The sequence below is a fragment of the Hydrogenophaga sp. genome, from assembly GCF_051860785.1.
Lineage (GTDB): Bacteria > Pseudomonadota > Gammaproteobacteria > Burkholderiales > Burkholderiaceae_C > Hydrogenophaga.
On sequence record NZ_JBIMLB010000022.1, the window covers coordinates 1 to 56,095 of the forward strand.

Sequence of the window (56,095 nt, forward strand, 5' to 3'; positions counted from 1 at the left end):
GTAGCCAGAAAACCCATCAACCCAGTGGCTCAATATTCGACGTGATCACTGGCTCAGTTGTGCTGATGAATCAACAGGGCGCCGCCTTCGCCGCACTGGGGATTGGGCTCAATGGCCTGTTGACCGCGCTGATCGTTCCGCTGCTCGCGAAGTTCTGGAGCTGAGAGCGATGACCGTGCAACCCACCGGCCATCGCGGCCGGCCTATTTTGGCCGGTACATCTTGAACAGCGCTTGCTGAGTGATCTCGAAGTAGTCCGCCGGGCCGCCTCCACGCAAGATGGGGGCGGCCTTTGTCGTGTCGTAGCTGCCCTCGGGCAGCAGCTCGGTGTCGATGTGCACGGCGACGACTTCGCCCGTCACCATCCAGGTCTCCACCGGCTTGCCGTCCAGCCCTGCCAGCTGCTGAATCTGGAGCACTTTGCACTCGAGGTTCACGGGGCTCTCGCCGACGCGGGGCGCGGCCACGATCTGCGATTTCACCGGGCTCAGGCCCGTCAGATCGAACTCGTTCACATCGCTGGACACGGCTGCGCTGCTGAGATTGACCTGCTCGGCCAGCGCCCGCGTGGCGAGATTGACGACGAATTCGCGCGTCGCCTGGACATTGCGGATCGTGTCCTTGAACCCCACGCTGGAGAACGCCACGATGGGAGGTTTGTAGTTGAACAGGTTGAAGAAGCTGTAGGGCGCGAGGTTCAGTTGCCCGTCCTCGCTTCGCGACGAGATCCATCCGATGGGCCTGGGCCCGACGATGGAGGCGATCGGATCGTGGGCCAGGCCGTGGCCTTTGCGCGGCTCGTAGCTGTGTATGGTCTTCGATGGTGTTGTCATGATTCCCTGAAGGTTCGTTGGTTGATGGGGGGCAACGCCGCCAATCGCAGAGGGCCTGCGCCGCTCTTCCGTGCGCCGAGACTGGCAAGGAACAGGGCCTCTCGTCTGCATGTGCGTTCGACTTCGCGGCACAGCCTATCGCAGGTTGCTGAAGTAGCGCGCTGGCGGCTGACCCAGCGCCTTTCGGAACATCGTGATGAAGGCGGTCACCGAGTCGTAGCCGAGATTGCCGGCCACCTCTTGGACGGAGCGCCCCTCGGCGAGCTGGCGCAGCGCCACGATCAGGTGGAGTTGCTGACGCCAGCGGCCGAACGTCAGCCCCGTCTCCTTCTGCACCAGACGCGCCAGCGAACGGCTGCTCATGGCGAGACGGCTGGCCCACTCGTCAATCGTGGTTCGGTCCGAAGGATCGAGGACCCAAGCGTCCACCATGCGTCGCATCTTCGGGTGGTCCGAGATCGGCAGGTGCAGCCGCTCCACCGGCATGGTCGCGAGCACTTCGAGCAGCACGCCCACCAGGCGAGCCATCGGGCTGTCCAGGGCGTACTGCTGATCGTCATGGTCCGCCAGATGCTCGATCAGCTCCCGCACGAGCGGGCTGATGGACAGCGTACAGGTCTCGGCGGGCAACGCGGTCGCGCCCGGTTCCACGAAAAGGAAGCAGATCCTTGCGTTGGCCGTGACGTGGTTGCTGTGCGGCGTGCCACCGGGGATCCACACCGCGCACTGCGGCGGAACCATCCACATCGCGTTCGGCACCTCGCAGGTCACCCCGCCACGAAGGGCCAACACGAGCTGTCCTTTTCGGTGGGTGTGGACGGGTTGCTCCGAGTCGTTCTCGGCGACCTCGACGCGCAGCGCCAGCGCGGGCAGCGCGCTGCGATCCGGGTCGAACGCCGCCAGCGAGGTCGTCAGGGATTTGCTGGTTGTCACTTTTTAGTGATTCATTGTCAATTTATCTATAGGCAACATTAAACACGAAGAGTACCTTACGGGTAAACCCTAGTGAAAGTCCCTATGAATGCTTTAGCGCTGTCACATCGAGCCCCCAGCCGGGCCTTGCTCATCATCGGCATCCTGCTGATCGCCACGACGCTGCGCGCGCCCATCACCGGCGTGGCGCCCCTGCTCGGCATGATCCGCCCGTACTTCGACCTGGGCACCACCGCAGCGGGCGCGCTGACCGCCCTGCCCCTGCTTGCCTTCGCGGTGGTGTCGCCCTTCGGAGCCCTGCTCGCTCGCGAGTACGGCCTGGAGCGGTCCCTCTTCTTCGCGCTGATGCTGGTCACCGCCGGGATCGTGCTGCGCTCACGCGATGCGGCCTGGTGCCTCTACACCGGCACCTGGATCATCGGGATGGGCATTGCCATCGGCAACGTGCTGCTGCCCAGCCTGATCAAGCGCGATTTTCCGGAGAAGGTGACCTCCATCACCGGGCTGTATGCGCTGGCGATGGGCATGGCCGCGGCGCTCGCCTCTGCGGTCGCCATCCCGCTCGAGCACTTCTGGGGCTGGAGGCACTCGCTCGGAACCATCGTGGCGCTGCCCCTTGCCGCCCTCGCCGTCTGGGTGATGCAGGTCGGTGCGCACACCAAGCCGGCCCGTGACACCGCCGCCCCGCCCCATGGCGGAAAAGTCTGGAGCTCCGCGCTCGCCTGGCAGGTCACGCTGTTCCTCGGCCTGAACTCCGCCATCTACTACGTGGCCATCGCCTGGCTGCCCACCATCCTTCAGGATGCCGGCCTCTCGGCGGCCCATGCAGGCAGCCTGCACGGTCTGCTCCAGTTGGCGACGGCCATTCCTGGCCTCTTGCTTGGCCCGATCCTGGCCCGCATGAAGGATCAACGTGCGGCCGCCATCACCGTCTCGTCGATCTCGGCTGCGGCGCTGGCCGGCTTGCTCGTGGCTCCGGAATGGGCTCCGTTGTGGACCGTGGCATTCGGGATCGGGTCGGGTGCTGCGATCATCCTGGGGCTCGCTTTCATCAGCCTGCGCACCCGCAATGCCCACCAGGCTGCTGCGTTGTCCGGTATGTCACAGTGCATCGGCTACTTGCTGGCTGCAATCGGCCCGCTTGCCATGGGTGCGATCCACGACCAGTTGCATGGCTGGGCCGTGCCCCTTGGCGTCACGGTAGCGCTTGCGCTCGCCGCGGCAGCGATCGGTGCGCTGGCAGGCCGCCGGCGGCAGATTTGAGCGAAAGCTCCGATGGAGTTGCATGGCACCGCCTCCGCGTCGAGGCCTGCCTTGCAGCCCCGTAGGCCCATACCGAACCAGAACACCAGGAGGAGGCAGTCGCCATGCAACCGCATAACCCACAGCCCCAGGAAGGCACAGATCCGCCCCATCGAGTGGCGCCGACCGAGTCCGGGCACCACCCGACCCATCACGCGTGTCACGACGCTGGCCAGTCCGCGAGCGGCCAGGCGGATCACGAGCCCCATCAGGGGCATCAAGGCCATCAGCACCACATGCACCCCGAGGGCCGGGAGCACCAGGCGCACGGGCACGGACATGATGAGCACCATGCACATCATGCACACCATGGCCACACGTCAGCAGCCGTTGTAGTGCCCCAGGGGCAGGACAAGGTCGAGTACACCTGCCCGATGCATCCCCAGGTCCGGCAGATGGGCCCCGGCAACTGCCCGATCTGCGGCATGGCGCTCGAACCCGTCATCGCACAGGACGGTCAGGCGCGCAGTCCCGAGCTGCAGGACTTCGAGCGTCGACTGTGGATTGCAGCCGTGCTGACCCTGCCTGTCTTCGTCATGGAGATGGGAGGGCATCTCTTCAACATCCACAGCTTCCTCGCGCCGCAGCTGTCGAACTGGCTACAGATGGCTCTCGCCACACCCGTGGTGCTGTGGGCCGGCCTGCCGTTCTTCGAGCGGGCCTGGGTGTCGCTGAAGAACCGCAGCCCCAACATGTTCACGCTGGTCGCCCTGGGCACCGGCGCCGCGTGGCTCTACAGCATGGTCGCGACGCTTCGTCCCAGCTGGTTTCCCGAGGCACTGCGCGGCCACGACGGATCGGTTCCGGTGTACTTTGAAGCTTCCGCCGTCATCACGGTGCTGGTGCTGCTGGGCCAGGTGCTGGAGCTGCGCGCGCGGGAAAAGACGTCGGGTGCCATCAAGGCATTGCTGGGCCTGGCGCCCAAGACAGCAGTTCGGGTTCGGGCTGACGGATCCGACGAAACGGCATCGGTCGATGACATCCAGGTCGGCGATCTGCTTCGCGTGCGCCCAGGGGAGAAGATCCCCGTGGACGGCGAGCTGGTGGAGGGCCGCTGCAACGTCGACGAATCCATGGTGACAGGCGAATCGATGCCGGTCACCAAGACGCCGGGCTCGAAGGTTTCCGCAGGCACGCTCAACCAGTCCGGTAGCTTCGTCATGCGGGCGCAGAAGGTCGGTGCCGAGACCTTGCTCTCGCAGATCGTCCACATGGTCGCAGCCGCGCAGCGCAGCCGGGCACCAATCCAGCGCATGGCCGACCAGGTCTCCGCGTGGTTTGTGCCTGCCGTCGTGCTCGTCGCCGCTCTGACGTTCGTGGTCTGGCTTGTGTGGGGGCCTGAGCCCAGCTTCAGCTACGCGCTGGTGACCTCGGTCGCCGTGCTGATCATCGCCTGCCCTTGCGCACTGGGCCTGGCCACGCCCATGTCCATCATGGTCGGCGTGGGTCGTGGCGCACAGCAAGGCGTGCTGATTCGCGATGCCCAGGCACTTGAGCGCGTGGAGAAAGTCGACACGCTCATCGTCGACAAGACGGGCACGCTCACCGAAGGCCGCCCCCGCGTGGTGCATGTCGAGGCGGCCAGCGGCTTCACCGCGGACCAGATCGTCCAGAAGCTCGCCAGCGTCGAGCGCGCCAGCGAACACCCGCTCGCCGTCGCCGTGCTGGCCGAAGCACAGCATCGCGCCCTCGCGCTGTCCAACGTCCAGGATTTCGACTCACCGGTCGGCCGTGGCGTCGTCGGCACGGTCGACCAGCAGCGCATCGTCTCCGGCAACGCCCGCTTCATGGACGAGAACGGCATCCCGACCCAGGCCGTGGAGGGCGCGGCGCAGGCACAACGCCAGCGCGCTGCGACGGTCATCTTCGTCGGCATCGCGGGCCAGCTCGCCGGTTTCGTGGCGATCGCCGATCCGGTCAAGAGCACGACGCCGGAAGCACTCGCTGCGCTCAAGGCGCTCGGCATCCGCATCGTCATGCTCACGGGCGACGGCAAGGGCACGGCCGAGGTCGTCGCCCGCCAACTCGGGATCGATGACGTCGTGGCCGAGGTCCTGCCCGAGGACAAGGCCAAGGTGGTGCGCGATCTGAGCGCGCAAGGCCGCGTGGTCGCCATGGCCGGTGACGGCGTGAACGACGCGCCGGCGCTCGCCGCCGCCGATGTCGGCATCGCCATGGGCACGGGTGCCGACGTCGCGATGGAAAGCGCTGGCGTGACGCTGCTCAAGGGCGACCTGCTCGGCATCGTCCGCGCCCGGGAACTGTCCCGCGCCACCATGCGCAACATCCGGCAGAACCTGTTCCTGAGCTTCGCCTACAACGTCGCCGGCGTCCCGCTGGCGGCCGGCGTGCTCTACCCCCTCTACGGCTGGCTGCTCTCGCCCGTGGTGGCCGCCGCCGCCATGGCCCTGTCATCCGTCAGCGTCATCGCCAATGCCTTGCGCCTGCGCGCGGCCCGCACAGGAGGCGGCGCCCCCTGAGCAAGCGTCCGAAGCTGATTCCCTCTCTTCCACTTCAACAACAACCGGAGACCATCCGATGCCACACGATCAGGCCCAAGATCCCAACGACAAACGCGCCCAGCTGCGCGCCGCCGCGCTGGAGTATCACGAGTTCCCGACCCCGGGGAAGATCTCGGTGACGCCCACCAAGCAACTGGTCAATCAACACGACCTGGCGCTGGCGTACTCGCCCGGCGTGGCTGCGCCCTGTGAAGAAATCCAGAGAGACCCGAATGCGGCGGCGCGCTACACCAGCCGAGCCAACCTCGTCGGTGTGATCAGCAATGGCACCGCTGTATTGGGCCTGGGGGACATCGGTGCGCTGGCATCCAAGCCCGTGATGGAGGGCAAAGGCGTCCTGTTCAAGAAGTTTTCCGGCATCGACGTGTTCGACATCGAGATCGATGAAAAGGATCCCGAGCAGCTGGTCAAGGTGATCGCCGCGCTGGAGCCGACCTTCGGCGGCATCAACCTCGAGGACATCAAGGCCCCCGAGTGCTTCTACGTCGAGCGCGAGCTGCGCAAGCGCATGAAGATCCCCGTGTTCCACGATGACCAGCACGGCACTGCCATCGTTGTCGGGGCGGCGGTGATCGGCGGGCTCAAAGTGGTCGGCAAGCGCATCGAGGACGTCAAGCTCGTCACCTCGGGCGCCGGAGCCGCGGCGCTGGCCTGCCTGGGGCTGTTGCTCAAGCTCGGACTCAAGCGCGAGAACGTCTGGGTCACCGACATCAAGGGGCTGGTTTACGAAGGCCGTACCGAACTGATGGACGAGATCAAGGCGACCTACGCGCAGCCGACGGACAAGCGCACGCTGGCCGAGGTCATCGACGGCGCCGACGTCTTCATGGGCCTCTCGGCCGGCGGCGTGCTCAAGCCCGACATGGTGGCCCGCATGGCCGACAAGCCCTTGATTTTGGCGCTGGCCAACCCGACTCCGGAGATCACGCCAGACGAGGTCAAGGCGGTGCGCAGCGACGCCGTGATCGCCACCGGCCGAAGCGACTATCCGAACCAGGTCAACAACGTCCTGTGCTTCCCCTACCTCTTCCGGGGTGCCCTGGACTGCGGCGCCACCACGATCAACGACGAGATGGAGGTCGCGGCGGTCCACGCGATCGCCGAACTCGCGCAGGCCGAACAAAGCGAGGAAGTCGCCCGTGCCTATGTGGGCGAGAAGCTGCAGTTCGGTCCCGAGTACCTGATTCCAAAGCCCTTCGATCCCCGGCTGATGATCAAGGTCGCCCCAGCGGTGGCCAAGGCCGCCGAGGCCAGCGGCGTCGCCTCGCGCCCGATCCGCGACATGGGCTCCTACGTCCAGCGACTGCAGAACTTCGTCTACACGTCCGGGACGATCATGACGCCGATCATCCGAGCGGCCAAGGCCGCGCAGAGCAAGCGCGTCGCCTACAGCGAGGGCGAGGAAGAGCGTGTGTTGCGTGCCGCGCAGATCGTCGTCGACGAAGGGATCGCACGCCCGACCTTGATCGGACGGCCCGCCATCATCGAGCAGCGCATCCAGAAATTCGGCCTGCGCCTGCAGCAGGGAACCGACTACGACGTGGTCAACACCGAGCATGACGATCGCTATAAAGACTTCTGGCGGACCTACCACCAGCTGACGGAGCGCAAGGGTGTCACGGTCCAAATCGCCAAGATCGAAATGCGTCGGCGCCTCTCGCTGATCGGCGCGATGCTGCTGCACAAGGACCAGGTCGACGGACTGATCGTCGGGACATGGGGAGGCTACGGCCTGCACCTGAACTACATCGACCAGGTCATCGGCAAGAAGGCGGGCGCGCAGACCTACGCGGCCATGAACGGGCTGATCCTGCCGGGGCGGCAGATCTTCCTCGTGGACACCCACGTCAATGTCGACCCGTCGGCCGCACAGCTCGCCGAGATCACGATTGCCGCAGCGCACGAGGTGCAGCGCTTCGGCATCGTGCCCAAGGCCGCGCTGCTGTCGCACTCGAACTTCGGCAGCAGCAGCGAGCCAAGTGCGCAGAAGATGCGCGACACCCTCGCGCTGCTCCGCGAACAGGCGCCCTGGCTGGAGGTCGATGGGGAGATGCACGGCGACGTCGCGCTCGACGCCAAGGCGCGCAAGGCGGTCATGCCCAACACAGTGCTGGAGGGCGACGCCAACCTGCTGGTCATGCCCACCCTAGATGCCGCCAACATCGCCTACAACCTGCTGAAGGCGGCCGCCGGCCAGAACATCGCGATTGGACCCATCCTGCTGGGTGCGGACAAGGCGGTGCATGTCCTGACGCCGAGCACGACGGTGCGGCGCATCGTCAACATGACGGCACTGGCCGTGGTCGACGCGGACGCTCGCGCAGCGCATCATCCTTCGGTCTAGGCCACGACGGGGGCTGCGCGGCCCCCTGTCCCAGGCGTGCACAGACGCACGAACGCAGCGCGGGTAACCCGGAGCGTTGCCGGGGTCGATTCCGGCAGCGCGTCGGAGTCCTGTTCATAGGCCTCGCTCACCCTGCGCGGATAGTCCGCGCAGGGTGAGACGCGCCCGCGCGCCGGCGCGATGGACCACCATGGGCGCCCTCGCCCCAGGCGGCAACTGTGGGCCGTTGCCCCAGCGGACCTGACCACCCCGAAGTCCGATCGCGCGCATTCGCCACCGGCAAGCGGCTGCGTCAGCGCCCGCTTTCCGAGGCGTTACATCCTCGCGCAGCTCAACCGGGGCCTGACACCCGATAGTGGTCCCTGCATTCTGGCTCCGGCCAACGCACGCCCTTGTGGCGTACCCGAGTCCGCTCGGGCGTCGCGGTCGTTACCCGCCCCACCGCCACGGCAGCCCTGAGCTGCCCGTCCACCGCACACCCTGAGCCCTGTGCCCGCATCTGCGGGCACAGGGCCGTGTGCTTTCGTTCATCCCATACGGGGAGCTCGCCTCCCCCATGGGTCGGTGCGTTCCCCGTTTTCCTTCGGAGAACCACCGATGGCACGCACCACCGCGCCTTCCCTGTGGCTGCCGGGCTTCGACCCGGACGAGCCAGAGCTTCTCGATCCGTCCCCCGAGACGGATCTGTTTGCTGATTCCCCCGCGCCTGAAGCGGCCCCCGCCGCCACCATGCAGGCTGCGGACGTGCCGATCGGGATCATCATTCCCAGCACAGAGGCAACCGACGAAAGTCCAGCGCCCTCCTCCCCGTCGCGCTCCAGCTGGCGTGTTATCGCCGGCGCCAAGCGCGATGAAGCCCGAGTCCTGTGGCCAGCACTGCACCGTGAGCAGTTGGCCGGCCTGAGCGGCGCCGTCACGAAGTTCGACGCCAACGTCGCGGCCATCCGCGTCCTGCAGGTGCTCGAAGCCGGTCAACGTGCCCCGGACGCCGAAGAGCGCGGTCAACTGCTGCGCTTCACCGGCTGGGGCGGCCTGCCCGCCGCCTTCAACCTCGAAGGCGACGATGCGGCGTGGCGCCGTCGCGCCGAGGAGCTGCAGGCCCTGCTGCCGGCCGAGGACTACGACTCGGCCCGCGCCTCGGTCAACAACAGCCACTACACCGAGGTCCACGTGATCGAGGCGATATGGCAGGCCGTGGCGCGCTTCGGCTTCACCGGCGGCCGTGTGCTGGAACCCGCAGCGGGCGTCGGCCATTTCCTCGGTGCCATGCCTAGGGCACTCGCCGAACGCAGCGCGCTCACCGCGGTGGAGATCGACCGGCTGTCGGGGCGTCTGCTGCAGACGCTGTACGCACCGCACGGTGCCGACGTGCGCGTCGTGCCCTTCGAGAAGCTCGCGCTGCCCGAAAACTGGTTCGACCTGGTGATCGGCAACGTACCCTTCGGCAACTACCCGGTCGCCGACACCAGCACCAAGGCGTACGCGCGCTTTCGGATCCACAACTACTTCTTCGGCCGCGCGCTGGACCTGGTCCGCCCCGGCGGCCTGGTGTGTTTCATCACGAGCACCGGCACGATGGAGGCGCGCGCGGATGCCGTGCGCGAGCACATCGCGTCGCAAGCCGAACTGCTGGGCGCGATCCGCCTGCCGATGGGTGCCTTCGCCGGCATCGCGTCGACGGATGTGCAGACGGACATCCTGTTCCTGCGCAAGCGCCACCCCGGCGAAGCCGTGAGCGGTGCCTGGCTGGAGCGCGTGATGGTGCCCGACGAACTGCGGCATCCGCGCTGCGCGCAGAAGTACCTGCAGATCAACGCCTGGTACGCGCGCAACCCGGGCTTCTGCATCGGCCGGGTCACGCAGGAGAGCAACGGCTACGAGGAAGTGCCGACGGTCGTGTTCGAGGGTGACCTCGAGCCAGCGCTGGCCGAGCGTATCGCGCTGCTGCCCAGCGGCGTGTACCAAGCGGCCAAGCCCGTGGCGCTAGCGGCCGTGCGTGCCACCGTGCCGGCCGAGCCCGGCGCGCGGCCCGGCAGCTACCGTGTCCACCACGGGCGCGTGCACCGGGTCGAAGGCGCCGAGCTGGTCGACCTGCACGACAGCCTGAACGCCACGCAGCGTGCCCGCGTCGCGGGCCTGTGCGCGATCCGGGACCATGCCCGAACGCTGCTCGACGCGCAGCTGGCACAGGACGGTGACGAAGGGCTGGACCGTCTACGGACCATGCTCAACGGGACCTACGACCGCTACGTGGCGCGCTACGGATGCCTGAGTACCCGGGCCAACGCGCTGGCGTTTCGGCGCGACCCGGACTACCCGCTGCTGCTGTCGCTGGAGCACTACGACGAAGAGTCGGACAGCGCCCGCAAGGCAGCGCTGTTCACGCAGCGCACGCTGCGCCGGGTCACGGCGCCGACGGCGGTCACAGAACCGGCCGAGGCGCTGGCCACGTCGGTGCAATGGCGGGGCCGCGTCGATCCGGCCTACATGGCGCGGCTGCTGTCGGCGCCCGAGGAGGAGGTGCTGGCCGCGCTGACCGAGGCCGGGCAGATCTTTCTGGACCCGGCCGACAACGCCTGGAAAGCGTCCGACGAGTACCTGTCGGGCAACGTCAAGGAGAAGCTCAAGCAGGCCGCGCTGTCGGGCCCAGCCTTCCGCCGCAACGTGGAGGCGCTGGAGCGCGTGCAGCCCGAGGACCTGCAGCCGGCGGCCATCGAGCCGCGCCTGGGCGCGGTGTGGATCCCCGCCGGCGACGTGGAGGGGTTCGTGCACGAAGTGCTGGAACTCAAGGACTGCCAGGTGGCGTATTCGGCAGAGGCCGGCGCCTGGTCGGTGACCTACCCCGAGTGGAGCGCGCGGCAGAACGTGAAGGTGACCCAGGAATGGGGCACGCCACGCATGAACGCGATCGAGCTGGTACAGGCCGCGCTCAACGTGCAGGTGCCCACGGTGCGGGACGCACATCCCACCGAGGACCGCTACGTCGTCAATCCGGCGGAAACGCTGGCGGCGCGCGAGAAGCTGGGGGCGCTGAAGGACCGTTTCGCGGCCTGGGCCTTCGAGGACAACGAACGCCGCGAGCGGCTGTGCCGGGTCTACAACGACCTGTTCAACGCGACGCGGCCGCGGCACTTCGATGGTTCGCACCTGAAGCTGCCGGGGTTCTCGCAGTGCTTCACGCTGCACCCGCACCAGCGGGATTCGGTGTGGCGCGTCGTGCAGACCGGCAACGTGGGCCTGTTCCACGTGGTCGGCGCCGGCAAGACGGCAGTGTGCGTGATCGCGAGCATGGAGATGCGGCGCCTGGGCTTCCTCGCGAAGCCCTGCCATGTGGTCCCGAATCACATGCTCAGCCAATACACGGCCGAGTTCGTGCGCCTGTATCCGCAGGCCTCGGTGCTCATGGCCGGAAAGGAGGATCTGGAAGGCGATCGCCGGCGCGAGCTGGTGTCGCGCATCGCCACGGGCGATTGGGACGCGGTGGTCATCACGCACTCGAGCTTCGAGCGCATCCGGATGTCGCCGCAGTTCACAGAGGACTACATCACGGAGGTGATCCATGAGATAGAGATGGCTGTGCGCGCCGAGAAGAGCGGTGACCGGAGCAATCGGATCATCAAGCAGCTCGAGGCGCAGAAGAAGAGCTGGAAAGTTCGCCTGGAACGGCTGCTCGCCGACAAGAAGAAGGATGACCTGCTGACCTGGGAGTTGCTGGGCATCGACGGCTTGTTCGTTGACGAGGCCCACCTGCACAAGAACCTCTACCGGTTCACCAAGATGACGCGGGTCGCAGGCCTGCCGCAGAGCAATTCGGAGCGCGCGTTCGACCTCTACCTGAAGACGCGCTACACGATGAAGCTGCACGGCAACGCGCAGCGCGGCGTGGTCTTCGCGACCGCGACACCGGTGGCCAACACCATGGCCGAGATCCACACGATGCAGCGCTACCTGCAGCCCAGGAGGCTGGAGGCCCTGGGACTGCAGCAGTTCGACGCCTGGGCGGCGACCTTCGGGGAGTCGGTCACGGCACTGGAGATCGCGCCGGACGGCAGCGGCTACCGCATGCACACGCGCTTCGCGCGCTTCATCAACGTGCCGGAGCTGATGGCCATCTTCGGCGAGATCGCGGACATCCGCACCGCCGAGATGCTGGACCTGCCGGTGCCCAAGCTGCGTGGCGGCAAGCCGCGCACGGTGGCCTGTCCGGCCAGCACGGCGCTCAAGGCCTACGTGCAGACGCTGGTCAAGCGGGCGGAGGCGATCCGCAACGGGCATGTCGATCCGACCGAGGACAACATGCTCGCGGTCACAAACGACGGCCGCGCCGCCGCGCTGGACTTCCGGCTGGTTGCACCGACGGCGCGGTTCGATCCGGACGGCAAGGTCGCAGCCTGCACCCGCGAGGTGCTGGCGATCTGGCAGCGGACTGCGGACTTCCGCGGCACGCAGTTGGTGTTCTGCGACCAGTCGAGCCCGAAGGGGGGCAAGGCCTTCAGCGTCTACGAGGACCTGAAGGAGCGGCTGTTGGAGGCGGGCATCCCCGAGCGGGAGATCGCCTTCATCCACGACGCCGAGACCGACGTCCAGAAGGCCAAACTGTTCAAGGCGGTCCGCGAGGGCCGCGTGCGGGTGCTGCTGGGATCGACCGGCAAGATGGGCGTCGGCACGAACGTGCAGACGCGCCTGGTGGCGCTGCATCACCTCGATGCGCCGTGGCGCCCGTGTGACGTCGAGCAGCGCGAGGGCCGCATCCTGCGGCAAGGCAACGAATGCGAGGAAGTCGAGATCTTCCGCTACGTGACCGAGCAAAGCTTCGATGCCTATTCCTGGCAGACGCTGGAGACCAAGGCGAGGTTCATCGCGCAGGTCATGCGCGGCGACAAGGGGCTGCGGGCGATCGAGGACGTGGAACTGGCCACGCTGAGCTACGCCGAAGTGAAGGCCCTAGCATCGGGCAACCCGATGGTGATCGAGAAGGCCGGCGTGGACGCGGAGGTGGCCAAGCTCTCCACCCTGTTCTCGGTCTGGCGCAACCAGCGCTGGGCCAACGAGAGCGAGGTGGGACGGCTGCCGATGCTGATCGCGTCGCTGGAGCAGAAGGTGGCACTGCACGCGGTGGATGCCGAAGCAGCGCAACCGCAGACGATGGCGCAGCTCGCCGTGGAGCTGGGTGGCCGCCAGGTCGCCGGGCCCGACGCCGTGGGCGAGGCCCTGCGCGAACTGGTGAAGGCAGCGAAGGCGGAGAACCGCCATGGCGCGCCGCTGATCGACCGGGCCGTGGGCCGCTTTGGCGGTTTCGAGCTGGGCCTGACGGCGGTGCGTGGCGAGGAGACGCCAGCGCTGTACCTGGCCGGTCGCTGCCGCTACGACGCCCAACCCTACCAGACGGGTCCGGGCCTGGTGTCGGCCTTGCTGGCGGCGCTGACCTCGGTTGCCGAGCAGCATGCCCGCACGGGCGAGCAGCTCAGCGTGCGCCGCAAGCGCTTGGAAGACCTGCAGCTCGAACTGGACCGTCCGTTTGAGCACGAAGCAAGGCTGACCACACTGCTGGTGCGCCAGCGCGAACTGGTCAAGCAGCTCGACCTCGGCAAGGACGAGGCGGGCAGCGCCGGCCTCGATGGCGAGGCGGCCCGCCAGGCCGCCTGAACATTGGCCCCACTACCGCAAGGTGGTGGGGCTTTTTTTCGTCTCACGATGACGCCGTCGCCGCGGTTCGCTTGAGCAAGGCAAGGCTCGAGGCAAGCGGCGCGGCATCGCCATGTGGCGAACATCGCGGGCGAATCGGGGCGATTTCGGGTGGCAAATCGAGCTTGCACATGCCCACGGCCGCCGGACGCGCATACTGGAGAGGCTTCCCGTGGGCATCGCGTCCACAAAGCCTTCATCGGCAGCTCCGGCTGTCCTGAAGTCCAGCTTCGCTGGCGTCGCAGTCGATACCTGCCCTCGAGTTCCCTGGCTTCGTCCGGGGTGGCTGCTTTGGCAGCCATGAGTTCTTGTCGGCCTTCGGGCTGACGCCTGCACATGGACGGTGGCCTCACGGCTACCTGCCATCGAGCGAAGGCCCTCACCGCAAGGCGTGGGTCTTCATCCCATGCCGACCCATGCCGGGTCGGTACCGAGCCGCCTCGCTAGCGCGAGGCACACCCGAACGGGGACCCCAGTCCCCGCCAGGGTTGGGCGTTCCCCTTTTTCATCGAAGGAGAACCCCATGCTCGCTGTCATTGCAGCTGTAGAACCGCGCCGCATCCCGGTGCTGCTGGGTGGATCCGGCCTTGCCGGTCATCCACCCGTCCCGCACCGCAAATTGCCGGTGCTGCTGCGGCCCCTGCCCTGCCTCGGCAAGTGCATGGGCCGTCCGTGCGCTGACTGCCGCGCCGCGGGTTGACCATGACGGTCGATCTGTACCGGCGCCGAGTCGCCGCCACTGTGGTCGAACTGGCCCGGGAAGACCCCTTCCTGGTTCAGGAAGTCATCGCTCGCCTGCGCGCAACGGGCGAGATTGAAGCCGACGATCTGGTCTATCTGGACCGGATCGCCGATCGTTGGATCGGGATCGCCGAAACCAATGCCAGGCAAGGGACCTCAACGCACGCGCGTCAAACGCGCGGGTAGCGAGGCCCCCTTTGCCTTGGCAAGGGCGGTTGCGACCTTTTCCAGCAGTTCCGGACGCTCCTCGCCCAGCGTATTGGCCCATCGGGCCAGTGCCTGGTCGAGATCGTCCTGCGTTCGCGCCCCGCCGACGTCGACTCCGAGCTTTCGGAACTCTTCGACCTCGGTGGGCGTGAACCGGAGTGAGTGGCCTGCACGAAGCATGTGTGGGTGATCCAAGGCGTGTGGGTAGCCAGCTTAGCAAAGCAGCGCACCGCCACAACCCCTGGGAGACTGACGCCTCCCGCCTCGGGGCTTGGCGCGCACATCCCGCAAGCAAGGAGAATGACCATGAGTCAGAGTGCTTCGCGCCCCAAACCGCGACCCAGTGCCATCGGCACGGAAGAAGAGAAAGCCTGGGTGTCGTTCTATCGACGCGCGAGCAAGGACCCGGCGATCGCCGCCGAGGTTCTGGCCCAGCTCGATGCGGACCCCGAGATGAAGCGCGAACACCTCGCGCTGTACCTGTGCTGCCGCGAGTCACTGCGTGTCCAGCAGGCACGCGATGCTCGCAACCAGCGCATCGGCCAGTTCGTGCGATGGCTGATGGGTGCGCTGCTCGTCAGGCTGCCATCGGCTGCTGCGCGCTCCCTGGGCCGTGGACGCGACGTTGCCGTGGCTTGTCTGCCCGAGAATGCCAGTGAACCCGCGCAAGCGCAGGTTCGCCGGCTGTCGAAGGACCCCAAGGTTCGTTCCGCAAGGACGGCCTTCAAGGCACCAACGACCGAAGTACCAACGCCCGCCGAGTCGTCCACCGACCCGGCCCAGGCGCTGCCACAGCGAGGCCAGGCGACTGGCTGAGCGAAAGCAACCGCGTTCTCCCGGCCCCGTGCCGGGAGAACGGCCCGGTTTTTCCACTTCACGCGCGGCCCCGCGTCACCGGGCCAATCCACTCGCCTTCAACCTGCGGTTGCGTCTCTCACCGGGACAGCGCCGCTGCACGCACGTGCTCCTCCAGATCGATGACCACATCCGCCATGCCCGCCAGTTCCGGGGTCTGCGAGATGAAGAACTCGCGCGTGTATCCGCCGATACGCAGCACCTCACGCTTCATCGCACCGAACATGCGCTTGCGTGCTGGATCCAGCGCACCGTCGGCTTCGTCCGAGAACAGCGTCGCATAGCGGCGCTCACTGGTCTGGGAGAGGTACAGCGCCACGGCCCGGACCAGGCACTCGTTGATCCAGACTCTCTCGCCACCGCTCATCATCCGGACGCTCTTGCTCTCACCGGATTCGGCATCGTGCACCACGATGTCGAAGCCTTCCCGAAGCTCCCCCTTCGCGGTCTCCGCCTGCGTCACGATGGACACCGTGAAACGTGCCCCATAGCAGGCCATCAGCAGCTCGTTGGCCAGACCTGAAAGCGCGGGCCCGGCATCGTCGATCGCCAGCGCGATCAAGCCGTCGTTGCTCATGCAGCGCGCGAGCAGGGTCCAATCTGCGACCGCGTCCTCGACCCGCTTGGCACGCCGCTGCACAGATACCCGCCGTTGGCCGAGTTGCTGTTGGGCGCGGCGCAGTTCCACCAATGCCTGCGACTGCCGCACGGCCTCGAGGTGTGCGGCTTGCAACGCCTCGCACTGCGCGGCCGCGCGATCTCGATCCGCCTCGGCCGCACGCAGGGCGCGCCCATCGAATGGCATCGGGAGCGCCTGTAGCAGCGCATCGATCCTCGCCAGCGACTTCTGCAACTGCTCGGACTGTGTGCGGCGCTGGCCCTCGATGCCGCGCAAGGACGCCAGGATGCACTCCCGTTCCTCCTGCTCTTGCCGAGCAGGTTCCGGGTCACCGTCAACCTCCGCCGTGCCCTTCAGTTCCTCGTTCGCCTCCGCAAGGCGCAGGCGCGTGCCGGCGATCTCCTCCGCCTTGCCCGCCAACAGCGCATAGCGTGAGGCCCTTGCACGGCTGCGTTCCAGCCGATCTTCTTCTCGCTGCAATTGCGCCTCGGCCGAAGACGTCGCTTCGACACGCCCTCGCGCCAACTGGACATCAGCGAGCGCCTGCGTCCGCTCTGCAGCGAGACGCTGCAACACGCCTTCGGCGCTCGGAATCAATGCCTTCGCTTCCCGGGCGTCCGCCAGCAGCTGGCAGTCCCCCTGCAACGCCATTCCGCTGCAGGGCACCTCCCGCGTGAGCGCGAACCTGCGGCTCAGCGACTGCGCCCGAAGAGCCGCCTGTCCCGCCTCGCGCTCGATGGCCTCGACCCGCTGCTCGCCCAGGCGCATCGCGCTGCGCGCCGACTCCCACGCCGTGACCGCTTCTCGTGCCTGAAGGAGACGACCGGCCCGCATGGGCAACACACGCTCGGCCAGCGGCAGCCGCTTGACCGCACGCTCAACCAGCGGGGCACGCGACAGCAGGGCAACGCATTGCACCTGTGCCGCCTGCGCCCGCTCCCGCCGTCGCCGGGTCTGCTCGGCGCGCTGCGCGCATCGCTGGTCGAGGCGTTCGAGCCTTTGCCGGTCCAGGCGTTCGCGCTCTCCAAGGTCACGGATGGCCGCAAGGTCGGCCGCCTGCGCAGCGGATCGCTCTTCCTGCAACTGGCTGCGCCTCGCATCCGTCTCTCGGCTCTGGTCGCGCTGGGCCATCAGGCGGGCGCAGGATTGGCTCAGCTCCTCCCGCCTTTCGGCCGCTTTGCTCGCTGCAAACTGAGCCTGCTGGGCCCGTGCCGGGGCGTCCGCTGCTTTCGCCAAGCCGCAGGCTGCCGCTTCCTCGTCCTCGACGATGACGGCGAGTTCCTGCCGGATCCCCACCAACCCCGCTTTCAGCAGCTTGGCCGTCTGCGACGCCTTGGCACCCAGTTCCCGGATCTGATCCTGCGCCAACAGATCGGCCAGCAGGGTCTTGATCTCGCCATTGCGGTAGTCCGACAGTTGCCGCTTGCCCTGGGCGCCAAACACGGATGTGAAGAACGTGTCCGCGCTTCCGCACAGATGCTCGACGCAACGGGTGTAGGTTTCGACTTTCCCGTCTGACACAGTGCCATCGTCCAGTACCACCGGGCGCCACACGCCATCGTCCGCCAGAGTGCTCAGATAGGCCTCCGTTCTGCGCCGGCCGTTGAGACGGATCACCACCTGGGTGCGGTAGCAGCGCCCCTCCAGGGCCCAGGTCAGGTCCTTCTCGCTTTCGGGAAGGTACACGTGGTCGTAGTAGCTGAACCCGCCCGCGCCCGCCGTCGCGACCCTTGAGGGCATGGTCATGAACGGATGCATGTTGTCGAGCACGGTGCTCTTGCCGCGCCCGTTCGCGCCGGTGATCGCCACCAGTTGCGCGCCATCACACAGGGCTTCGAAGTCCAATGTCAGGGTTTCAAGACCAAGGCCGTCTCGAATGCCGCGAAAGCCTTTGAGAGTGAGAGACAGAAGTTGCATGTTGCGAGTCCTTGATGTGGGTGGAATGCCATCGGTCGATGAACCCCAGTCTCTCGCTCAGTTGGACGCAATCAAGGGCATGCTTGGAGAGTCAGATATGCTTTACACAGTGAATAACGATGAAAGAACAATGATTTGAGCCGGACATTCTTCGCCTACCACCTCACCCACCACTTCGGGCCATTCAGCCTGCACAGTTACCACACCAACAACACGACGGTCAGGGAGGGTGATCAGGTGTATGTTGTCTCCGGCGATGACGCATCGGACGGAGGCAAGGACTACTCGCTCGAGGGCCTCTTCCGAATTCATCGGCGCCTCGACGGCCCGTTCGAACTGATGAATCTCAAGGGACAGCCTGCGACGTTCCAGTTTCGGCTCTCGATGACCGCGATCCGCGTACCCGACGCTCCGGTTCCGCTTCAGGGCGCGCCTTGGTACGACCGCCAGGAAGTCCACCGCTTCTTCTCGAGTGGACAGAACTTCAACCCGCTGCCCACCGAGCCGGACTACAAGGAACGATTCGACGCACTGCTGGCTGGCTATGGCCAGTCGAGCGCCAGCGAGCTCGTCGATGACCTGGCGGAGATCGAGCGGACCGTCCCCGACGCCACCGAACGCGCGGCGCTCACCCAGGCGCGCATTGGCCAGGGACGTTTCCGGGCCGACGTGACACGGCTCTGGGGGCGTGGCGAGGTCTGCGCGCTCACCGCCATCGCGCTACCCGAGCTGTTGATCGCGTCCCACATCCGGCCCTGGCGGGACTCGTCGAACGAAGAACGGCTCGACCCCGCCAATGGCCTGCTGCTCGCCACACATGCCGACAAGCTGTTCGACCGGCACTTGCTCAGTTTCGATCTGCAGCGCGGCGAGCTGCGCAGCGTGATCGCGCCAAGCGCCCAAGGCGATGCGGCCCGACTCGGCCTGACGCCCGGCATGCCCCTGCGGGCAGCACATCTTCCCCCCAGCGCGGCGCGGCGGCTTGAAGCCTACCTCGCAGAGCACTTTTCGCGCTTCCAGGCGCGCAAGGCGAAGCTGTCTGCTACCGGGTAACCGGCGCGGGTTGTCGCCGGGCACCGCCATTGCAAAGCGATGGGGATGTCGACGTCTCGTGCGACGGTAGTGCCGCACCATCGCTCATGGGCTCCAGGTCGGAGCTCGGTCCGGCGTGGTGGAGCAACCGCTCGGCAATGTCTTCCGGCGAGTGTTCGCCAAGTTCCGCAAGGCGCATCAACAGCGGTTCTGCATTGACGTCGGTCACCCTCGCCCACGCACGCAGCTTGTCGGCCAGGCGCGGCAGGCGAGAGATGCCCGCGGCCCGGGTTCGCACCACAGGCACGATGCGCCCTTCGAGCTTCGTTTCCGCCGCATCACCCAGCATGCGCTGGATGGCATCGCGATCCACCGCGCTGCGGTCCTCCTCCCCCACGGTCCATCGGACCCGCACGCTCGCGCCAGCCACGTCCTGCTGGGCCAATGCCTCGCGCAGTACCGAGAGATCGGGTCGGCCTTCGAAGACGATGTCGACGGTCCGTCGCGCCGGTGTCGGCACCAAGGTCGCGCTGGCCCTTGTCGCATCCACCTCCCACAGCAGGAAGCCCTTGTCGCCATCCTCGCCGTAGTGAAAGCGCCCGATGGACCCGGCGTAAGCGACCAGCTGCCGCCCAGCCTTGGAATCCTGCTCCCAGGACTGATGGCGGTGGATGTGGCCGAGCATGAAGGCCTGGGTCTCAGCCGCGAACAGCGCTCCGGTCGTGAACTCGTGGTCGAAGCCGGCCATCGGCACGCCATGCTCGCTGACCGAGCCGAAGACCGTGCCGTGGGACACGCCGATGGTCGGCAGCCCCGCCGACCGGGCCAGCCGGTTCGCCGGGCCGAAGCCCGCCAGCAGGCGGCCAAGGTGTTCGCCAACGGCCGACGCCGCCTGCGCCGCGCCCACCGCGGCCGCCACCGTGGCCTTGTTGACCGTGGGCAGGCAGGAGAAGAGCGCGACCGTGTCCGCCGGCAGCGATTCGAATTGCCACGACGGTGACCGGACCCATCCGCCGCGCCCCGTGAGCGCCACCTGTTGGATGCTGTCGGCGACATGGATCGGGTGCTTGCCACCGATCGAACGGAACACGTCGAGCGTCCCGGGCGGTTCGTGCGAATAGGTGCCCTGCAGCATCAGCACGGGGCAGCCGTCGGCCAGGCGCCGAACCTGTGCAGCCAGGCGTGCGGCCGCCGGTGCATGCAGATCGAGGGCATGGTCCGTCGCGTCCCCGGAGATGACCGCTGCCTGCGCGCCCGCAGCGATGGCACGGTCGATGGCCGCACCGAAGCAGCGATCGGCTTCCGACAGGGTCTTGGCCCCGAAGTGGAGATCGGAGAAGTGTGCGATACGCATGGTGTGGGCCCCTTTCATGCCGTGAGTCTGAGTTCGGTCTCAACCTTGTCAACGTAGCCCTCCGGGTCGTGGACGTAGCGCTCCAGTTCGTCCCAGGCTCGGCCACGGCCGTGCGGGTTGATCCGCCAGCCTCGGCCCCAGCGACGGTCCGCGTAGCTGCCATACCGCTCCGGCGGGATGCCCATCGCCTCCACCCGCGCCATCACCTGAGCAAGCATTGGACGCCCGGGGCGTGCGGATTCGGCGCCATCGCTCGCGGTCGAGTGCGCCGCCCCATCCAGGATGTCGCTCTCGCCCACCGGCCTGTCTTCCAGAATCTGTGTGGACAGCTGTGCCTGCTGGAGAACGCTCTCCTCGTCCTCTTGGTCCCGCAGCAGTGCCGTCACGTCCACGGGAGCCTCGAGCTCGATGATCCACTGGGGCACCCGCACCGCCCTGCCGTGCTCGTCGATATGGGGAACGTCCTTGAGGACCTTGGTCAGGAAGAAGGTCGTCCTGTCACGGCCCAGGAAACCCGAGATGCGTCCGCCGCGCATCATGGCAATGGCCTGGAAGCGCTGGATGGCCGCGCTCATCGCATAGAAGCTCGTCGTCGGCAGTTCCAGCGCACTGATGGAGCGGATGCCCGGGATGAAGAACAGGAAGCGGCCCGTGAGATTGCATTGCCGCGCCTGGTACTCCCGGCAGGACTCGGGATCGCAGATACCACCATTCTCTTCGCGCGGTACCGCCTTGCGACCGCCGAAGATGCGGATCGTGCGCCTGCCCGTGTCGTCCACAGGCACCGGTGCGTGGCGCATGCAGTGGCGAGCCTGTCCGTCGGGCGCATACTGGGACCAGAAGCGCTTCTCGTGGGTGCTCCAGGCCGCCAACTCGTGCGGCATCACGGTCTGCCAATGGTCCGACGGGAACACGACGGGAAATCGGTAGAGCCGGTGGCCCTGGCCGCGGTCTTCTCCGTAGGCCTCCAGGATGTCCCTGGCGATCTCCGGGTTCGGGAAGTCCGAGGCCCGCACGGTGAACCACGGCACGTTCCGCGGCACCAGCGGCGCTTTGAGCTGCGGGATCGCCTCGGCCAGGGTGCGCTCGATCTGCTCGAACGAATGCCCCTCGGCCACGCCGCGCGCATAGATGGCCTTGGCTTCGGGCCGCTCGGCCGCCTTGCGGGTCAGCACCATGATGCCCGGTCGGATCTTGCCGCCGGTGGGGATGCGCGGGGCCATTTGCCCCAGCAGGGTCGGCTGCGCGCCGGGACTGCCTTGGACCTTGACGATCGCGTTTGCCATTGGGTTCTCCTTCATGAGACGTCGTTGGTAGACGCTTCATGCTCTCGCCTCAATGGACGCCTTCAACCCCCGATATGGACTGCGACGATGCTCACCCGACCTGACGAAGGCAGCGGGGCCGCCCTGCTAGATCAAGTCATCCGTCAACTCGTCCAGTGAAGGCTGTGGACGAGGGAACTGCTCGCGCACCGCGCTGCGCTCGGTGATGCCCAGCAAGAGACCGACCTGCATCTCGTCCGCACCCCTGCGGTACAGGCGATCGGCCACGGTGTGGCGGATCGTCAAGGCGGTGACCTTCTCGAGTTCAGCGTAGTGGAAGATCTTGCGGTAGGTCTCCTGGATGCCCCTGCACAGGAATCGCCGCTGCGCCCCAACGCCGTAGGGCTTGATTTCGAAGCCCTCACCCGATGCGGACAGGAACAGACGGCTGTCCGGCACGAGGCCTCTATAGGCGGCGGCCCCGCTCATGCTCAACCCGCGTCGGATGCGCTGCCCCAGGTAGGCATCCATGGCTTCGTCAAGGCGCGCACTGCGGAAGAAAAGCGGGCGGCTGCGTCCATTGATGGCGAACTCGGCACGCAGGCTGGAGGTCCGGCGCACAGTCCCGTCGGCATTCAAGTAATCCCGGACCTCCAGCCTGGCCACCTCCAGGGGCCGGGCGCCCGTCGCCAGCAGCAGGTAGAACAGCGCCGTGTCCTCCTGGGCCTGTTGACTGCGGACGCGGATGCGCGCGGCACCCTTGGCGACCTCCTCCTCGCTGAGCACCCTCCGATCCCTTGCCTCCTGCGGCGGGGGGCCGGTGAGGTTGGCCACGGCCGCCAGGACGGCCGACCGGTGCAACCGGAGCCGGCTGACGAAGGCAGCGCCGTCCTCATTCAGTCCCTTGATACCGGCGATGCTGGCGGCATGTCTGGCCAGTGTCTTGATGCGGCGCTGGACAGCGGTGCGCGCGAGTCCGTGCTGCTCCGCGACCTCCTCGTAGGTGCTGCCGTCGAGCAAGGCGTGAAGCATGCGCACCGACGCCTGCCATTGGGCGTCGGGCCCTTCCAGCTCACCATCCGGACTTGCTTGCTCACACACGCTGGCAGCTCCTTTGCAGGTACGGCACGATGGAGCGCAGGAGCAAGCTCATAGGCCAGCGGGCGGTTGGTGAGGCTACACCTGCGGCCCGTCGCCCTGCACCAGATCCTGGTCGGCAAGGGGCGGGGGCCGAAATGGCCCTGGCGGCCAGGAATGCTGCCGCATCTGCTCCACGCGTCCACCATCGTCAACCATCGGTTCTCCCTTTCAGCCGGCTCGGTTGCCGGATCGGGCCGCTATGCGACCGTCGTGCGCCGTTGGACCTCGTCCAAGGTCCAGACCTCCGCGTACTTCTGCTCCATGTCGAAGAGACTCGCGTCGTGCGGCGCCTGCGCACGGTCGCCGACGCAGTCGCTGACCACGACGGGCTCGAAGCCGAAGCACATGGCGTCGACGACGCTGGCGCGCACGCAACCGCTGGTCACGCTGCCGGCCACCAGCAGGGTTCGCACACCGCTGCGCGCGAGCCACGGGCCGAGGCCGGTGCCGAAGAATGCCGATGGCACGGTCTTGCGAACCACGAGCTCCCCGGCCGCCGGCGCGAGCTCGGGCACGATGGCACTCGCCGGCGCGGATTCGGTCAGCGACAGCATACCCGGCACCTTGGCCGAGAACACATTGGCGTCGCCGCCATCGTCCGCGAAGACGATGCGGCTGTGGGCCACCGGCCATTGCCGGCTGCGCGCCAGCGCGAGCAATTCCCGCGTCCTCGCGATCGCCGCCGGAATGTTGCCGCCGCCGAACACCGCCGGGTCAGCAAAGCCGTTCACGAAGTCGACGATGAGCAGCGCATAGGGCGGCTGCGCCGTCAACGCCGCACCGAAGCCCTGGCGGGAATAGGCGGCCAAGTCGCCCGGCAATGTGCTCTCGGACATCATCCGCGCTCCATCTGGATCTCCTTGACCACGATGTCGCCATCGATGACCACGGGCTCCCCGTCCAGGAACAGGGAGCAGTCCCGCATCGGGATGTCCACGTGGCAGGCAGTGTCGTTCTTGCCGCCGAGTTCGTTGTTTGGCCCCGTCGACCACAGCACGTTGCCGTAGAAGGCGCGCGGCTCCATGCCCATGCCGCCGGGAAAGTCGCCGGGCACCATGCGGTGCCACTTGGCCTTGGGGTTCATGCCCCAGCCAACGTGGCTCATGCCCCAGCCGCGCGGATCCTTGAAGCTGTCCATGTAGGACTTGAGAATGCCCGCCTCCACGCCGCCGCGGATGTCGGTGATCCAGCCCTTCTCGATCGTGTAGGTCACGGGTTCGCGCACGTACATGAGTTGCGGCAGCAGGATGTCGCCCGGCGCCACGACGATCTGGCCGTCCACGCCGTCGTCGTCGCCGCCCGTGAACACGAAGCCCGAGGGCCAGTGGTCCCAGCGTCCCGGAATGTCGGTGCAGGCGTACTCGGTGACGGCCGGATAGGTGTTGAGCTTGTAGGTGACGTCGGTGCCATGGGGCGAGGTGATCCGCAGCACCTTGGCCTTGTCCAGCAGCGTGGCGGCGATCTCGACCTTCTCGCGCAATTCCGGGTAAGGGAGCATGCGTGCCAGCAGTTCGGGTGGCTCAACAGCGGTGAGCACGCGCGTGCCGGAGGCCTGGATGGCCATTTGCTCGGGCGAGAACAGCAGGAAGATGCAATCGATCAGCATGTCGCAGTTCTTGAGTGCCTCGACCGCCTCGGGATTCGCCGCGAGTCCGGTGACGCCGACGTTCCAGCCCGCCGTGGGCAACGGCGCGGGCAGACGCATGTGGTACATCTTCGCGCCCAGGCGCTGGCCGGCGGCCATGAAGGCATCGGCGTAGTCCAGGCGCTCATTGCCCTGCGTGAGCACGACGAGGCGCTCGTCCTGGTGGACGCCTGACATCTTGAGCTGATGCAGACAGATTTCGGTGAAGCTTGCGTGGTCCATGGTGTCGTCCTCCTGAGGATCAGTGGGTGAAATCGAGGACGGCAGCGAGGAAACCCTCGAGGTCGTCCCAGGGAATCATGTGGCCCGCCCCGGCGACGCGGCGGACCTCGATGTGCGGCATGAGGCGGATGACTTCCGCCTCGTCGTCGGGCAGCACGACCTGGGCGCCGCCCGCGACCACCAGCCGCGCCGGCAGCGTGATCAGCGGCAGGTCGGCATGGATGTCGTCGGTGGCGAATCCATCCCATGCCTGCCGGATCGCGCTCCATTGGCAGGTGTGCAGCCACTCAGCACGCAGCGCGAGTTGCTCGTCGGTCCAGGTCGGGCAGTAGGTGCGCATCTGTTCGATGCCACAGCCCTCCTGCGCCAGGCGGATCGAGTCGCCGTACCAGGCCCACTGGGCGGGGTATGGCCGTCGGCTCGGCCCCGACATGGGTGGATCGACCAGGATGAGGCCCGAGAAGGCATCCGGGCTGCGGCGCGCCGCGCGGATGGCAATGCGCGCGCCCATCGAATGTCCCAGCACCACCGGGTGTCCGAGCGAAGCGGCCAGCGCAATCGCGTCGTCGGCCATGGCGTCGAGCGAGTAGTCGAGGTCGCCCGCCTGGCTGAGGCCCCGGCCGCGCACGTCCAGCACGTGCACGTCGAAGCGCTTGGCCAAACGCTCGGCGGCGAAGCCCCAGGTGATCGCCGGGCTCGTGATGCCGGGTAGGAGCAGCAGGGGCCTGCCCGCGCCCGGATATCGGATCAGGTGCTGGCGAATGCCGTTGGCGTGCACGTGGTATCCGGTGGGCATCGCAGCGTCTCCTACCGGTAAGCGCCGGAGAGCAGCGCGCCTGCGCCGGGCACGATCGGGTCGAGCTTGAGCTCCTTGAGGATGGCGTAGGTGGTGGCGATGGCGGCGGTGAGCACCGGCTTGCCGGTCTGGGCCTCGACCTGGGCCACGGCCGGCAGCGAGGGCATCTGCACGCAAGCCGACAGCACGATCACGTCGGCGTCCTTGTAGTCCATGCCCGCGACGATGCCGGGCAGCTTGGCCGGGTCGTGGCGGCCCACGTCCAGGTTGTCGGGGATCTCGAGCGCGCGGTGGTCGACGATCTCGAAGCCTTCGGCGGCGATGTAGTTCATGACCAGCTCCGTCAGCGGCTTCATGTACGGGGCGACCAGCGCGATCTTCTTGGCCTTCATGACCTTCAGCGCCTCGATCAGCGCGCCGGCGCTGGTGATGACGGGGGCGGTGGCGTCGTTGCTGGCGGTGCGCTCGGTCAGGCGCTTCTGGGAGACGCGGTGGTAGCCGTGGCCCATGGCCATGATGGCGACCAGGCAGGCGTAGCCCAGGACGTCGACGCGGGCGTCGGACAGCTCCAGGGCGCAGCGGTCGCTCTCGGCGTCCATGGCGGCGAGCTCTTCCTTGACCACGTGCTTCATGCGCATGCGGCTGGAGTGGAAGGTGAAGCGGTCCTCGGGGCGCGCGATCTGGTGGGCCAGCAGCATGGCCGGCACTTCCGTCTCCATGGTGGTGTTCGAGCTCGGCACGATCTGGCCGATGCGGTAGGTCTTGGTCATAGAGGTTCCTGAAAAATGTGTCTTGGCGGGAAACCGCTACGCGCGGCCACGCCGGAAGCGGTCGAGGTAGAGGGCGCCGAGGATGACCAGCCCGAGGACGATGTCCTGCAGGTAGCCGTTGACCTCGATCAGGTTCATCCCGTTGGAGAGCACCGAGATGAAGAGCGCGCCCAGCAGTGCATTGATGACGCCGCCGCTGCCGCCCTGCAGGCTCAGCCCGCCGATGACCGCCGCAGCGATGCTGGGCAGCAGGAGGCTGGCGCCCAGGCTCGGCTCGCCCGAGCCCGTGCGGGCCGTCAGCATCATGGCGCCGAGGGCGACGAGCAGCGACGCGATCACGTAGGTCGTGACCAGGAAGCGCCGTGTGGGCACGCCCGCCACGTAGGCCGCTCGCTCGTTGGTGCCGATGAGGTAGACCGAGCGCCCATACACCGTGCTGGAGAGCAGCCAGTGCGACACAAGACAGACAGCGGCCGCGATCAGGATCGGAATCGGCACGCCCGCGAGTTCACCGTAGAACAAGTCGCTGAACTCGTCCGGCACACCGAAGACAGGCCGTCCGCCGGAGATGGTCGAGGCCAGACCAAAGGCAATGTTCATCGAGCCCAAGGTCACGACGAAGGGGTTGACACCCAGCCAGGCCGTGCATGCCCCGTTGAACAGGCCCAGGGCGAAGCCCGCGGCCAGTGCGGCGCCGATGCCCGCAGCGACCGCGAGTCCAGCGGACCCGTCGCCCAATACCGCGGTGGTGACCAGTGCGACGACGACGCTGATCAAGGAGACACCCGCCCCGAGCGAGAGGTCGAAGCCGCGCACCAGGATCACGAACATCTGCGCGCAGGCGAAGATCGTCGTATAGCTCGTCTGGATCAGGATGTTGCGCAGGTTGCGCGCCGTCAGCACGTTCTGGTCGACGAGAGCGAAGCCGAGCAAGGTCGCCAGGACCAGGATCCATGTGACATGCCGCCCCAAGCGCAGGACGGGGTTGCTAGAGATCGCTTCAGTGGCCATCGATCTTTCTCCTTTTCTTGAACTCGTCCAAAGCCACGACCAGCACGATCAGCAAGCCCATGACGATGGCCTGCGCCTTGCTGTCGACGCGCAGCAGGTCCATTGCGTTGTTGAGCAGCAGGAGGAACAGCGAGCCAAGCGCCACCCACTGCACCCGACCGACACCGCCGTGCAGGCTGACACCTGCGATCACGGCGGCGCCGATGCTCTGCAGCGCCAGCGTGTCGCCCACCGACCCCTGGCCGGAACCGATCTGGGCCGTCAGCAGCAGGCTCGCGAGCGATGCGGCCAGTGCGCACCCGACGTAGGCCAGCACCAGGTGGAAGCGCACATCGATGCCGGAGACCCGGCTGGCCTGCGGGCTGCCGCCCACGGCGTAGATGCGCGTTCCCAGCGCCGTGTACTTCTGGACGATCCAGACCAACAGCACCACGATCGCCGCCGCCCACACGGTCGGCGGCATGCCCAGCCACAGCGTGCGGCCCAGACCGGCGACGAAAGCCTCGGGCAGGCCGTAGATCGGAATCCCGTTCGTCAGACTCAAGGCCACACCGCCGACGATGGACGCCATCGCCAGCGTCACCATGAACGGCGTGATCCCGAACACCGCGACGGCGATGCCGTTGCACAGCCCGACCACGACGCCCACCGCCAGTCCGGCGGCGATGCCCGCGGTGATGGCGACGCCCGGGCCCGAGCCCGGCGCCAGGTGCGCCATGACCAACGCACTGACGACGCTGGTCAACGCCATCGTCGACCCGACCGACAGGTCCATGCCGCGCACGATCAGCACCAGCATCTGGCCGCAGGCCACGATCATCAGCAGCGCGCCGCCGCGCAGCACGTTGATCAGGTTCTGCGGCCCGAGGAAACGCGGCTCCGTCAGCGCGAGCCCGACGAACAAGACCACGAGCGCCAGGGGGAGCAGTCCAAGATCCAGGAGCCGACCGGCTCCCGCTTTCGCATAGGCCTTCATGCTGTGCCTCCTTGGTCGACCGAGACGGGCTCGTGGGGGAAGAAGTGAGCGAGGATGTCCGCCTCGGCGACCCCCTTGCCCGGCAGTTGCGCGACCACGCGCCCGGCATGCATGACGTAGATGCGGTTGGACAAGCCCATGATCTCCGGCAGCTCCGACGACACGAGCACGACGGCATTGCCCTCCTCCACGATGGCCTTGATGGCGTCGTAGACCTCGAACTTCGCGCCGACGTCGATGCCCACCGTGGGTTCATCGAAGAGATAGACCTTCAGGGGCCGCGACAGGCCACGCGCCAGCAGCACTTTCTGCCGGTTGCCACCGGACAGGTTGCCCACCTGGCGCTCGATGTGCAGGGGGCGCAGCTTCAGGCGTTCCAGGACGCTGGTGATGACCGAGCGCTCGCCCCGCTTGTTCAGCACGCCCCGGCGCGCGAGCGTCGCCTGATCCAGCGCCGCCATCGACGCGTTCTCGCGGATCGGCCGACCGAGGGCCAGGCCCTCGGTCGCGCGGTCCGAGGGGAAGTAGCAGATGCCGGCGCGCAGCGCCGCCGAAGGCGAAAGCGAGGTCAGCGCGCTGCCCTGCAACTCGACCCGACCGTCTGTGATCGGCTCCAGCCCGAAGACCGCGCGCACGAGTTCGGACTTGCCGCAACCCGCCAGACCGGCGATGCCGACGATTTCCCCGCCCGCGACCTCAATGGAGGCGTCGATGACCGCCCCGCCGGCGAGCGTCAGGCCCTGCGTGCGCAGCATGACCGCACCCGGCTTGTGCGAGACTGGCGGGAACAGGATGTCGATTTTGCGACCGGTCATCAGCTCGATGAGCTGCGCATCGGTCACCTCGTGGTTGTGCACAGTGGCGATCCGCCGTCCATCGCGCAGCACCGTGATGCGGTCCGCGATGCGCGAGATCTCGCGCATGCGGTGCGAGACGTAGATGATCGAGACACCGGTCTGCCGCAACTCACCGACCAGCTCGAAGAGACGCTCGGATTCCGCGTCGGTGAGCGACGCGGTTGGTTCGTCGAGGATCAGCACCTTGGCGTTGGAGAGCACCGCCTTGGCGATCTCGACCATCTGCTGCTGGGCCCGGGACAGCCGGCCGATGCGCGCCTGCGGTTCGAGCTTGAAGCCGAGCCGGGCGAGCACCTCGAGCGACTTCTCGCGCATGCGGCGGCGGTCGATGAACCCGGCGCGAACCGGCTCGCGACCGAGGAAGATGTTCTGCTCGACCGTCAGCTCGGGCACCAGGCTGAATTCCTGGAACACCGCGCTGATGCCGAGCTCGCGCGCCTGGTGAGGGGTCAGGCCGCTCACGGCCTTTCCCTCATAGGCGTAGCTGCCGCCATCGGGGCGCAGGACGCCCGCGATGATGTTGATGATGGTCGACTTGCCGGCGCCGTTCTCCCCGAAGAGAACGTGGACCTCGCCGGCAGCGATCTCCAGATCCACCCCATCGAGCGCGCGCACCCCGGGGAAGGTCTTCACGATCCCCTGAAGCTGGATGCGCGGGACGTGGGGCGCCGTCGCGGCTCGCGCCGCGATGTCCGGCTGCACCGGCGCACCCGCTTCAGTGGCTGCCATCATTTGGCAGGCGCTGCGACGCTGTAGACGGCCTGGAACGAGGCGGGAGCCAGCACCAGCGAGGTGTTGATGCTCGGCAAGGTCGAGGTCGTCACCATCGCGGGCACCGGTGCCACGAAGCTCGGCACCTTCTCCTTCTGCAGCGCCTTGATCGCGAGGTCGACCGCGATGCGGCCCTGCAGCACCGGGTACTGCGTCGCGAAGCCAAGGATCTGCCCGCTCTTGAGCGCGTCGAGCATGGCCTGGTTCTCGTACTCGGCGATCAGCAGCACATCCTTGCGGTTGGCCTCGCGCAGTGCGCCGATGGCGCCCTCGATCATCGTGGCGTTGCCCCAGAGCACGTTCAGGTCGGGATTGGCCTGCAGCGCGTTCTGCACGAGGCGCAGTTGGACGGCGACACCGGTGTCACCGAACTTCTCGTCGACCAGGCGCAGGTGCTTGTTGGCGGCAACGGCCTTCTTGAGGCCCTGGGCGAACTGTTCTGCCCAGCCCGAGCCGGCCGGGCCGGGCAGCGCGACGATGTTCGTCTGCTTGCCGGCCACGTGCTGCGCAAGGAAGCTCCCCGTGCTCTCGCCCATCACCACGTTGTCGGCGAAGACCTTGGACGCCGTGGGTGCCTTGTCCACCGGGTTCAGCACCGCGATGACCGGCTTGCCGGCCTTCTCGGCCTCGCGGAATTTCCTGGCCAGGCCCGCCTCGGAGATGGCACCCACCACGAGCGCGTCGAAGCCAGCGGCCATGCAGTCGTCGAACTGGGAGAGCTGTCGCGGCAGGTTCTCGTAGCCGCCGGCCTGGTAGATGGTGACCGCCACGCCCTGGCGCCGCGCTTCCTCGACGATGCCGTAGTTCACGGCCAGCCAGATGGTGTCCTTCATGTGCGGGAACAGCGCACAGATGCGCCACGGCTTCGTGGCCTTCTCGCCCGGTTGGTACTGCAGAGCCACCGGCGCCTTGCCGCTCATGTCCTTGACCGCGGCCGGCCACCAACGCTCCTGCGCCTGGGCACCAGCCCCGAGCAGCACAGCCATGGCTCCGAGCAGAGCCGCCCCAATCGTGTTCTTCAGCTTCATGAAAGCACCTTTCGTTGGATGACTGCGCGAGAGAAGCCGATGCCTCGGCTGGACGAGATCACGCGCAATAATAAATCGGCCGCCCGACCAATTACAACATTAAAAAATAAAGAACTGACACGCGGTTACAGGGTTAACCCGGCAAGCCAGTTCTCCATGCGGCGGCGGCAGAGGCCGTCACCAATGTCTACTCAAGCACGATTCGCGCCAGGAAACCCGGGCGGCATTTCGGCCCCGCGCAGGCCTTTCGAGGGCTCACGTGCACCCTTCTGGACCTTAGGCCGCACCATCCTTGCGCTTGGCACCGACGCGGGCCGCACCACGCCTGGAACGCACCGGCCAGGTCTGCGGCGTCGAAGGCGCGCCAAAGCCGTGGGTCAGGAAATTCGCCATCCGGGCGACGAGCTCTTCCTCGTTGCCGGACTGGAAGCGCCCATCCGAGAGATCGTCGAGCCGGTCCACCCCCGCGAGCATGTACAGATACGTGCCCACCAGGAACACCATGCGCCAGCTCACGTCGGCGGGATCGATGTCCGGCAGCAGGCTTTCGAGTAGCGCGATGTACTGCTTCGTCGAGGGGTCGTAGACCTCCCTGCGCAGTTTGAAAGCCAGGTCCTCGGGCTCGTTGTGCAGGCGCGATTGCAGCCGCACGAAGGCGAGCCCCCCTGGTCCGCTGCGCTTGAGCTCGAACTGCGGCGTGAGGTAGGCGCGCAGGACTTCGTCCACGGTTGGCTTGCCACCAGTGCGGCGCAGCAGTTCGTCCAGGTGGTGCACCCGCAGTTCGGCCAGGACCAGGCCTCGCCGCTTGAAGACGGCTTCGAAAAGCGCCTGCTTGGAGACAAAGTAGTACGAGATCATGGACGGTCGAACGTCCGCCTCCCGGGCAATGTCGCGCGTGGCGGTCGAGACGAATCCCTTTGCGGCGAACATCTGCTCAGCCACATCAAGGATGACAGTGCGGATGTCCCGGTCGACCAGCGGACGACCCGGCCCCCGACGTCCCGTGCTGTCCGCTTCGGCCACCGGCTCGCCGCCGGACACGGCCTTGACCTCGATGCGCTTTGGGCGAGCAGACTTCCCCCCGGCCAACGCCGTGCCACGGGAAGCGGTGGACATTTCATTCTTCGGCATTCAATTCATTCCAGGTCATGTAAGCCTGCGCGTCTCAGCAGCCTTGCTGAATGTCGGCGACGAGGCCGGCGCAATAGACTTCCATGATGCCCCAACTCGATGCACCTTCAAGCAAAGCACCCGGCCGCCAGCCTTCATTGCAACCGAGATGCCGGGGCTCGGCGCACAGGGTGGCGGGGTGTTGGCGAGCGTCCAATGCCGTCGCGGCACGCAATGCCCTCGGCAGGGCTCCTCACCGCTCAGGGGTGCCCGCCGGCCGCCGAACCCGCCTTCAGGCGGCCAGGCAGCGCGCGACCTCCTGGTCGATGGCCCAGTGGAGGAACTGGGTGTCCTCGGACACACCCCAGTAGTGCGCCTTGCACTTCGCCACGTAGGCCTCAAGGTCAGCGAGCGTGCGAATGCCGACAGGCTCGATGTCGGTCAGCCAGTGGAGCTGTTGGATTTCCTTGCGGGTGAGTCGAATCTGGGGGCCCAGGCGGATCATGGCGTCTACCTCTTGGGTGCCATGTTGGCGCAAGACGCAGGCCCTGTGTTCAAGAACCGAGGCAGGCGCGAAAAAATTTCTGCAGTGTCACTCCAGTGACAGCACGGGATGACCGCAATGTCCATCTCCGATCCGATCCAGCGCCCGCGTCAGCGATGCGCAACGGTTCAGCGCAGACGCCGAGCAATTGCCACTGCAAAACGACCGTCCTGACGCGCGCTTTCGGGTTGCTGACGGCCATGCGCTTGATGCGACGGCCTTCGTGGATCACACTGCTGCAAGTGTTGCCTTTCTATGTAAAGGCTCTCCCGGCACTTGCCGGCGTCGCAGACGTTACCTGCCTTCAATACCGTGCCGACTTTCGTTGTGCACCCATTTCCCACCGGGGACGCCGTCCCCGTGGGAATAGGCGTCTCCACCATTTTTCAGCATGGAGATCGCCATGAATCTATCCGCTTTGAGCCGCGAGGCTCTGGTCGACCAATTCTTCTGTACCGCGGCTTGCCCACTGCCAGACACATACCCGCTGGCGCGCGATGGCACGCCCGAGAGCCTGCAGCCGCGCGAGGGCCAGTTGCACCAGCTGCTGGGCCTTGCAAAGGAGCTGCTGCTGCGCGACCTGCAGCGAGACCTCAGCGAAGCACCCATGATGGATCGGCCGCAGAGCCTGCGCGACTGGCTCAAGCTGCGCTTCTCGGGGCTCGACCACGAGGTCTTCCTCGTGGTCTTCCTCGACACGCAGCACCGGCTGCTGGATGCCGAAGTGATGTTCCGGGGAACCCTCGCGCAGACGACGGTCTATCCTCGAGAGGTCGTGAAGGCTGCGCTCGCGCGCAACGCGGCCGCGGTGGCATTCGCGCACAACCACCCCAGTGGCGAGCCGGAGCCGAGTCGCTCGGACGAAGCCCTCACCGCCACGCTCAAGTCCGCCTTGATGCTCGTGGATGTCCGTGTCATCGACCACTTCGTGGTCGCCGGCAACCAGTTCCTGTCGATGGCCGAGCGCGGTCTGATCTGACGATCAGGCACAGCTCGACCGTTCGACGCCGAATCGAAGGGAGAAATCCTGAAGGCCGGCGCGCCGCATTGCCCAGCGACGCGGCCAGAGCCTTCGGACAAGGAGTACCGCATGGAAACTGACTGTATCGAGGGCCTGCGAGAGCAGGCCGAATCTCTCGTCGCCCTATCCCTGTCGCACCTGACGCCGGCCACGCAGGAGCGGCTTCAGGCGGACGATCTGTCCGTCAATGCCTATCCGACGGACTTCGGCGGCTTTGTATACGTCGGGGCACCGCGCCACCGGCATCCCGCAGAGGCCGACCTGGCATCCATCTTCGAGGCAGCCGAGCAAGCCGGGATCATCTGGCTGAAGTTCGACTGCGAAGCGCCCGTCATCCGGGGCTTGCCGGTGTTCCGACACCGAGGATCCGCCACCTGAGCGGCCTCGCCTCCAAGCGATCCTACGGGCGTGAAGCGCCGTGGGTGCTTGGGGGCAGCTCGGGCATGGGATCGCCGGCATGCCAGAGCCATGTCCCCGTGCCGGCGGCGTGCACCGCCTTCTCCTTGAGCACGCGGTCCTTGGGCTGAAGGAAATCGCTGCTCATGTGCAGGGCGACGGGCGCGGCACCACAGTCGAGCAGCAACGCATTCGGGAAAGGAGCGGCGCTGCGGGCGTCGTAGCGCAGCGGCTTGGCGAAGCGCCGCTGCTGCGCCACCAGCGCGCCGATGAGTGGGATCTCGTGCACACCTTCCACGGGGATCCACTGCTCGTTCACCAGCATCACCGTGGCTGCGTCGATCTCATAGGTGAACTCGCGGCGCGCGTGGATCAGCGCGCCCAGCACCAGCCGCACCCGGTGCCCGGAATCGGCATCGCGGGCCTCGAACAGCGCCGTCTGGGTGCGCACGAGCCGGTCCCAGCTCCTCGTCTCCATCAGCAAGGGCGCATCGGGCATGTGGCGCACCCAGATCCGGCAGCCGTGGTCCCCACGCTCGGCCACCTTCAACTCGCCGATCACCAGCGCCATCGGCGCGCTCCCATCACGGGGCTGGAGGATCGCCAGCTTGTCACGGCGGCGGCGGGCGATGTCGGCCTTCGCGGCTTCGCTGAAGGGCTCCGGCACGTAGAGGCGCTCAGCCAGCGACGCGCCCTTGACCTCGATCTCCTGTGCGGCTTCGAGCAGGTACTTGTGCAGGACGCCCTGGTTGCGGCGCCCTGCCATCGCGGGCGTCCAGCGGTTGAACCCGGCGCGCTCGAACAGGAAGTGCAGCACCGCCCGCAACGACATGCGCCGCCGTGGGACCTCGATCTCGCCAGGATCGCGGGCTTCGCCGCGCGCGATCGCCCGGCCGTTGACGCGCGCCCACGGGAAGTCGACCCGAAGCTCGACACGGCCGGGCTGTGTCTCCAGCACCGCCTCACCCACCAGGTCGCCCAGTCCTGACAGGCCCCCCTCCGGTTCAAAGGACGGGCAGGACGGATGGTGGTCCCGGCCGGTCTCAGGCATGCGCTTGACCAGGTAGCGCTGGTGGCGGGCCACGTACATCTCCACCCCACGCGCCACGCACAGGCACCGGGGTCGCTCGGCCGTCTCGTGGATCTGGGCCAGCACCTCCTGCAGCCCGGGATCGGATGCCTCCCAGACCTTGCCGCGGATCGCGAAGCGCTGCGCATCCGGCCCTGGATCCAGGTTGGCGTCGGACATCATCGCTACACCAGGTCGTCCGTCAGGGCATCCAGGCTCGGCAATCGCCGAGGGAACTGCGTGCGCACCGAACTCCTTTCCGCGATGCCCAGCAACAGGCCGACCTGCAGTTCATCCGCGCCGCGTGAGTAGAGACGATCGGCCACAGTGTGGCGCACGGTGAGCGCGGTGACCTGCTTGAGCTCCGCGTAGCGGAAAAGCTTGCGGTAGGTTTCCTGGATCGCCCGGCACCGGAACCGGTGCTGCCCCTCTTCCCCATAGGGACGGATGTCGAAGCCGTCCCCGCTCTGGGACAGGAACAGCCGGCTGTTGGGATCGAGACCGCGATAGCGATCCCGATCGGCGTCAGCACCGGCGGACGCCGCGCGCTCGGCGAGGTAGGCGTCCAGCGCCAGGATCAGTTGCTTGCTGCGGAAGAAAAGCGGGCGAGACCGTCCCGTGATGGTGGACTCGGCCCGGAACTCGGAGTTGTGGCGCACCCCGCCGTCGGCCTGCAGGTAGTCGCGCACCTCCAGGCGAGCGATCTCCAGCGGACGTGCGGCCGTGGCCAGCAGCACCAGGTACAGCGCCAGGTCCTCCAGCGGCTGCTGGCTCCGCCCGCGAATGCGCAGCGCGCCAGCGGCGATTTCCTCGTCGGACAGGATGCGCACCGAGCGCTGCGGTGCGGGATGGATCTCGCTGAGCCAGTCGATGGCACCCAGGATCGCGTCCCGGTACAGACGCAAGCGTCTCACGAAGGTCGCGCCATCGGCGTTCAGGCCTTCGATCCCGGCCGTCGCGGCCACCTGCACCGCAAGCTGCTTGATCCTGCGCTCCACGGCCGTGCGGCTCACCCCGTGGTCCAGCGCCACCGCCTCGTAGGTCTCCCCGTCGAGCACGGCGCGCAGCATCGCGATCGACAGCGCAGACGTGCGCGGTCGGCCGTCTTCGTTGTCGTCGGGTGAATCCAGCTGAGCCACGCCAACAGCTCCTTGTCAGGTCAATGAGGCCATGACCACATGCTGGACGGCGCCACTGCAGCGCGCCAGCCGAAATCGGGGCTGAATGCGGGGGATTTCGGCATCGGGCCGGGCATGCCTGAGTTCCCCGGCCGATGCGCTCAGGGCGCAGGCGTCAGCCACTGCCCCATGAGATGACTCGCGCGCGCAGCCCGAGGCGGCTTGCGCGCCGCTTCACGCTGCAAGGCCACTGGTGACCGCCCGCCACCGTGCGACTCTCCCGCACCCGCGTTCTTCAGGCTCAGACCAAGCGAGAGCCGTTGCGATGGGCGCCAGACCGCCTGAACGTCCACTACGCAGAACCCGTTGCGGGCGCCAGCGCGGTTTTCTGCATCCATCGCAAGCATTCTCCGGCATCGCCGGATAATGCCTTCCAGGCCGCACGATACGCGTGACCCGAGTCCCGTCCCTTCCCGCTGTGCGCATCCCTGCTCCTTCATCCTGGAGCGGTACAGCCGGCCAGGCGGAAATCCGCGAATGCAGCGCAATCCCTTGGCATCGGGTCACGCCCCGGGCCTTGACCCACATTTGCCTCAGTTTCCCGGAGCGATCAATGAACAACGCCGTCGTCAGAATGACCAATCTGTTTCTTCAGTTGGGCCTTGAATCTGGCGACGCTGCCATTGCCGAGTTCATCAGTTCACACCAGTTGCCTGCTGACGTGAGCCTTGTGGACGCCCCATACTGGAATGAGAGCCAGCGCCAGTTTCTCTCGGACCAGATCAAGGCCGATGCACCCTGGTCCATTGTTGTGGACCAGCTGAACGAGTCGCTGCACGAGGATGCCGTCAAGCGCCAGTCCGGTCTTTGACGCGCTGGCGCACAGCGCCACGCGCCGGTGCTGAGGAAAGCCCGCTGCGATCATGACGCAGGGGCTTCTGCGCCCCCTTCCCGCTCAGCGATCCAGCGCTGCACGTCTTCGGCGCGCCAGGCGGTGATGCCGACCGAGAGACGGACCGGCGCCGGGAACAGGCCGGCCTTGACCCAGCGCCAGAGCGTGGACTTCGAGAAAGGCAGGCACTTCAACAACAGGCTCTGTCGGATGAAGCCGGTGCGAGGCAAGGTCGGCGCGGCGATGCCGCTGTCGTGGTGCACCGGGGCCTGGGGGATGGAAACAACTTGCATGATCAGTCCTTTCGACGGCCAGTGGCCGACGCGAATGAGGGAATGACCTGCTATGTCGCAGCGGGGGATGGTCTGGATGAAGCCGCTGCCGAAGGAACGCATGCACCTCTTCCCCGCAGGCGTTCCGGACACGCGGGGTGGATTGGGGTCTCAGATCGCGCAAAGGTGCGCGGGCGCTTGATGACGTCGACGGGTCGCCCTGGACCCGAAGGCCTTGCTCAAGGGGCGAACGACGCGACCGATGACGGCGGTGCCGTTGATATGGGGCAGGTGACGACTGCGACGGAACCCGACGCTGTGGAAGGGATCGCGGGGAGGATGCACCAACGCACGCCCGCTTAGGGCACTGTACTGTCTTCGGACAGCGACGGGACGTGCTGACACCCCTTGATGGCCATTCGCACGGTGAATCGGCCGCATAGGCGGGCGATTGCCGGTGGCGACTTGATCCGGCTACGCCGTCGCGTCCTCGTCCTTGCCCGCTGCGGCAACCTCGGCCGCAAGCACTGCGGCCGCGGCCACCACGTTGGGCTTAGCCTCCGGGGCTGCATCCGTGGCGTCTCCGTCGGACACATCCGCCTCCGACCCCGGCGCCGATTGAGAGCCCGCGGTTGCGTCCGACTCGCCCGCGGCGCGGCGAGCGTCCATGGCATTCATCTCCCGGCGCAGCCGTGCGGCCAGGTTCCGGGTACCGTTGGCGACGTCGCGCACCTTGCGCTTGAGCGCCGCACGCTCGATGTCGACCGCCTGCGTGGTGATCACCTCGTGAATCTCCAGGGTCTGCAGCAATGGCATCAGTTGGTCGAGCTTTCCCAGGATCTCCAGATAGCGGCGACTGCTGGACGAGAGAACGCCAACATCGAGCTCCATGGGGACGGTGTCATAGGTGGCGGTGCTCGTGATGCCGTTGGCCTGGTACAGGGCCTCCGCGCCGTCGATGGCTTGATTGAGCTCTTCGCCGACCTTGTCCATGTGCGCGCGCACCAGGGCCTCGACCTTCGTCACGTCGTCGTGGTTGAGCCTGGTTCTCGAGATCACCGAGATGAAGTGGATCGCCAGCTGAAAGGTATTGAAGTAGCGGATGAACAGGCGCTTGCCTTCGGCGCTGGCAAAGCTCGCCTTGATCTTCAGGCTCGCGGCCTCGACCCGCCGAAAGTCGGCCTTGGTCTCCTTGGCGAGGATGCGGGCGTTGACACCGCCCTGGTCGTGCTTCACAAAATCGAGTTCGGCCATGGTCGTTAGCTCCTGTGACATCGCATTCCATCGGAATGATCCAGAGCACGGATCGCATTCGCCACGCGAAACGGGCCCGAAGTTGGGCTGATTTCGGCATCGGCGTTGGATTTGGCGGCCCCGGCGATTGACGCTCGCCATGGCTGGCACTACTGTATGGACCAAGCAGTAGCTGGCCCTGCTCCCCCTGGCAAGCCCTGGAGTTTCCATCGACGCCGACCCGCGCACGACGTGCGCGCACAGGCGTCTTGACACCGTCCCACCCACCGGCGGCTTTCGAAGCCGGGCCGGGCATCCCCTGCCCGACGCCGAAAGCTTTTCCCCTGCCGGTCGCTGGCACACCGGCCCCACGTCGCTCCGCAACGTGACCCAGCCAGCCCTGGAATCCCCGATCCGCGACGCGGATCCGTCCACTCGTCCACCCCCTGGGGGCTAACTGCCCCCAGACCGGTGCGTTGGCTCCTGCCTATTTCCCAAGGAGCCAACCATGCTGGACCACAGCATCTCTCCCGAGATCCGTCCCTATCCGCCGGCCGGCATCGCCGACGACGGCGGTCGCTTCGAGCGCACGGTCTTCCAGACCCTGCTCGAACGTCTGCAGGCCGGCGACGCACGCATCGTCCCTGTCGCCACCGCGGCGGCCATGCTCGATGCAGCCGACGACGAATCGCCCATCGAATGGAGCGAGGAAGACGTCGTGCAGCTCCACTGGCGTTTGCTCAAGGAGATCGGCCGGCTGGCCGATCCCGACACGCCGCTGGAGGAGAAGTTCGACACCCTGCGCTGGGTCTTCACCGAGCGCGAGAAGGACCACAAGCCGTTCAGCTTCGTGTCCTGCTTGCGCGTGGTGGGCTGCAGCCCGCTGTCGCCCCTGCCGTACTGCGGCCTGGTCGACGCCGAGGAGGTGCGTGACTTCATCCGCTGCGCTGTGCGCCGGTGGCTGCTGCAGACGCTGACCCGCTATCCCTCGTGGGTGCGCGAGGCCATCGTGGAACACCCGGACTGGGTGGAGACCCGGCTGGCCCGCAACCCGCAGTGGATCAACGAAGAGGTCAGGCGCGTCGCCCTCGAAGGCGACCTGTTCGCCTGATCCACCCGCATGACACCCCCGAAGTGGGAGCGCGCCCCGCTCTCACCCCACAACTGTGAAAGGAGTCCTCCATGACCGATTGGAAGGATGTTCTCTGCCTTGTCGCGATCTTCCTGGCCTACGGCCTCGTCGGCCACCTGGACTACCAGGATGCGGTCGCGATGGAGCAGGCCATGTGCGAGGACGCGCCACAGCCCTGCTACGCGCTCCCCCGCGAAACGGAGGAGCGTCCGCATGCGCTCACCGCCGATGCGATGCCGCCTTGCGACGAAGCATCAGTAGCCATTTCCCATCCGGCCTGCGGGTCGGACAACGATTGAGGAGTCGAGCCATGCGTCAAACCGCACTTCAACCCAAGCGATCGGAAGCACTGCTTCCGGTCCGCACCCTGGGCGACATCGAGTACTTCGTGAAGGAAAGCGAAGTCCTGACCGGCCAAGCCGGCCGCGGCTTTGTCATCGCAGGCGCCGACCGCCTGATCTACCGGGTGCACTGGCACCCGATCGGCCTCACGGTCGAGCGCCTGGACGTGCGCGGCGAAGTCCTGGACAGCCGGCATCTGCTGCCCTGGGAGTTCGAGGACCACGGGCTGGCCCAGGCCCTGGCCTGCGGTCAGTTGTTCACGGCATCGGTGCCGAGCGACACCGGCGCCCGCGCCTGACCCCCACCACCCCGCGCGGGCCATCCCGTCGAGGGTGGCCCGCCATCTTTTAGGAGATCTCCATGAAGATCGAAGTACGCTTCAACGAAGAAGGCGCCCTGCGCAACCAGCGCTTCGCCTTCACCGACCGCTTCACGCTGGTCACCGAGCTTTTGCAGAACGCCCGGCGCGCGGGCGCGCAGCACATCATCGTCGACCACGACGCCGACAGCGGCGTTCTGCGCGTCGGCGACGATGGCCATGGCGTCGAGGACTTCCAGAAGCTCTTGAGCTTCCACGAGTCCGGCTGGGACGAAGGGACCGTGGTTCAGGAGCACCCCTTCGGCATCGGCTTCACCAAGTGCTTGTACGCGGCGACCCACATCGTGGTCTCCTCGGGCACGCGCCGCGTGGAGATCGACACCGCTGCCGCCTTGCAGCGTGAGGGATTCGAGGTCGAGACCGTTGCGCAGGCCATCGATGGCACACTCATCGAACTGCGCGGTGTGCAGATCGCGGATCTGCCGCAGCGCATGGAACTCCTCTGCGAGGGCTTCCCGGTCGATGTCGTCTTCAATGGGAAGCGGCTCGAGCGCCGGTTTGCCGAGGACCAACTGCCCTTCATGCCTTCGCCGATCGGTGCGGTGCATGTGGCGGGCAACCGCAGCGGCAAGGCCGCGCGGAACAACCTGGTGTTCCTGCAGGGATTCTGTGTGAAGCGGCCTCTGTACTACAGCGCCGGCGAGATCAACGTCGTCCACCTGGACCCGCGCCAGTTCATGGCGCGGTTGCCCGACCGGGACACGCTGATCGATGCGGACGAGCAGTTGCGGCGGGTCGAAGCCCAGGTCAAGCAGGCCTGGCGAACGGTGCTGGAAGTCGCGCGGACGCAGTTGGGCGCGGCGGCTTTCGTCGACACCTATTTCGATGCCATGAAGCAGTGGGGCCACCTGGACCTGCTCAACGACATGGACGTGTTGCCGGCCGCGCTGTTCGAGCGCATCGTCGGCTATCCGATCCAGGCAGCCTACGGGCAGCGGGACTATGTCGAGCCGCTGGAGGTTGCGCCGAGTCGCCAGGACATCGAGGAAGGCCGGGTGACCATCGTGTCGCTGGGCTGGCCCGGCGGCGACAACGTCGGCCATTGGATGCTCGCCAAGCACAAGCAGTGGCTGACGGCCGAAGCGCACATCCTCGATCCGGGCCACTGGCTACGCCCACATGTGCGCTACATCGAGGACCAAGACGCCCAGATTGAGGTGCAGTCGGAAACGGCACGTGCCACGTTGGAAGGCCGGTGGGTCTGGCCCCTGGTCATCGTCTGCCAGTCGGTGCGCATCCGTGTGGGCGATCACGCGGTGGTGATCGTGGATGAGGGCGTCTGCCATGACGGCGACATCCTCGTGCCAGCCGGCGAGACCACCGGTGAGCCGGTGCGCCAACTGTCCGACTTCGTCGACAGCAACGATCGGTTCCGCGACGACGAGATGGACGCGGACCGCGATGCGCTGGCCGATCTGATCAGGCGACTGCGGTCGATCGATCCGGTGGACACGCTGACCTCGCTGCTGGACGAGCTCCACCTCGGGAAGTACCCGCTTCTGCACGGCAAGCAGTTCGAGGTGACCGTCGGAATGGGTGGCCAGCCGGGCTGCTCGGTGGCCCTCGTCGCCTCCGCGGCGCAGGTGACCGCCGGAGGCAGCCATGCAGAACGCTGAGTACGCGGCACGGGTCGACGCGGCCAAGCAGCGCGCTCATGGCCGCTGGACCGAAATCCTCGGAGCCATGGGGCTGGAGGAACGGCTGCTGCGGCGCAAGCCGATGCCCTGCCCTGTCTGCAAAGACGGCGTGGACCGCTTCCAGTACACCGACAAGTTCGGCGAAGGCAACTACCACTGCCGCAAGTGCGGTCCAGGCGGCGGCTTCAAGCTGCTGCAGGCCTGCAAGGGCATGGACTTCCACGGCGCCCTCTGTGCCGTGGAGAAGGTGTTGGGCATGTTGCCACCGGCCCGGCCGTCCGAAGATGTCGCGCCAGAGCGCATGAAGAAGCTGGTGCAACGCATCTGGAGCGAGGCGCGAGCCGTCAGCCTTGGGGACGAGGTGGATCGCTACCTGCGGGGCCGTGGGCTTGCCTTGGACAGCTATCCCCCGTCCCTGCGCTTCCATCCCGCTCTGGGCTACTACCAGAAGGAAGGAGCGGCAAAGGCACGCAAGGTGGCCGAGTACCCCGCGATGCTGGCCAGTGTCGAGGACGCCCAAGGCGCCGTGACGCTGCACCGCACCTACCTGAAGGCAGGACGCAAGCTCGACGCCACCGATGCGAAGAAGGTGCTCAGCAGCGGCTTCACGGGCGCCGCGGTGCGGCTCGCAGAGGCGACCGAGGAGTTGGCCGTGTGCGAAGGCATCGAGACCGGCGTCGCCGTGTTCCTCGCGACCGGCAAGCCGGTGTGGTGCGCGCTGAGCGCGGGCAACCTGGAGAAGCTCTGGGTCCCTGACACGGTCCGCAGCGTGTGCGTCTATGGCGACAACGATGCGGACGGCGACTTCACGGGACAGGCCAGCGCATATGCGGTCGCTCGCCGGCTCAGGCGCGAAGAGGTCCAGGGTGGCCATCGCGCGATCCGGGTCTTCCTGCCGCGGCAGGCCGGCTCGGACTGGGCTGACGTCTGGCGACAGCGCCAGGAAGCGGTGCTGCTGCGTGCAGCTTGATGTTTGGCTGGGGGTGGGCATGGCGCCCTCCCCCGCCTTTTCAGCGCAGGTTCGATGGAACGAGCCTGCACTGCAAAGGTTTCTCCCCTGGTAGTTGCCAGACCAGGCCACTCACGTGGCGAAGGCAGCCCTGGAGCTTCACGCGCGACCCCGTCGCGCTTTCGTAGGCCGGTTCACGCCGGCCAACTTCAACCCTTGCGGGGACGCGCGCCCCGTTGGGGGAAGGCCGTCCCCGTTTATCGCAATCGAAGGAGATTGTCATGAGAAACGGACGTACCCTGGTGAGCCTGGCGCATGAACTGCAGCGTCAACTCGATACCAAGAAGGATCTGGTCGTGCCCTCGGGCCTGGTGCACTTCAGCGCCAGCGATGGTGGCGGCACGAACCTCGTGATCGAAGAAGCCGGTGGACCGGCCTCGTACGGCATCACGCCGCTCGCACGACGTCAGCTGGCCGAGAAGCTGGGCATTCCGTACGCGTACTTCGAGCGCATGCGCGAGAAGCAACCGGCACTGCTCGGCAACAACGTCAACACGTGGCTGCAGAGCGAGGCCGACCGGAGGCTGTTGCGCACGCTCGATGGCAATGTGCGCGCGGTGCTGTCCGACCGGTACCGCCGGCTGGACAACTACGACCTGGCCGAGCATGTCTTGCCGATTCTGCAGGGCCTGTCGGGTCTGACGTTCGAGTCGGTTGAGCTGACCGAGACGCGCATGTACCTCAAGTGCGTCACCTCGAAGCTGCAGTACGAGATGGCACCAGGTGACGTCGTTCAGGCCGGCATCGCGATCTCGAACTCCGAAGTCGGACAGGGGACGCTCTCGGTGCAGCCGCTGCTGTTCCGGCTGGTGTGCCGCAACGGACTGATCCTTCCGGACCGTGCCTTGCGCAAGACGCATGTGGGTCGCTCGATGTCCCAGGAGGACGACGGCGTGACGGTCTACCAGGACGACACCCTACAGGCCGACGACAAGGCCTTCTTCCTGAAGGTCCGCGATGTCGTGCAGGCAGCGGTCTCGGAGGTGACCTTCCGCCAGGCCGCGGCGAAGATGCAACGGACCATGGGCATCCAGATCACCGGCGATCCTGTGCAGAGCGTCGAGGTGCTGGCGCAGCGCTACACCCTCAACGACACCGAGCGTTCGGGTGTGCTGCGCCATCTGGTGGCGGGGGGCGATCTGTCGGGCTACGGCCTGGTCAACGCCGTCACCCACTACAGCCAGGAGGTCGAAGACTACGACCGGGCGACCGAGTTTGAGGTCCTGGGCGGCAAGCTGATCGACCTCAGCGCGGCCGAGTGGAAGCCGCTGGCTGAAGCGGCATGAGACCGCGGTAGGTGCAGGTGATGAGAGGGGCTTCGGCCCCTCTCACTTCTGCTTGCTGCATCCGCTCCTGGCAATGCGCCCGAAAGTCTCAGAAGAGCTGAGCGCTGATGGCCCCCTGGACCTTGCCCAGGACCTTGACGCCGCGGCGGCGCCCAGGTGTAGCGGGCGACCACTCGTCGTCCGCATAGGCCTTGTTGTCGCACTTCAGGATCGCACCTTTGCCCAGGCGCATCTCGACACGCCGGATGATGAGAGCGTCATTGCAGCTGAGCGCGTAGATCCCATTTCCCAAAAGCCGCGTGACCGTCGTGTCCACGAAGACCAGATCCCCGAATTTCAGGCGCGGTGCCATCTCGTCGCCCGGCACGCGCATCGGAACCCCGAGCGAGCCTCCACGCGTCAGCGCGTCGGTCATCGATTGCACCGATTCCGCCACCTGAATGAGCTGGGAACATCGACCCGGCTGATTCTCCCCATCGTGCTGCAGCCCAAGCATGCCATCGGCGCTACAGCCCAGGCCGACACAAAGCCGTGCGAACGACTCCAGGTCTGGAAGTCCAGGATCACTCGCATCGAACCATCTGCGCACGCTCTGCGGCGCACGCTGGGTCATGTCCGCCAGGAAGGAAACCGACTTGTCATGGGCGATGCCCATGGCGACGAGTCTCGCGTGCAGCCGATCTCGCACCGCGGGTACGAGCTGCAGTGACGCGACTGTGGGCTCACTTTCTCGAGGCGATGACGCAGACGCTGCACGGCCCCGGGGCCGTGAATCTCGGGGAGCCTTCTCGCGACGAATTGGGCCTCGCTGGGACGATCGGCTGGTCAGTGTCCTTGTGACGGGCATGGCTTTCTCCTCAACGACTGCGAGGCCGTGTTGTACCCCTCCGGCGCTGTTACAGGATGAGCAACTTTTGGAAAGCGCCCGCAATCTCCGGCCGTTTCGTGTGGCAAATTGATTCGCCCCCTCATGCACAGCCGTTTGTGTGACTTTGATCAAGTTGCACAGCATATGCTGTCTCTGACCTGCATTGCCCACTTTATTCGATTCGAGGACGTCGTGAACCATCGTTAAACAGCCTCCCCATCGGGAACACCAAGGAATCGACCATGTGCCACCTGCTTCTATCCGATGTGCAGTCCACCAACCTGCAATTGCTCCACGTGATCCTGATTGGGACGGAGCGAGACAAGGTAGGAACCTGCCGCAAGTTCAGCATGACCGCCGCCCAAGTCGAACAGCTGCGCGCGATGAACCCGGCTGACCTGTGTTCAATGGTCCGCGCGATCGGCGAGACCTCCTTGTTCGTGCCGCGCATCGACTTCGCCGCGCTGCTGAACACGCCACCTGCGCTGGCAGGAACGCTCGCGGCAGCGCACCCGCCCAGGCCCACGATCCCGATCTCGTTTCCGGCAGACCAGTGATGCCCGGAACACGAGTGAACCAGCGCGTGCGGGCGCTGGCGCTGGCGCGTGACTGCGCCTTGCTCGGCGCCCGCGTGCGGACCATCCACCACCTGACGGGTGTGCGGCCACAGGAGTTGATGCACCTCCTGTTCGTCGGCGGCGCCCAGCCGCCTCGGGGCCGGGCGCCAGATACGCGCGAGTGGTTCCACCATGCCAACTTGCTATACCGAACCGAGGCTTCCATCGTGGTCGCCAACTTCCAACGGCTGCACCACATGGGTTTCGGCGCAGTCGAAGCGCTCATCGCGGCATATCGGTACTACCAATCCGTCTATCGACCACCCAACCGGATCAGCTTCGACAGGGCATTCGACCTGGCCGCGCACACAGAGGGCTTGTGGATCGCCAAGACCCGGAGCTTTCGGATTGCGCTGTGCCCGCGATGCGGCAGCGAGTACCTCGATGCGGTTGGCGGTGAAGGCACCGCCGTGCGCGCGTGCCCCTTTTGCCAACTGCTCGAGAAGCACGGACGCGACCCGCGCCTGACCGCGTTTGTGGCCTCGATGCCAGGTCCGCTGGGGGACTCCCCGATGCGAGAGGCCGACGCCGACCCGACATCCGCAGGCTGATGTCGAAAGCCCGGCCACTTTGCCCCCATTTCGGCAAGCCAGAGAGGCCCTGGTTCCGAAGAATGGATCTTCCATGCGCCCACGTTCCCACAGGGCCGCGGAGATCCATCCATGGCAACGGCCGACCCGACCATCACACCAGCCCCAGGCGCATTCGCATCCTCGGACCCCGGGTTCGAAGCCATGTCGATCCAGGCCGTCCTCAGCGCCCATCAGGCGCTGCTCGGGCGGATCAAGCTGTGCTTCGGCGCCGACCGCGCCACCTTCGAGCGCGACCTCATGCCCCTGGTCCAGGGCTACGCGCGGTTCGTCCATCTGCTTCCCGCCACGGCGGACAACTACTTCCGTGCCCCCGGTGGCTTGCTGCAGCTCGGCCTGGAGACCGCCTTCTTCAGCTTGCAGGGCACGGACGCACACATCTTCTCGGGTCGCGCGACCATCTCCGAACGGCGCGAGCTCGAACCGCGCTGGCGCATCGCCACCTTCATCGGCGGCTTGTGCTGTGAGGTGCACCGCACGCTGAGCCACCTCATCGTGACGACGGCGGCGGGCGAGGAATGGCAACCCTTCCTGGGCGGCCTGGCACCCTGGCTCGAGCAACGGGCCAGCGTCCGCTACTTCGTGCGCTGGAGAAGCAACGCGCGCGAGTCCCGAGGGCTGGGCCTCTTCGCGCTGCCCCATGTCATCCCAAGGGAAGTGATGCAAATGCTGGGCGACGGCAACTCGATCGTGATTCCGCAGCTCATGGCCAGCATCGCGGGCGTACCGCAGTACCGGGAGCACAACGTGCTGGACGAACTGGTGCGACGCTCCATGGCGCTGGTCGTGGACCGCAATCTGCTCGCCAGCGCCGATCGCTACGGCAAGCCCCAGTACGGCTCCCACCTCGAGCGCTATCTGGTCGATGCCCTTCGCAGGCTCGCTGCAGGGCATTCCTCATGGACGCCCAACCGCGACAAGAGCCGAGTCTGGATTGGACCCGAAGGCCTCTTCCTGGTCTGGCCAGGCGCAGCCGAGGATGTTCTCGCACTGCTGGAGACCGACCAGTTGGCGGGTATTCCGAAATCACCCCACACCCTGCTGGACTTGCTGCTGGAGGCCGGTGTGTTCGAGGGGCCCGACGCCAGCAAGCAGACCTGGTCGATACAGCCGCCGGGGGCGAAGGCAACGATCGACGCGGTAAAGCTCGCGAGCGCGGCCATCCTTCTCACGGGGCTCGATCCCGCGCCAGCGCCATTGACGGCCAGCCTGTTGCCACCCAGTCCCTCCCGATCGGGTCCTCAGGCGGCGGCAACCACCCCGGAGGCGCCGGCGCAGGCCGAAGGCCCACAGGAAGCCGCGCCCCGCTCCACCGCCAAGGCACCCCGCGAGCCAGTGTCACCCGTGCCGGCCGAGCAATTGTCCCTGCTGGAGACCGAGACGGACGCGGCCACCGAAGGCCTTGAAGGCGACCGTGCCGCGGCAGGTGCGCCATCGTCGTCGCCACCGGCGGACCCGCTACCTCCTGCCATCGCCGCCAAAGCGGCCCCAATCGCCATCGCGCTGAAAGCCCCGATGCGGCTGAACCCCGCCGTGCGGCAAGCGCTCGCAGACATCGTGGCGACGCTGAACGATAGCGCCCGGGCGTCCGATGTCTGTACCGTGGCCGAGGGGGTCTTCATTCCGCTGAACGAGTTCGAGCGACGCGGGGTTCAGCCCGGCATCGCCATCCGCGCCTTGAACGACACGCGCATGATCTGGCGGGCGCACTCCAGCGGGCCACCGACCGTCTCTCGCGACGTTCGCGATGCCCCGGTTCTCGGCGTGGTCCTGATACCCGCGCACGTGGACGGCATCGATCCACGTGCGTTCGCAACGGTCGCCGAAGAGCTGGCCGCTACGCCCCCCCAAGACACGCCACCCGGGAGACCCTGAGATGCTGGTGCGACGCTATGAGATGCCCTGGCGGCGCGCGTTCGAAGCCCACGCCGGGATCATCTGGTTGGCGTCCATGCTGTACTTCGCGGTCGTCGGGGCCACTGGCCGCCTGCCCGCCATGCCGGCCTTGTTGCTGGCGGCAGCCTGCCTGCTGATGGCGGTGCGCAGGCTCTGGCAAGCCGTGCGCATTCTGCGCCTGCGCGGATCTCTGGGCGGGCGGCGCATCCAGGTCCTGACCACGGACGAACTGGCCCGCCTGTGCACGGATCCCGCCCACGTCTTCCTCGGATTCGGTTTCGAGTGGCGACCCGTGCATGCGCAGCGCCTCTACGAGTTGTCCAAGGTGGACTACCGCGAGTTCGCCGTTCCCCGATGGCTCCAGAAGGCGCTCGGCCAGGGCGATGCTGCTCAGCCCGACGCCGAGATTGGCCTGCCCTACATCCACGGGGTCGAACCGCGCGAGCACCCTCTGCACCGGCCGCTGCAGAACTTCGAAGGTGGGACGCTGCTCGTGGGCACCACGCAGTCCGGCAAAGGTGTCGCCTTGGCCAACCTGATCACCCAGGCCGTGCGCCGGGGCGATGTGGTCATCGTGGTTGACCCGAAAAATAGCCGGCGGCTCAAGCGCATCGTCGAACGCGCCTGCGAGGACTACCGGGAAGCGGATACCTTCATGGAGTTCCACCCTGCCTTCCCGGATCGGGGCGTGAGGCTGGACTTCACCTTCAACTGGCAGAAGCCGACCGAAATCGCTTCACGCATCCAGTCCATCATGCCGCCCGACACGGCCGGCGCTTTTTCCGCTTTCGGCTGGGACGCCGTCAACGTGGTGGTGCAAGGGCTGGTCGAACTGGAAGAGCGGCCCAACCTCATCAAACTGACCAAGTACATCGAGGGTGGGATCGAGCCTGTGCTGGAGGCGTCGCTGCGGCGCTTCTACGAGCAGTTGCTGGGCAGCGCCTGGCGCGAGCAACCCGAGATGCGCAAGCTCCTGCACGAGGCCCACCGCGGAAACATGCGCCGCCCTTCCGAGGCGGCCAGTGCCGACCTGATGGCCTTTGTCGCCTACTACGAGCACCAGGTGGCGCAGAACCAGCGCGACAAAGTGCTGGATGCCCAGGTCCGGACGTTCAGGCACAACAGGGAGCACTACCAGAAGATCACCGCCAACCTGCTGCCCATCCTGTCAATGCTGACCTCCGGCGATCTCGGGCGCAGCCTCTCCCCGGATCCCTTCGACGCGGACGATCTGCGCCCGATCATGAACTTCGAGAAGATCGAGCGCGGTGGCCATGTGCTCTACATGTGCCTGGACTCGCTGCCCGACCCCTCTGTTGCATCGGCCATAGGCGCCTTGGCGCTGGCCGACCAGGCCGCACGCGCCGGCATGCGCTACAACCTGGGAACCTACCGACGCATCGCCCTCTTCGTCGATGAAGTCAGCAACGTCATCAACCAGCCGCTGATCGAGATTCTGAACAAGGGCGCCGAAGGCGGGATCTTCGCGACCTGCGCCATGCAGACGCTGGCCGACCTGGCGCGACGACTGGGCAGCGAGGACGCGGCCCGGATGGCGCTCGGTAACCTCAACAACCTCATCGCACTGCGCACCAAGGATCGGCCCACGCAAGACTTCGTGGTGGAGACCTTCGGGAAGACCGCGATCCACACCATGCGTGTCGGCCTGAGCCACGGTGCCGATGCGCACCTGGGCGACTTCTCTTCAAGCTATTCGACCCAGCTCACCGAGAGCTTCGAGGAGGTTGTGCCAGCCGACATCCTGGGCAAGCTGCCGAACCTCCAGTACTTCGCCTCGGTGTCCGGGGGGCGCATCATCAAGGGCCGCTTTCCCATCCTGGATCCGGATGCAGGCGCTGTCGCCGCATCGAACGCGCCTGAAGCGAGGCCAGCATGATCCGCGCTGTGGCCGTGCTTTCGCTGGTGGCGCTCCTTGTGTTGGTGCTCTATGTCCCTTCGGCACATCCCCCTGAGCGGTTTCTTGACCAACTGCGCAGCGAGCACGAAGCGGCCATGGGCTTCTGGGGCACGGAGCCGGCATTCGCCATGTTGGACCGCGCCATGCGGATGCAATCCGGTGCAGCCGAGGCAAGTCCGATTCCCGCGCTGCGGGACATGCCCCGAACGCCGGGTGTCAATGGCGCCGTCGCCTCCGAGATGGCCTCGGTCAACCAGCGGCTCTTCAACAACGCCTACTTCCGCTCGGTCGATGCGCTGCTGATGCTGGCGAGCTACCGGCTGTCCGTGCTGCTTCAGTGGCTGCCGTGGCTGCTGCCACTCGTGCTGGTGGCCGGGACCGACGGCGCGCTCGTACGCGTCATTCGCTCGAAGGAGTTCCTGCAGCACGATCCCGAGCTGTTTGCCGTGTGGTGTTCGTTGCTCATCATCACGCTGTGTGCCATGGTGATCGCGTTCGTGCTGCCGGTGTCCATGCATCCGATGGCACTCGCCGGCTTTCCGGTCGCGGTGGCCGTGCTGCTCGGGCTGGCCATCGCCCATTTCCATCGCCGGGCGTGACGACGCCACCACAAAGCAAGTTCGCTACAACTCGGCCTCTGCCATCAGTTCGGTCATGGTCATGTCCATCGCGCCAGCAATGCGCGCGATGGAGATGACCCCGGGATTCTGGCCGCCGCGTTCGATGCTGCTCATATAGGACCTGTCGATCGCACTGCGGTGCGCAAGCTCCTCCTGAGAGATTCCTCGCGCGCGCCGGCTGCGGCGAATGGCACTGCCCAGTGCGGTGAGCACCGGGTCGTTGGCGTGCCGAGGCGAGGTAATAGGCATACCCGCATGGTGGGTATATGATGCCAATCACACCACGGACGATCTTCCACATTTCCACCCGACATTCAGCAGTGGGCCTGTGAGAAAGACACCCCGCACCAGACCGGCTTCTTCATGAGCATTGACATGAGCACACGCCTGCGCGAACTGGCCGAGCCACTGGTCTCGCTCTCGCTGTGGCACCTGCATCCCACCACGCGCGACCTGCTGCGACGCAACGCCCTGTCCGTCAACGCCTATCCCACGGAAGTGGGAGGGCTGGTGTTTGTCGGATCGCCGCGGCAGCGCATCCCCGTGGAGGGCGACCTTGATTTGCTCACGCAGTTGGCTGAGCAGTCCGGCATTGCCTGGCTCCTATTCGATGTCGAGGGCCCAGCCGTGGACGGTCTCCCGGTCTTCCTGCCCAGTGAGGCCGATTCCTGACCCACAGCCGGCATAGCGAGTGAAAGAGATCGCAAGTGAAGCGGCAGATCCCGCCTTCAGCCGGTGCGGCCATCGCGAACGCGGTACACCACGCAAATGGGTCCCGCCACCGGACCTTACCGCTGAACGACTCGTAGACGGTTCAGCGGACATGAGCGGTGCTGCGCAGCTCAGACCACCTCCGCATTCACCTCCATCGATCTCCTTCAGGTAGGACGCTGTGGGACTGCATAGGACGCGTCGACGGTTCCGATTTCGGGCTGATGGCGAAATCCCCCCCAAAAAGGCCTCATTGCGTCGGGACTCGTGGGACGTGCATCTCTAACCTTCGTGCATGCGCTCATGAGCGTGTTCATTGCATCCCAGGACACGAGGACCGACTTCATGCTGACTGCCATGCCGAACACCCATTTTCCAGGCCACTCGCATGCGGGTGGCCCCGACACCAGCGACGTGGTCGAGACCCGGCTCTGGATGGAGGAGCACAACTGGCTGTACGGGCTGCTACGCAGCAGCGACAACGTGGCGCCGACCTTCCGCATCCCCGACCTGCTCAGCGCCTGCGTGGCGATCATCTTCAGCCGTGACGATGCGGCAGAGCGCATCTTCGGCTTCCTGGGTACGGCGCTGGTCATGCGATCGCCGACGACGCCGCGCCGACGGGAGTCTCTGTGGCGGCCGCAGTACGAGCTGCTGCATGACCTTCAGTGTTCGCCGGCGAACCGGCACCCGAACCCCAAGTTCCAGCTCGATCAGTTGACCACCTCCTGTGTCGCACTGTGTCAGCAGGAGGACGAGTCGGGCGCAGCCGTGCTACGCCAGGCCCGCCACAACATGGTGGAGCGCCACTCGGCCGCACAAGGCCATCGGCAGCGGCGATAGCGCTCCTATAGACCCGCGGCGCGCAGCCGCGCACCCGCACCGACCTCGTCGGGCCCGCGCCCGACCCACCCGCATCACCCGCTCTAGACCCTGACCGGCTCGCCGGTCCCTACCCCGTCGCCGCCTAGCGCCCTTGCTGGGCCTGGCTGGTTCTGAACACCTTGGGGGTCTTCGATGCGTCTGGCTTTCCTCTTCGTGCTCGCCGCGTTCTTGAGCGCGCCAGTCCTGGCCGCGCCGTGCTGGGACACGGCCGCGCAACGCTACGGCGTCGCGCCTGAGTTGCTGTACGCCGTCGCCCGCACCGAATCCAGCCTCAATCCGAAGGCCGTCAACCGGTCGCACGAGAAGCGCACCGGCAGCTATGACATCGGCCTGATGCAGATCAACAGCCGGCACCTGCCCAAGCTCGCCGGCTTCGGGATTCGCGAGGCAGACCTGTACGACGCCTGCATCAACCTGCAGGTCGGCGCCTGGCTGTTGGCCGACAGCTTCGCCCGCCACGGCGTCAGCTGGAACGCAGTGGGAGCCTACAACGCGGCGTGCAGCCAGCTCAAGGGCGATGCATGCACGCAGGCGCGTGCCACCTACGCCTGGAAGGTGTACCGGCACTTGCCGTCGGCATCGCCCAAGGCGGCTGCCCGCCCAGCACCATCGGCGCCCCCTGTCGCAACGGCCCGGCAGGCGCTGCGAGTGAGGGTGGCGCCGTGACACGGCACAAGCCTACCGCACGCTGGCGATCGAGCAGCGCCCTTGCGTGCCTGGCCATCGGTGCATGTGCCGTGACGCAACCTCCGCCGCCTCCGCCGAATCCCGCAATGGCACCGGCGGCCATTGAACCGGCGCGCTTGGCCCAGCACGGCCACGGCCGTCAGGCCGCGTTCCAGCTGTGCCAGGGAGTGGCCTGCCCCCAGCGCACGCCCAAGACCATGACGACGGGACCGGATACCGGCGCCTCTCCCCCGCCGCCCATCGCGCGGATGGAGCACGTCGCGCCTGCAGCGGTTCGGGATGCCGCCAGCGAAGGCGAGCGAGCCACCGCGGCCTCGAGCGCCCCGGCACGCCCGGCGCAAGCCGCCCCGAATGCGTCCGAGCTCCAACAGTTGTCCGTTCACTTCCCCTTCGCAAGCGCGCACCTGAGTGCGGCCGCACGACTTGCACTGCGCGAGGTTGCTCCTCAGCTGGCACGGGCACAGGACATCTCCTTGCACGGGCGCACGGACAGCACAGGTCCCGCCGCCGCGAACGATTCCCTGGCGCAGGCCCGCGCACAGGCCGTACTGCGCGAACTTGTGGCCCTCGCCCCTGGCATTGCTTCGCGCGTGCGGGTCGAAGCGCAAGGGGCGTGCTGCTTCATCGAATCCAACGACGGCCCGGCAGGACGAGCTCGCAACCGCCGGGTCGAGATCCGCTACTGGCTCGACGTTGATGACCCGCCCTGATCGACCACGGACGCATTCACCCGCCGCGGCCGTGGCGCTTCATCGCCACCGAGTCCACCCGCTTCCAACCCGACGAACACACCAGCAACGCCACCCGATCCATCACCTGCAACCGGTCTTCCTTTTTCCCTTGCTGGAGATTTCACATGAGCACTGCTGTCCTGTCCACGCCCACCCCGGCCTCGCTGCGTTCGCCCGCACGCAAGCTCGCCGGCTTTTTCTGCCTTCTCGTCATCGCCTTCGTCGGCCTGGCACTCGCCTTCCCGAGCCACGCGCTGGACCTCGTGGCCTTCACCGGCATCACGGGTCCGCTCACGTCCGCGCTCACCCAGATCGCGGACCTCGGTCCGGGCATCAAGGCCCTGGTGGGCTTCGTCGGCTTCGTCGTCGCGCTGATCTCGCTGTCCGCGCTGCGCAACTTCGGGCCGGTGCTCTTTTACGTCGGCCTGGCCATCTTCGCAGCGGTGGGCCTCGTGATCGCCGGCGCGATCATGGGCGCGGTCGTCTGAGCCCCGGCGCGTCGATATCCCGGAGGCCCACATGCAAGCGGACACCTACATCCCGCGGCGTCTCGACGACAGCTGGAAGATCGGTTTCTGGGATGTCGACGTCGCCGCCCCCATCCTGCTCGCGTTCTTCATCGGCTATCTGTCCTCGAGCAAGCTGGCATTCGCCGTTTGCATGGGCGCAGGCATCGCCGTCTCGCGCTGGATCTCGCGCCTGAAGGCCGACAAGCACCCCGCCTTCGCGATCCACTGGCTCTACTGGCATCTGCCGACGAACCCAGTGACGTCGATGCGTGCGACGCCGCCCTCGCACATCCGCCGGATGGTGGGTTGATCGGAGCACCGCCATGGACTTCGATCGACTCAGCGGCGACCTCAAAGACTTGCGCCGCCGCAACCGGGGCCTGGGACTCGCGGTCGGCGCGCTCGCCGCCGGCCTGTTCCTCGCGCTGATCGTCATCCTCAACCTGCTCGGGACGGTACGCACTGTCGTCGTTCCCCCGACGCTGAACAAGACCTTCTGGGTCAGCGGCGACAAGGCCTCGACCGAGTACCTCGAGCAGATGGGCAGCTTCGTGGCGTGGCTGATCCTGGACGTCACGCCCAGCACGATCGACTGGAAGAAGGACATCCTCCTCGGCTACGTCGACCCTGCGCAGTACGGTGCGCTCAAGACCCGTCAGGAAGTCGAGGCCGAACGCCTCAAGCGCATCAACGCAGTCACGGCCTTCGCGCCGCAACAGCTCGTCGCCAGCGAGGACACCCAGTCGCTGGTGGTGCGGGGCCGGCTGCGCACCCTCGTCAACGGCTTCGAGACCGCCAACGACCTCAAGGCCTATCGCATCGAGTTCGGCCACGCCGGCGCTCGCATGCACGTCCTCGCATTCAAGGAGGTCCCCTATGCGGCGAAATGAACTCGCCTTCGGGGGGCGGCGCGATGCCGACACCCCGTGCACCATGCTGCGCCCCGTCTCCCTCCGACCGCTCTCGCCGATTGCGCAGCTGCCCGGCGCTCAAGCGCCGTCGCGCCGGTGGAAGCACCTGCCGCCAGCAGCGCGCCGGATCCTGGCGGTGACTGCGCTCTCCCTCGGCCTGCAGGCCCACGCGCTGCAGGTGCTCGAAGCCAGCGATGGTGTGGCCGTCGAGGCGATCGTCTCGCAAAAGGAGCCGACGCGCATCCGGATCGAAGGTTCGCCGATCACCGACGTGTTCGGCAACATCCATTCGAGCCAGTGCGGTGCATCGCCGTTGCCCGCCCCCGCGTCGCCGGGGGTTCCGTCCAGCACACCTGGCCTGGCATCGCCAACCGCGCTGTCTTCATCGGCGGTCAATCCCGCCGGCGACGTCATCGTGGAGTGCGACAGGGACAAGGGTGAGGTCTACATCCGGCCGGTCGGCGATGCGACCCGCCCGATCAACCTGTTCGTCTCGTCGGCCACTGCGACCTACACGCTCTTGCTGCGGCGCTCCGACACGCCGGCCGACACCATCGTCATCCGGGACAAGACGCCCCAGGCACTGCGCCTGCCCGTCGCCGAGGCCGTCCCCGCGGGCCCAGCGCCGAACCACGTGCGCACGATGAAGGCCTTGCTGGTGGCCATGGCCTCGGACCGTGTGCCACCGGACGTCAAGGTCGAAGAGACCTCGCGCCCCATCCAGCTCTGGGCCGAGTCCCGTTTCACGCTGCTGCGCAAGTACGAGGGGCGCGGCTTCGTCGGCGAGAAGTACGCGTTGCAGAACATCAGCACCGCGCCGATGGTGCTCGCGGAGCAGGAGTTCGATCGCCCGGACAGCCGCGCAGGTGGAGAGGTCGCCGGCATCG

Annotated in this window: 54 protein-coding genes (1 of these 54 cut by a window edge); 30 read left to right on the top strand and 24 right to left on the bottom strand. The window is 66.8% G+C overall.

Annotated elements, in window-relative coordinates:
• Positions 1-203 precede the first annotated feature (203 nt).
• Positions 204-833 (bottom strand): flavin reductase family protein, encoded by a 630-nt coding sequence (locus tag ACTIF6_RS22060; RefSeq protein ID WP_244386860.1) that lies wholly within the window; start codon positions 831-833, stop codon positions 204-206.
• A gap of 135 nt (positions 834-968) precedes the next feature.
• Positions 969-1,766 (bottom strand): AraC family transcriptional regulator, encoded by a 798-nt coding sequence (locus tag ACTIF6_RS22065; RefSeq protein ID WP_341827218.1) that lies wholly within the window; start codon positions 1,764-1,766, stop codon positions 969-971.
• Between the two features lie 84 nt (positions 1,767-1,850).
• Between ACTIF6_RS22065 and ACTIF6_RS22070 the strand changes: the two genes are divergently transcribed.
• From ACTIF6_RS22070 to ACTIF6_RS22095, 6 genes are all read left to right on the top strand, one after another.
• The gene (locus tag ACTIF6_RS22070; protein ID WP_439589970.1) at positions 1,851-3,029 is read left to right on the top strand and encodes an MFS transporter; all 1,179 of its coding nucleotides are present in this window, start codon (positions 1,851-1,853) and stop codon (positions 3,027-3,029) included.
• Positions 3,030-3,304: 275 nt separating this feature from the next.
• The gene (locus ACTIF6_RS22075) at positions 3,305-5,548 is read left to right on the top strand and encodes a copper-transporting P-type ATPase (protein WP_244386864.1); all 2,244 of its coding nucleotides are present in this window, start codon (positions 3,305-3,307) and stop codon (positions 5,546-5,548) included.
• A gap of 58 nt (positions 5,549-5,606) precedes the next feature.
• Complete coding sequence (locus tag ACTIF6_RS22080; protein ID WP_244386866.1) at positions 5,607-7,934, top strand: NADP-dependent malic enzyme; 2,328 nt, start codon at positions 5,607-5,609, stop codon at positions 7,932-7,934.
• Positions 7,935-8,531: 597 nt separating this feature from the next.
• A complete protein-coding gene (locus tag ACTIF6_RS22085; RefSeq protein WP_439589971.1) occupies positions 8,532-13,580 on the top strand; it encodes an Eco57I restriction-modification methylase domain-containing protein in 5,049 nt (1,682 codons plus the stop codon).
• A 562-nt stretch (positions 13,581-14,142) separates the two neighbouring features.
• Positions 14,143-14,319, top strand: a complete 177-nt coding sequence (locus ACTIF6_RS22090) for a hypothetical protein (protein ID WP_439589972.1) — start codon at positions 14,143-14,145, stop codon at positions 14,317-14,319.
• 2 nt (positions 14,320-14,321) lie between these two features.
• Positions 14,322-14,546: a hypothetical protein gene (locus ACTIF6_RS22095; RefSeq protein ID WP_244386893.1), complete on the top strand. Its 225-nt coding sequence runs from the start codon at positions 14,322-14,324 to the stop codon at positions 14,544-14,546.
• Here ACTIF6_RS22095 and ACTIF6_RS22100 read toward each other — a convergent pair.
• Positions 14,517-14,747: a hypothetical protein gene (locus ACTIF6_RS22100; RefSeq protein WP_244386894.1), complete on the bottom strand. Its 231-nt coding sequence runs from the start codon at positions 14,745-14,747 to the stop codon at positions 14,517-14,519. The two genes, ACTIF6_RS22095 and ACTIF6_RS22100, sit on opposite strands and share 30 nt — an antisense overlap.
• Positions 14,748-14,873: 126 nt before the next feature.
• Between ACTIF6_RS22100 and ACTIF6_RS22105 the strand changes: the two genes are divergently transcribed.
• Positions 14,874-15,383, top strand: coding sequence for a hypothetical protein (locus ACTIF6_RS22105; RefSeq protein ID WP_244386895.1), 510 nt, complete (start codon positions 14,874-14,876; stop codon positions 15,381-15,383).
• 118 nt (positions 15,384-15,501) lie between these two features.
• On the opposite strand, the gene ACTIF6_RS22110 is transcribed toward ACTIF6_RS22105, so the two are convergent.
• Positions 15,502-17,958: a DNA repair protein gene (locus tag ACTIF6_RS22110; protein ID WP_244386897.1), complete on the bottom strand. Its 2,457-nt coding sequence runs from the start codon at positions 17,956-17,958 to the stop codon at positions 15,502-15,504.
• Between the two features lie 135 nt (positions 17,959-18,093).
• Between ACTIF6_RS22110 and ACTIF6_RS22115 the strand changes: the two genes are divergently transcribed.
• Positions 18,094-19,011, top strand: a complete 918-nt coding sequence (locus tag ACTIF6_RS22115; RefSeq protein WP_244386901.1) for an HNH endonuclease — start codon at positions 18,094-18,096, stop codon at positions 19,009-19,011.
• Here ACTIF6_RS22115 and ACTIF6_RS22120 read toward each other — a convergent pair.
• From ACTIF6_RS22120 to ACTIF6_RS22180, 13 genes are all read right to left on the bottom strand, one after another.
• Positions 19,001-20,344 carry a metallophosphoesterase family protein gene (locus ACTIF6_RS22120; RefSeq protein ID WP_244386905.1) on the bottom strand — a complete coding sequence of 448 codons (1,344 nt, stop codon included), beginning with the start codon at positions 20,342-20,344 and terminating at the stop codon, positions 19,001-19,003. The genes ACTIF6_RS22115 and ACTIF6_RS22120 overlap by 11 nt on opposite strands.
• Before the next feature lie 14 nt (positions 20,345-20,358).
• A complete protein-coding gene (locus tag ACTIF6_RS22125) occupies positions 20,359-21,630 on the bottom strand; it encodes a recombination directionality factor (protein ID WP_244386906.1) in 1,272 nt (423 codons plus the stop codon).
• A gap of 126 nt (positions 21,631-21,756) precedes the next feature.
• A complete protein-coding gene (locus tag ACTIF6_RS22130; protein WP_244386908.1) occupies positions 21,757-22,710 on the bottom strand; it encodes a site-specific integrase in 954 nt (317 codons plus the stop codon).
• A gap of 236 nt (positions 22,711-22,946) precedes the next feature.
• On the bottom strand, positions 22,947-23,585 hold the full coding sequence (locus ACTIF6_RS22135; protein ID WP_244386909.1) for an isochorismatase family protein: 639 nt from the start codon (positions 23,583-23,585) through the stop codon (positions 22,947-22,949).
• Positions 23,585-24,616 (bottom strand): 2,5-dihydroxypyridine 5,6-dioxygenase, encoded by a 1,032-nt coding sequence (locus tag ACTIF6_RS22140; protein WP_244386910.1) that lies wholly within the window; start codon positions 24,614-24,616, stop codon positions 23,585-23,587. The genes ACTIF6_RS22135 and ACTIF6_RS22140 overlap by 1 nt, the downstream gene beginning before the upstream one ends.
• Positions 24,617-24,635: 19 nt before the next feature.
• Complete coding sequence (locus tag ACTIF6_RS22145; protein WP_244386911.1) at positions 24,636-25,412, bottom strand: alpha/beta fold hydrolase; 777 nt, start codon at positions 25,410-25,412, stop codon at positions 24,636-24,638.
• Between the two features lie 11 nt (positions 25,413-25,423).
• Positions 25,424-26,182, bottom strand: coding sequence for a maleate cis-trans isomerase family protein (locus tag ACTIF6_RS22150; protein ID WP_244386912.1), 759 nt, complete (start codon positions 26,180-26,182; stop codon positions 25,424-25,426).
• Between the two features lie 36 nt (positions 26,183-26,218).
• Positions 26,219-27,193: an ABC transporter permease gene (locus ACTIF6_RS22155; RefSeq protein ID WP_244386913.1), complete on the bottom strand. Its 975-nt coding sequence runs from the start codon at positions 27,191-27,193 to the stop codon at positions 26,219-26,221.
• Positions 27,183-28,169 (bottom strand): ABC transporter permease, encoded by a 987-nt coding sequence (locus ACTIF6_RS22160; protein ID WP_244386914.1) that lies wholly within the window; start codon positions 28,167-28,169, stop codon positions 27,183-27,185. Before ACTIF6_RS22160 ends, ACTIF6_RS22155 begins: the two co-directional genes overlap by 11 nt.
• Positions 28,166-29,758 (bottom strand): sugar ABC transporter ATP-binding protein, encoded by a 1,593-nt coding sequence (locus ACTIF6_RS22165; protein WP_244386916.1) that lies wholly within the window; start codon positions 29,756-29,758, stop codon positions 28,166-28,168. The genes ACTIF6_RS22160 and ACTIF6_RS22165 overlap by 4 nt, the downstream gene beginning before the upstream one ends.
• Entirely contained in the window at positions 29,755-30,825 is a 1,071-nt protein-coding gene (gene torT, locus ACTIF6_RS22170) for a TMAO reductase system periplasmic protein TorT (protein WP_244386917.1), read from the bottom strand. Before torT ends, ACTIF6_RS22165 begins: the two co-directional genes overlap by 4 nt.
• A gap of 276 nt (positions 30,826-31,101) precedes the next feature.
• Positions 31,102-31,941 (bottom strand): TetR family transcriptional regulator, encoded by an 840-nt coding sequence (locus ACTIF6_RS22175; RefSeq protein WP_244387057.1) that lies wholly within the window; start codon positions 31,939-31,941, stop codon positions 31,102-31,104.
• 286 nt (positions 31,942-32,227) lie between these two features.
• Complete coding sequence (locus tag ACTIF6_RS22180; RefSeq protein WP_244387059.1) at positions 32,228-32,440, bottom strand: hypothetical protein; 213 nt, start codon at positions 32,438-32,440, stop codon at positions 32,228-32,230.
• A gap of 442 nt (positions 32,441-32,882) precedes the next feature.
• Here ACTIF6_RS22180 and radC point away from each other — a divergent pair, with 442 nt between their 5' ends.
• A complete protein-coding gene (gene radC / locus ACTIF6_RS22185) occupies positions 32,883-33,458 on the top strand; it encodes a RadC family protein (RefSeq protein ID WP_439589973.1) in 576 nt (191 codons plus the stop codon).
• A gap of 111 nt (positions 33,459-33,569) precedes the next feature.
• On the top strand, positions 33,570-33,878 hold the full coding sequence (locus tag ACTIF6_RS22190; protein WP_439589974.1) for a hypothetical protein: 309 nt from the start codon (positions 33,570-33,572) through the stop codon (positions 33,876-33,878).
• A gap of 22 nt (positions 33,879-33,900) precedes the next feature.
• On the opposite strand, the gene ACTIF6_RS22195 is transcribed toward ACTIF6_RS22190, so the two are convergent.
• From ACTIF6_RS22195 to ACTIF6_RS22205, 3 genes are all read right to left on the bottom strand, one after another.
• Complete coding sequence (locus tag ACTIF6_RS22195) at positions 33,901-35,145, bottom strand: DUF1173 domain-containing protein (protein WP_244387077.1); 1,245 nt, start codon at positions 35,143-35,145, stop codon at positions 33,901-33,903.
• Between the two features lie 5 nt (positions 35,146-35,150).
• Positions 35,151-36,104, bottom strand: coding sequence for a site-specific integrase (locus tag ACTIF6_RS22200; protein ID WP_244387079.1), 954 nt, complete (start codon positions 36,102-36,104; stop codon positions 35,151-35,153).
• Between the two features lie 140 nt (positions 36,105-36,244).
• Complete coding sequence (locus tag ACTIF6_RS22205) at positions 36,245-36,481, bottom strand: hypothetical protein (protein ID WP_439589975.1); 237 nt, start codon at positions 36,479-36,481, stop codon at positions 36,245-36,247.
• Positions 36,482-36,696: 215 nt separating this feature from the next.
• Here ACTIF6_RS22205 and ACTIF6_RS22210 point away from each other — a divergent pair, with 215 nt between their 5' ends.
• Complete coding sequence (locus ACTIF6_RS22210; protein ID WP_439589976.1) at positions 36,697-36,954, top strand: DUF2789 domain-containing protein; 258 nt, start codon at positions 36,697-36,699, stop codon at positions 36,952-36,954.
• Positions 36,955-37,004: 50 nt separating this feature from the next.
• Here ACTIF6_RS22210 and ACTIF6_RS22215 read toward each other — a convergent pair whose 3' ends face one another.
• Positions 37,005-37,268, bottom strand: coding sequence for a helix-turn-helix transcriptional regulator (locus ACTIF6_RS22215; RefSeq protein ID WP_439589977.1), 264 nt, complete (start codon positions 37,266-37,268; stop codon positions 37,005-37,007).
• A gap of 453 nt (positions 37,269-37,721) precedes the next feature.
• A complete protein-coding gene (locus ACTIF6_RS22220) occupies positions 37,722-38,501 on the bottom strand; it encodes a DUF1845 domain-containing protein (RefSeq protein WP_244387085.1) in 780 nt (259 codons plus the stop codon).
• Positions 38,502-38,988: 487 nt separating this feature from the next.
• On the opposite strand from ACTIF6_RS22220, the gene ACTIF6_RS22225 reads away from it, so the two are divergent.
• The 6 genes from ACTIF6_RS22225 to ACTIF6_RS22250 all read left to right on the top strand — a co-directional run bounded on the left by ACTIF6_RS22225 (position 38,989) and on the right by ACTIF6_RS22250 (position 44,265).
• Complete coding sequence (locus ACTIF6_RS22225) at positions 38,989-39,591, top strand: hypothetical protein (protein WP_244387087.1); 603 nt, start codon at positions 38,989-38,991, stop codon at positions 39,589-39,591.
• A gap of 71 nt (positions 39,592-39,662) precedes the next feature.
• On the top strand, positions 39,663-39,911 hold the full coding sequence (locus ACTIF6_RS22230; protein ID WP_244387089.1) for a hypothetical protein: 249 nt from the start codon (positions 39,663-39,665) through the stop codon (positions 39,909-39,911).
• Between the two features lie 11 nt (positions 39,912-39,922).
• Positions 39,923-40,252: a hypothetical protein gene (locus ACTIF6_RS22235; RefSeq protein ID WP_244387091.1), complete on the top strand. Its 330-nt coding sequence runs from the start codon at positions 39,923-39,925 to the stop codon at positions 40,250-40,252.
• Positions 40,253-40,314: 62 nt separating this feature from the next.
• Complete coding sequence (locus tag ACTIF6_RS22240) at positions 40,315-41,949, top strand: ATP-binding protein (protein WP_244387093.1); 1,635 nt, start codon at positions 40,315-40,317, stop codon at positions 41,947-41,949.
• A complete protein-coding gene (locus ACTIF6_RS22245; RefSeq protein WP_244387095.1) occupies positions 41,936-42,940 on the top strand; it encodes a DUF7146 domain-containing protein in 1,005 nt (334 codons plus the stop codon). The genes ACTIF6_RS22240 and ACTIF6_RS22245 overlap by 14 nt, the downstream gene beginning before the upstream one ends.
• A 260-nt stretch (positions 42,941-43,200) precedes the next feature.
• On the top strand, positions 43,201-44,265 hold the full coding sequence (locus ACTIF6_RS22250) for a DUF932 domain-containing protein (RefSeq protein ID WP_244387097.1): 1,065 nt from the start codon (positions 43,201-43,203) through the stop codon (positions 44,263-44,265).
• A gap of 88 nt (positions 44,266-44,353) precedes the next feature.
• Here ACTIF6_RS22250 and ACTIF6_RS22255 read toward each other — a convergent pair whose 3' ends face one another.
• Complete coding sequence (locus tag ACTIF6_RS22255) at positions 44,354-44,920, bottom strand: S24 family peptidase (protein WP_244387099.1); 567 nt, start codon at positions 44,918-44,920, stop codon at positions 44,354-44,356.
• 455 nt (positions 44,921-45,375) lie between these two features.
• Between ACTIF6_RS22255 and ACTIF6_RS22260 the strand changes: the two genes are divergently transcribed.
• The 5 genes from ACTIF6_RS22260 to ACTIF6_RS22280 all read left to right on the top strand — a co-directional run bounded on the left by ACTIF6_RS22260 (position 45,376) and on the right by ACTIF6_RS22280 (position 50,753).
• Positions 45,376-45,690 carry a hypothetical protein gene (locus ACTIF6_RS22260; protein WP_244387101.1) on the top strand — a complete coding sequence of 105 codons (315 nt, stop codon included), beginning with the start codon at positions 45,376-45,378 and terminating at the stop codon, positions 45,688-45,690.
• Positions 45,690-46,301, top strand: coding sequence for a FlhC family transcriptional regulator (locus ACTIF6_RS22265; protein WP_439589978.1), 612 nt, complete (start codon positions 45,690-45,692; stop codon positions 46,299-46,301). The genes ACTIF6_RS22260 and ACTIF6_RS22265 overlap by 1 nt, the downstream gene beginning before the upstream one ends.
• Positions 46,302-46,412: 111 nt before the next feature.
• Complete coding sequence (gene mobH / locus ACTIF6_RS22270; protein WP_244387105.1) at positions 46,413-48,215, top strand: MobH family relaxase; 1,803 nt, start codon at positions 46,413-46,415, stop codon at positions 48,213-48,215.
• A 1-nt stretch (position 48,216) separates the two neighbouring features.
• Complete coding sequence (gene traD, locus ACTIF6_RS22275) at positions 48,217-50,133, top strand: conjugative transfer system coupling protein TraD (protein WP_439589979.1); 1,917 nt, start codon at positions 48,217-48,219, stop codon at positions 50,131-50,133.
• Positions 50,130-50,753: a DUF4400 domain-containing protein gene (locus ACTIF6_RS22280; RefSeq protein WP_244387108.1), complete on the top strand. Its 624-nt coding sequence runs from the start codon at positions 50,130-50,132 to the stop codon at positions 50,751-50,753. Before traD ends, ACTIF6_RS22280 begins: the two co-directional genes overlap by 4 nt.
• A gap of 24 nt (positions 50,754-50,777) precedes the next feature.
• Here ACTIF6_RS22280 and ACTIF6_RS22285 read toward each other — a convergent pair whose 3' ends face one another.
• Positions 50,778-51,023: a helix-turn-helix domain-containing protein gene (locus ACTIF6_RS22285; RefSeq protein ID WP_244387110.1), complete on the bottom strand. Its 246-nt coding sequence runs from the start codon at positions 51,021-51,023 to the stop codon at positions 50,778-50,780.
• A gap of 126 nt (positions 51,024-51,149) precedes the next feature.
• On the opposite strand from ACTIF6_RS22285, the gene ACTIF6_RS22290 reads away from it, so the two are divergent.
• The 8 genes from ACTIF6_RS22290 to ACTIF6_RS22325 form a co-directional block, all read left to right on the top strand.
• Positions 51,150-51,446, top strand: coding sequence for a hypothetical protein (locus ACTIF6_RS22290; RefSeq protein ID WP_244387111.1), 297 nt, complete (start codon positions 51,150-51,152; stop codon positions 51,444-51,446).
• Between the two features lie 342 nt (positions 51,447-51,788).
• Positions 51,789-52,328 carry a hypothetical protein gene (locus tag ACTIF6_RS22295; protein WP_244387113.1) on the top strand — a complete coding sequence of 180 codons (540 nt, stop codon included), beginning with the start codon at positions 51,789-51,791 and terminating at the stop codon, positions 52,326-52,328.
• A gap of 174 nt (positions 52,329-52,502) precedes the next feature.
• Positions 52,503-53,036 carry a lytic transglycosylase domain-containing protein gene (locus ACTIF6_RS22300; RefSeq protein ID WP_244387114.1) on the top strand — a complete coding sequence of 178 codons (534 nt, stop codon included), beginning with the start codon at positions 52,503-52,505 and terminating at the stop codon, positions 53,034-53,036.
• Between the two features lie 71 nt (positions 53,037-53,107).
• Positions 53,108-53,767: an OmpA family protein gene (locus tag ACTIF6_RS22305; RefSeq protein ID WP_439589980.1), complete on the top strand. Its 660-nt coding sequence runs from the start codon at positions 53,108-53,110 to the stop codon at positions 53,765-53,767.
• 146 nt (positions 53,768-53,913) lie between these two features.
• A complete protein-coding gene (locus ACTIF6_RS22310) occupies positions 53,914-54,276 on the top strand; it encodes a hypothetical protein (protein ID WP_244387115.1) in 363 nt (120 codons plus the stop codon).
• Positions 54,277-54,307: 31 nt separating this feature from the next.
• Positions 54,308-54,607: a type IV conjugative transfer system protein TraL gene (gene traL, locus ACTIF6_RS22315; protein ID WP_244387116.1), complete on the top strand. Its 300-nt coding sequence runs from the start codon at positions 54,308-54,310 to the stop codon at positions 54,605-54,607.
• 13 nt (positions 54,608-54,620) lie between these two features.
• Positions 54,621-55,187, top strand: a complete 567-nt coding sequence (traE, locus tag ACTIF6_RS22320) for a type IV conjugative transfer system protein TraE (protein WP_244387118.1) — start codon at positions 54,621-54,623, stop codon at positions 55,185-55,187.
• Positions 55,174-56,095: the 5' portion of a type-F conjugative transfer system secretin TraK gene (locus ACTIF6_RS22325; protein ID WP_244387119.1), read on the top strand. The gene runs 74 nt beyond the window's last position; the window shows 922 of its 996 coding nt (coding positions 1-922); it begins with the start codon at positions 55,174-55,176; its stop codon lies beyond the right edge, outside the window. Before traE ends, ACTIF6_RS22325 begins: the two co-directional genes overlap by 14 nt.

Bases quoted from the DNA above. Each gene is read 5' to 3' on its own strand.
- ACTIF6_RS22060 (WP_244386860.1), bottom strand. From the start codon at position 833: ATGACAACACCATCGAAGACCATACACAGCTACGAGCCGCGCAAAGGC.
- ACTIF6_RS22070 (WP_439589970.1), top strand. From the start codon at position 1,851: ATGAATGCTTTAGCGCTGTCACATCGAGCCCCCAGCCGGGCCTTGCTC.
- ACTIF6_RS22075 (WP_244386864.1), top strand. From the start codon at position 3,305: ATGCACCCCGAGGGCCGGGAGCACCAGGCGCACGGGCACGGACATGAT.
- ACTIF6_RS22080 (WP_244386866.1), top strand. From the start codon at position 5,607: ATGCCACACGATCAGGCCCAAGATCCCAACGACAAACGCGCCCAGCTG.
- ACTIF6_RS22085 (WP_439589971.1), top strand. From the start codon at position 8,532: ATGGCACGCACCACCGCGCCTTCCCTGTGGCTGCCGGGCTTCGACCCG.
- ACTIF6_RS22090 (WP_439589972.1), top strand. From the start codon at position 14,143: ATGCTCGCTGTCATTGCAGCTGTAGAACCGCGCCGCATCCCGGTGCTG.
- ACTIF6_RS22095 (WP_244386893.1), top strand. From the start codon at position 14,322: ATGACGGTCGATCTGTACCGGCGCCGAGTCGCCGCCACTGTGGTCGAA.
- ACTIF6_RS22100 (WP_244386894.1), bottom strand. From the start codon at position 14,747: ATGCTTCGTGCAGGCCACTCACTCCGGTTCACGCCCACCGAGGTCGAA.
- ACTIF6_RS22105 (WP_244386895.1), top strand. From the start codon at position 14,874: ATGAGTCAGAGTGCTTCGCGCCCCAAACCGCGACCCAGTGCCATCGGC.
- ACTIF6_RS22110 (WP_244386897.1), bottom strand. From the start codon at position 17,958: ATGCAACTTCTGTCTCTCACTCTCAAAGGCTTTCGCGGCATTCGAGAC.
- ACTIF6_RS22120 (WP_244386905.1), bottom strand. From the start codon at position 20,344: ATGCGTATCGCACACTTCTCCGATCTCCACTTCGGGGCCAAGACCCTG.
- ACTIF6_RS22125 (WP_244386906.1), bottom strand. From the start codon at position 21,630: ATGGCAAACGCGATCGTCAAGGTCCAAGGCAGTCCCGGCGCGCAGCCG.
- ACTIF6_RS22135 (WP_244386909.1), bottom strand. From the start codon at position 23,585: ATGTCCGAGAGCACATTGCCGGGCGACTTGGCCGCCTATTCCCGCCAG.
- ACTIF6_RS22140 (WP_244386910.1), bottom strand. From the start codon at position 24,616: ATGGACCACGCAAGCTTCACCGAAATCTGTCTGCATCAGCTCAAGATG.
- ACTIF6_RS22145 (WP_244386911.1), bottom strand. From the start codon at position 25,412: ATGCCCACCGGATACCACGTGCACGCCAACGGCATTCGCCAGCACCTG.
- ACTIF6_RS22150 (WP_244386912.1), bottom strand. From the start codon at position 26,182: ATGACCAAGACCTACCGCATCGGCCAGATCGTGCCGAGCTCGAACACC.
- ACTIF6_RS22155 (WP_244386913.1), bottom strand. From the start codon at position 27,193: ATGGCCACTGAAGCGATCTCTAGCAACCCCGTCCTGCGCTTGGGGCGG.
- ACTIF6_RS22160 (WP_244386914.1), bottom strand. From the start codon at position 28,169: ATGAAGGCCTATGCGAAAGCGGGAGCCGGTCGGCTCCTGGATCTTGGA.
- ACTIF6_RS22165 (WP_244386916.1), bottom strand. From the start codon at position 29,758: ATGATGGCAGCCACTGAAGCGGGTGCGCCGGTGCAGCCGGACATCGCG.
- torT (WP_244386917.1), bottom strand. From the start codon at position 30,825: ATGAAGCTGAAGAACACGATTGGGGCGGCTCTGCTCGGAGCCATGGCT.
- ACTIF6_RS22175 (WP_244387057.1), bottom strand. From the start codon at position 31,941: ATGTCCACCGCTTCCCGTGGCACGGCGTTGGCCGGGGGGAAGTCTGCT.
- ACTIF6_RS22180 (WP_244387059.1), bottom strand. From the start codon at position 32,440: ATGATCCGCCTGGGCCCCCAGATTCGACTCACCCGCAAGGAAATCCAA.
- radC (WP_439589973.1), top strand. From the start codon at position 32,883: ATGAATCTATCCGCTTTGAGCCGCGAGGCTCTGGTCGACCAATTCTTC.
- ACTIF6_RS22190 (WP_439589974.1), top strand. From the start codon at position 33,570: ATGGAAACTGACTGTATCGAGGGCCTGCGAGAGCAGGCCGAATCTCTC.
- ACTIF6_RS22195 (WP_244387077.1), bottom strand. From the start codon at position 35,145: ATGTCCGACGCCAACCTGGATCCAGGGCCGGATGCGCAGCGCTTCGCG.
- ACTIF6_RS22205 (WP_439589975.1), bottom strand. From the start codon at position 36,481: ATGGATGCAGAAAACCGCGCTGGCGCCCGCAACGGGTTCTGCGTAGTG.
- ACTIF6_RS22210 (WP_439589976.1), top strand. From the start codon at position 36,697: ATGAACAACGCCGTCGTCAGAATGACCAATCTGTTTCTTCAGTTGGGC.
- ACTIF6_RS22215 (WP_439589977.1), bottom strand. From the start codon at position 37,268: ATGCAAGTTGTTTCCATCCCCCAGGCCCCGGTGCACCACGACAGCGGC.
- ACTIF6_RS22220 (WP_244387085.1), bottom strand. From the start codon at position 38,501: ATGGCCGAACTCGATTTTGTGAAGCACGACCAGGGCGGTGTCAACGCC.
- ACTIF6_RS22225 (WP_244387087.1), top strand. From the start codon at position 38,989: ATGCTGGACCACAGCATCTCTCCCGAGATCCGTCCCTATCCGCCGGCC.
- ACTIF6_RS22230 (WP_244387089.1), top strand. From the start codon at position 39,663: ATGACCGATTGGAAGGATGTTCTCTGCCTTGTCGCGATCTTCCTGGCC.
- ACTIF6_RS22235 (WP_244387091.1), top strand. From the start codon at position 39,923: ATGCGTCAAACCGCACTTCAACCCAAGCGATCGGAAGCACTGCTTCCG.
- ACTIF6_RS22240 (WP_244387093.1), top strand. From the start codon at position 40,315: ATGAAGATCGAAGTACGCTTCAACGAAGAAGGCGCCCTGCGCAACCAG.
- ACTIF6_RS22245 (WP_244387095.1), top strand. From the start codon at position 41,936: ATGCAGAACGCTGAGTACGCGGCACGGGTCGACGCGGCCAAGCAGCGC.
- ACTIF6_RS22250 (WP_244387097.1), top strand. From the start codon at position 43,201: ATGAGAAACGGACGTACCCTGGTGAGCCTGGCGCATGAACTGCAGCGT.
- ACTIF6_RS22255 (WP_244387099.1), bottom strand. From the start codon at position 44,920: ATGGGCATCGCCCATGACAAGTCGGTTTCCTTCCTGGCGGACATGACC.
- ACTIF6_RS22260 (WP_244387101.1), top strand. From the start codon at position 45,376: ATGTGCCACCTGCTTCTATCCGATGTGCAGTCCACCAACCTGCAATTG.
- ACTIF6_RS22265 (WP_439589978.1), top strand. From the start codon at position 45,690: ATGCCCGGAACACGAGTGAACCAGCGCGTGCGGGCGCTGGCGCTGGCG.
- mobH (WP_244387105.1), top strand. From the start codon at position 46,413: ATGGCAACGGCCGACCCGACCATCACACCAGCCCCAGGCGCATTCGCA.
- traD (WP_439589979.1), top strand. From the start codon at position 48,217: ATGCTGGTGCGACGCTATGAGATGCCCTGGCGGCGCGCGTTCGAAGCC.
- ACTIF6_RS22280 (WP_244387108.1), top strand. From the start codon at position 50,130: ATGATCCGCGCTGTGGCCGTGCTTTCGCTGGTGGCGCTCCTTGTGTTG.
- ACTIF6_RS22285 (WP_244387110.1), bottom strand. From the start codon at position 51,023: ATGCCTATTACCTCGCCTCGGCACGCCAACGACCCGGTGCTCACCGCA.
- ACTIF6_RS22290 (WP_244387111.1), top strand. From the start codon at position 51,150: ATGAGCACACGCCTGCGCGAACTGGCCGAGCCACTGGTCTCGCTCTCG.
- ACTIF6_RS22295 (WP_244387113.1), top strand. From the start codon at position 51,789: ATGAGCGTGTTCATTGCATCCCAGGACACGAGGACCGACTTCATGCTG.
- ACTIF6_RS22300 (WP_244387114.1), top strand. From the start codon at position 52,503: ATGCGTCTGGCTTTCCTCTTCGTGCTCGCCGCGTTCTTGAGCGCGCCA.
- ACTIF6_RS22310 (WP_244387115.1), top strand. From the start codon at position 53,914: ATGAGCACTGCTGTCCTGTCCACGCCCACCCCGGCCTCGCTGCGTTCG.
- traL (WP_244387116.1), top strand. From the start codon at position 54,308: ATGCAAGCGGACACCTACATCCCGCGGCGTCTCGACGACAGCTGGAAG.
- traE (WP_244387118.1), top strand. From the start codon at position 54,621: ATGGACTTCGATCGACTCAGCGGCGACCTCAAAGACTTGCGCCGCCGC.